Source organism: Geomicrobium sp. JCM 19055, assembly GCF_000698185.1.
Classification (GTDB): Bacteria; Bacillota; Bacilli; order Bacillales; family Marinococcaceae; genus Geomicrobium_A; species Geomicrobium_A sediminis.
This window is the reverse complement of the sequence record NZ_BAXL01000006.1, coordinates 57198-114111: the sequence shown is the minus strand read 5'-3', so window position 1 is coordinate 114111 and position 56914 is coordinate 57198. Positions and strand designations below refer to the sequence as shown.

The following is a 56914-nucleotide window of genomic DNA, read 5'->3' as shown; positions in this document are numbered from 1 at the left end:
AATTAAGTTGAGGACGCTTGAGTCCTAACGTTTGTTTGACGACCGATTGTTGTTCGGACACGGGTTGAACATAACTAGACAAGGGATCACCTCTAAATCTTATTCGTTTAGTCAGGAATGATAATCTATATCCTATTCTTGTTTTTAGATGTTGTCAAGAGACAACAAAAAGATCGCCAGCAGATGGTTCACACCTGCCGGCGATCTTCTTATTAGATAACATCAACATCATACACTGGTTCTGCTTCTTGCATTCGTTTGACTTCTTCTTCAAAACCTGTGTCTGCATTTAAATAAATGCGATACGTATCGCCATTCATCGTCGCAAAGATTTCGTACGTTAGCACTTCGTCACCGTTTTGATTTTCAATAACAGCTAAATGCTCTTCTCTAGACTTTAAGTTCGGATGCAATTCATCAAGTGCATCGTCAAGTGTTAACGCTGGACTTAAGTCATGGCGTTCACGATGATTTGCAAAGTAATTGGCACCTTTAAAACCGACAAGGTCACCATCATCTAGCGCAATTTCAACGATGAGCGCATCTGGATAAAGACGAACATCGTCTTTTACAGGTACAAACTGGAACGTACCAATCGTATCGTATTGCTTACTATCCACGAGTTGAACGTCAGTAATACCTTTATCCTCTAGAAATTCTTTCGCTCGCTCTGACGCATCATTCAATCCGATTTTCGGTTCAGTGATATCTCTTGATTGTAATGCCCAAACCGGTAAACCGCCCCGTTCAGTCATATCAATCATATAGTTGCGTTCGCCATCAGAATCTTCAATAACGACTTGATAACCTTTGTATGGCATTCCTTCACCTAATTTTTCTGCCTTCGCATCGACAGTATTAGGAAGATCCAAAAACGCCTTCGCCTTTTTTTATAATTTCTTCTTCTGATAACTCTTCTTTATCTTTGACTACTTTCGCTAGTCGTTTATTTACATCTAATGAAAAGCCAGCATCATCGTTCCAATTGTTTTCAGAGAAACCTTTTGCTTTTTGATCAATCGATTTGAATGACGAAACCATCGTCCTTCGCCAGGGTTTTGCTCACTCATTAAATCTCGTTCTACGTCAGACCAACGGAAATCGTTGTTCAACGCTTGTGCTTGCACCGTGCGAAGATCATGCTTAATTTCTTTCGCTTGACTGTAGAAGTTCTCGAGTTTGTCGTATTCTTCATCTGTTAATGGCTCTTCACCTCGATCACGCACAGCTGTCTCATACGAGAATTCCGCAACGTTGGCTAAGTATTGATCCGTTTCTTTCGCAGGAATCATACCGAGTGGCAGCTCGCCCATCTCATTGTGAGCTAATGAAGATATTCTCCAAACCTCTGCAAGAGAACCTGAAAATTGACTCACACCGTTCGTTGCTAACGATGCACCTAATTCATCTTCTAATTGATCCATATGGTAAGACAATTGGTGGAAGGCGCGCTGATAGTTGTTTTCATGACTAATTGCCAAAGCTTCTTTCTCTTGATGCGTTTGATATGCAAAGATTCCAGTACCGAGTAATGCTACTGACAATACTGCAATGGTTATCGCTCGAAACATCGTGGTCCCTCCTTTAACTTAATTTGCAAACACATGCTTACCGATTTGGGTAATCGTCGGTCGTCCGAAAATCCACCAGACGTTGCCGTTACTGGGTTATAATAATACGTCGCACCATTAGACGGGTCTTGACCGTTAATCGCATCAAGCACAGCTTTTCTCGCTGTTTCATCTGGCGTTAAATAGATTTGACCGTCAGCGACCGCTGTAAACGCTCTTGGTTCAAAGATGACACCGCTTGCGGTATTCGGAAACTCCGAATCGTTCATCCGATTAATAATTACCGCTGCAACAGCTACTTGACCGACATAAGGTTCTCCACGCGCCTCACCATAAACCGCATTTGACATAATCTGAATATCGTTTTCAGAAAACCCATCAGGTACGTTTGTTGCTTTTTGAATGTTGGCCTCATTGTTTTGTTCTTCAGGCACTTCTCCACCTGTATCTGGTTGCTGTTCAGGCGCTGCCTCTGGTTGACCTTGTCCTTGATCTTGGCCTTGACCTTGTCCTTGTCCTTGTCCAGATTGTGCTGGCGGTTGACCTTCATTACTTGACGTTCCACCGCCACCACTCGCTCCTTCTTGATTTGAAGGTTGACCAGATTGTCCACTAGTGGCGCCGCCACCTTTACTTCCTTTTGGTCCTTTTTGAATTTCTAGTGGCGTTGTTCCGTAATGGGTGAACTTACGGCCGTTTTCTAACGCTTCATGCACAAACTGTTCATCGTAGTTTGTCGTTTTGTTTAATCTCGCTTTCAAATCATCTCCAACGAGACCGTCAACTTCCATCCCGAATGCTTCTTGGTATTCTTGTACACTCCAATACGTTCCCCATCCGAATACACCGTCAATTGTATCGGTGTAATAGCCAATGTATTGAAGTCTAGCTTGAAGTTCTACAACGTCATCTCCAGTAGCTCCTTTTTGGATCACTTGATCACTAAAGGCTTCACTCGTCTGAGGAATTGAGAGCAAAAGTGTTGCGGTTAACGCGGAAACGCTTAGTATTTTTGCAGATTTCAACATCAATGAATTCCTCCTTTTACTTTGAATCTTTTTATATGATGGTGTTAGTTTTCAAATCTATGGAGAATTTTATTCATAAAAAAACAACCGTACAAAAGTACAGTTGTTCATAAGAAGATACCTATCGATATAAATCATCTGCATAAACACGTGTTACGTCATGACTGACGACGTTTTAATAAGTGATCTTGCATGTTCTACTAGCGCTGTAGACATGTGGTATTTAAGAAACGGTGTCACGATATAAACTTTACCAAAAAGTTCTATACACGTTTGTTGTAACTCTTCGGCAATTCGAAGGCCTTCTTCTTCTCCTTTTTGGGAATCACCGAGCGTTTTTTGCATACGGGAGCGTACGGTGTCACTAAGGGATATTCCAGGAACTTCATTATGAAGAAACTCCGCATTCCGTTCGTTCACAAGTGGCATAACACCAATGAATATTGGAATCGACAGATGTTTCGTATAGTCTCGTAGCCGTTTAATTTGCTCTTTGTCATACATCGGCTGCGTCATAATAAAATCCGCACCTGCTGCTATTTTCTTCTCTAATCGTTTAATTGCTTTCTCAAGATTCGATACATTCGGATTAAACGCTGCCCCAACCGTAAATGACGTTTTCACACCGAGAGGACGCCCCGAATAGGAGTAGCTTCATTCATCCCTTTTAACATTGCAATTAAATCAAAGGATGTTAAATCGTAGACAGAACTTGCACCTGGAAAATCGCCAACTTTCGTAGGGTCCCCTGTAATCGCAAGCACCTCTTTTACACCGAGCGTGTGTAATCCGAGCAAATGAGATTGCATACCAATCAAGTTACGATCGCGACAAGCGATATGAACGAGCGGTGATGCTTGTGTCTTTTGTTGAATGAGTGTGGCAGCTGCAACATTGTCTACTCGTGACGTTGCAAGTGAATTATCAGCGAGAGTTATGCTGTCCGCACCTGCATTCACTAACGCCTCTGCCCCTTTTAAGAAAACTGGCATCTTTGAAAGTGATTTAGGAGGATCGAGTTCAACGATGACATTCGCATCGTACACTTGCTGATTTGACTCATTTGCTTCTACTTGCTCGTCAGTTGCTTCCTCGATGACTACTGTTCGTTTCTCTAAAGGTGCAAGTCCTTTCAAACGCTCCTTTAAGCCACGAATATGTTCTGGCGTCGTCCCACAACATCCCCCAATAATATTAATGCCTAACTCGCGAAAAGAGGACGCTTGTGCTTTAAAGTAATTAGGATTCGATTGATAAACGAGCCTGCCATCTCGAATTCCGGGCAAACTTGCGTTTGGATACGCAGATAAAAACAAACCTTCTGGAATTTCAGTTTCTTTTAATGAGGTAATGGTTTGAGCAGGACCCATTCGGCAATTTACGCCAACTACGTTTGCTCCCTCTTTTTTAAGACGCTTTAGTGCTTCTGTTAACGTAATGCCACCGTGCAACACACCAATGTCCCTAACGAGACATTGGCAATAATCGGGATTGAGTGATGATGATTTCGGACGATGCGAACTGCGCGAATGAGTTCATATAAATCGTAGTACGTTTCAAGTAAAACGACATCTGGATTCTCACTTAACAGCGCAACGATTTGTTCAGTCACCGTTTCATCAATTTGGTCGTCTGTCCAATCGCTCGTTCTACCGTCTTTAATTCCACCGATTGTAGCTGCCACATAGACGTTCGGTTTTAAAGCTGCTGCCTTTTTCGCTAGCTTCATTCCTTCTTTATTAATTTTTGCCACTTGAAGATCAAGCCCGTACGTGTCTAACTTAATGCGATTGGCAGCGTACGTATTGCTTTGAATAATGTCAGCACCCGCTTGAACATACTCAAGATGAGCTTCATACACGAGTTCTGGAGCGTATAGGTTTGCTTGTTCAATTGATCCTGTTATATCCCGGCTATACAACAATGTTCCATTGCGCCGTCACCAATTAAGACCGTTTCCTTTAGCCTCTCTAAAAAGCTCATCTAAACTCCTCCAATCATCTCTCTACTTGAAAAGCTTGACGTAAATCCTCGATTAAATCTTCTGCATTTTCAATGCCACAAGACATCCTCATCAGGCAATCGTCTATACCAATTTGTTGTCGTACTTCTTTTGGAACGTCCGCATGCGTTTGCACTGCAGGATACGTCATTAAGCTTTCTACCCCACCGAGACTCTCTGCGAATGTAATAAGTTGCAACTTACGAAGAACCGGGTCTACGAGATCACTTGATGTGACTCGAAAAGACAACATCCCTCCTCGCCCTGGATAAAGGACTTCCTTGACAAGACTGTGCTCTGCTAGGAACTGCGAGACAATTCGTGCATTTTCTTCGTGTTTTTTCATGCGTAGTGCGAGTGTTTTCATCCCACGAACGAGCAGCCAGGAGTCAAAAGCACCGAGCGTCATTCCTATTCCGTTCTGGATATTAAAAAGCTTTTCAGCAATCGTTTCGTCATTCGTCGCAATGAGTCCTGCAACTAAATCGTTGTGACCGCCTAAATATTTCGTAGCACTATGAATGACAATGTGTGCACCTTCTTTTAGTGGCTGTTGAATGAGCGGCGTGTAAAATGTATTGTCTACAATAAGCAAAAGATTATGTCGTTTTGCAACATCAGAAAGTTCTAAAATATCCGCCTCTTGCATTTGTGGATTGGTCGGGGTTTCAATAAACAACGCTTTCGTTTGTGGTCCGATTAACGCTTCAAACGTTTCTAGATCACGAGGGTCCCCGTACTGGACACCAACGCCCCACTTTGGCCAATATTCATTAAACAGACGGTACGTCCCACCATACAAATCTAACGATGCGACAATCTCATCACCAGACTCAAATAATGACAACACTGCTTGAATTGCCGCCATCCCAGAACTACAGGCAAACCCACGAATTCCACCTTCAAGGTCTGCAATGCTATCTTCTAGAATTTCACGAGTAGGATTCCCTGTTCTTGCATAATCATATCCTGTCGTCTCACCAACTCCTGAATGACGATAGGCAGTGCTCATATAGATTGGTGCATTTACGGCACCTGTGCGTTCATCGCTTCGATTACCCGTTTGTACAAGTTTCGTTTCTGTAGTAAATGGTTGTTTCTCCACTGTTGATCCCTCCAAGTCCTTACAAATAAATAAAAGTGCCTTCTTCAGAGATAGAAAAAGACACTTTACGTGTATAGTTCTCTTATCTCTCGGACGATCACGTCCGTAGGATGTAGCACCTGACTCCATTTGGAGCTGGTTGCTGAGACGTCTTCGGTCCGAATCCCTCAGTCTCTCTTGATAAGATATTTTAATGTATAGTTGGTTCTTATACGATAACGCATCATCGTCCATCTTTCAAGTCACAATTATTCAGCAGTGGCTTCAATGACGAGATCATCTTCGTTCCCGCAAATGCATCGTTTAAATCCTGTTTCATATTCACCTTCGGCTTTTTGTCTTCCACGAAGAATATACTTTTCTCCACATTTCGGGCATCGTATGACTATGCGGTACCTCGTTTCTGTCGTCATGAAGCGACCTCCTATACAAATTTACTATTTTCATTTGCTTTCTTTACTTTACTTAATCCTAACCACCACAAGAAAATCATAAATAAAATAATAATGCCGACCATCCAGTCTTGTGTATAGGTTAACATAAGGTTAAAGGTTCCATGCAAGAAAATAGGGACGAGCAATGCGTAAACTAACCATATTTTTTTTCTTACCATCAATCATATAACGTGCGTTACCTAAATAATGACCCATAATCACTCCGAAAAGCGCATGGCCACTTACAGGGAAAAGAGCCCTGCCAAATGCCGTATGGACGCCTTCTGAAAGCAAATAAAAAAAAGTTCTCTAGCGTTGCAAACCCTAACGAAAGTGCGACACTGTACACAATACCATCGTACTTGACACTCCACGTTTTGAAACGATACATCGTAACGAGTAAGAAGAACCATTTAAAAAACTCTTCGATGAACGCCGTCTTAACAAATACGTCAGATAAACGGGATGTGAACACCCCTTCTTCAGTTAGTGCAAATTGAATTGCCATAATCGGAAAAACAATTAACATCCCCGTCACGAACGACCGGATAATATTTTTCCAATTCGCAGAACCGTAATCATTTCGCAAATAGAAATACGTAAGCAATGCAAAGGCTGGAGCTGAAGCTAGCGAAAGTAAAGCTAGAACATTCATCGCTCGAACGCTTGTTGAAGCGAATCTTGTCCTGTTGCGAGTAATACATACATTTTGATCTTTGCTTTCTTACTGCTATAGTCTTTACCAAGAATAACGTCATGATTCAACAAGTCATATGTACTACCTTCATATTCATAAGAAGGATACACTTCGCCTTCAACCGCACTCGTAGTAACGACAATCGGGATCTTCGCCTCTCGAATGCTCGGCATAAAGTTTTTTTGGAACTTGGCCACGCCCAACCCCTTCAAGTATGACAGCGCTCGTTCGTTCATCTTGTAAAACGAAATCAAGCAGTCGGTTTGTCGCACCAAGATGCACTTTTACAATTTCAATTTCATAAGACTTGCTCGGTTTATAATCGTCAGCTAAAACGTAAGCTTCTTTTGTAATTGGCTTTTGAAACAAATGCACTTGATCATTGTCTATAATTCCAAAGTAGCCATATCCAAACGCATTAAATCCTTGAATGTTGCTTGCGTGTTCTTTCCTTACATACTTCGCACTAAAGATACGCTCATTAAATATGACGACTGTTCCAAGGTCTTTTACCCGTTCGTCAGCGGCTGCAATCATTGCATTACGAAGATTTACGAATGCATCACTACCTACTTGTTCTGGGCCCCTTTGCGAGCCAGTAACAATAACTGGCTTTGACGTTTGGACGGTTAAATCCAAGAAGTAAGCCACTTCTTCAAGCGTATCTGTCCCAGTCGTAACGACCACTCCTGAAATGTCTTTTGCTCGAAGGTTTTCAACGACTTTCTTACGGATGTCCCATAAATCCTCATACGTAATATGAATCGAAGGCTTTGACAATACTGAATCAATTTTAAGGTGAATATCGAATGGTGTGTTTAGAGAATTAACGAGCTCTTCACCACTTAATTCACCCGCAACGAGTCGACCTTCTTTTGTCTGTTTACTAGCAATCGTTCCTCCAGTAGCAAGCAAGCAAATCGTCTGCACGATTAACGACCTCTCTTTTCGCGTTCAATAATAGAATCTACAATGTGTAAACCATGAAATCTTCCAGACTCGATAAAGATTTCATTGGCGTGATTGCCCGCAGCGATCACCCCTGCAATAAACAAATTGTCTACATTCGTCTCGAACGTTTCTTTGTTATAAACAGGTCTCCCCGTATCAGATTCAATCGCTACACCACTACTCGTTAGAAACGAATGATCTGGGTGATAACCCGTCATCGCAAAGACAAAGTCAGCGTTTATTGTTTTTTTTGACTCCATTTGTAAGCACGTTTACATGCGTATCGTGGATCTCGACAACTTCGGTTTCAAAGTACAAGTCAATGTCTTCTTTATTCACAAGACCTCGAAATTCAGGCAAAATCCATGGTTTGATGCTTGTTGAATAATCGTTCCCTCGGTAAACGACCGTAACGTTGGCACCAGCTTTTTGCAACTCCATTGCAGTGTCGACCGCAGAGTTCCTACCCCCAATGACAAGAACGCGTTGCCCATAAAAAGGATGAGCTTCTTTAAAATAATGAAAAACGTGGGGCTTTTCTTCGCCATGAATACCTAAGTGATTAGGATTGTTGTAATAACCTGTCGCAACAATGACGTAAGCCGCTTCATATTCGTTATGCGCCTTGGAACGGTCCACTGTGTGTAACCTAAATTGTCCGTTTTCCTGCTTTTGTATTCGCTCAACTTCCTCATACGTATGAATGCGTAATCCCATCCGTTGAACGACTTCACGGTAATAGACGAGCGCTTCATTACGTCTTGGTTTGTGGTTTGTTGAATAAAACGGGACGTCACCAATTTCTAATTTGTTTGCAGCAGAGAAAAACGTCTGGTGCGTAGGATAATGAAAAATTGCTGAAACGATGTTCTCTTTTTCGATAATTAACGGGTCTAATCCCGCTTCCTTACAACGAATAGCCGCTGCCAGACCGCATGGTCCAGCACCGACAATAATAATACGTTCTTTGTTCACAATGACACTTCCTTATGATAAACCACGATAATTCAAAGCTTCTGCATGGCGCTTAATTCCGATTCTAGCTGCCGCTTCTCGCATGTTCGTATTGTGCTGTTTCGCTTCTTCAAACACTTGATCGAACACCCGATACATCGTATCTTTGAACATCGCATTAATTTCAGACTCACTTAATGTAACTCGTTGCTCATGTTGCATCGCTTCAAAATGACTTAACGTCAAATTGCCTAAATTCGTCATGATTTCTGGTACGACCATAGATCCTCTTTGGAACAATTGATCGACACGGGATTCAGAGAGTGTTTGCTTTGCCGTTTCTACAACGAGTTTCGCTTGAATCGTGTCGGCAACCTGTTCGGTCATCACGTTCTTGTCGAGTGAAGCATCGATAGAATATCGCATTTCGAACCGAGCAATCGCTCTGTAGAAATTGACTTCTTAAATAAATTCGTAACCATACCAAAGCTGTCTCGACGATCGAGCAAGTAATCAACATCTAATCCATCTTGGTCATAAAGCGCTCCATGCCCATCAGATACCCCGATCACATTCGCTTCTTTATTCTCAAGCTCTCGAGCCAAATACACGCCTGTATTGCCGAATCCGTGAACGATAATATTCGCATCTTGTACACTCATATTTAAGCGTTCAGCTGCTCTTTCAATCGTGAACTTTGCACCTTTTGCAACCGAATGTTCTCGTCCAGGCACACCGCCAAGAGACTCCGGCAGCCCTGCAACAACTTTATGATGTAGATCTGGACGAATCATCTCAACTTCATCGTGCATCCAAGCCATTAGCTGTAAATTCGCAGGCGTTGGAACATCAGGTGTAATAATGTCTTTCGTTGCATTCATAAGCGGTAATAAAGCCCGAATATAGCCACGACTTAATTGTTCAAGCTCATGAAACGATAATTCAGAAGGATTACAAATGATTGCACCACTAGCACCGCTATAAGGAATATTTAACAATCCCGTATGAAGAGAGGTTTTCATTGCTAATGCTTGTACATCTTGTTCATCCAAATTCGGATGCAAAATAACACTGCCAATTGAAGGCTGTGAAGAACGAATATGTTGGGAACGATACCCCTTAAAGATTCGAATGCTGCCATCGTCCATCGTAATTGGAATTTCTACAGTGAACGAGCGGTATGCAGATGTAAGTATATCCGTTGTGTCTTGTGTGTAATCTAGTGCATTGAGCGCGTTCTTAATCGTAGACTTCATTGCTTGTATACGACTATTCTCGTTTCCATCTTGGTCTACGACTGTCTGTTCATTCCTCTTCATATTCCCCATTGAAGGGCCACCTCCATATTGTGAGCCGGAGTTCACGCATAATCGAAAACTCCGGACTTTAAAACAGGTTATAGTGGGTCTTTACCCTACTTTACATGAAGTAATTCCTATATTAACTATATTAAAGATCGATCTGTTTTTCCACTTGTTTGTCTGGATTATCTTTATAAAATATTGTCGCCAGCCGATCAACCGCGTTTCGTTTCATGAGTAACTTTCCATGTTCCTCAACGGCTACATGTGAGTAGGGACAAACGTCTGCGTATTCAGAGACAATGGCAATAAAGCTGTCCATATTCACTTTTTTTTGATCGTGGTATAAGGAAAATACAAATAATAGTTATCATTCATAGAAAGTAGCTTGCCACTTTTTACACCTAGTCGCTTTAAAGTTCGAACGAGCTGAATAACAGCCTCAAAATCTTTAAACTTATAAAATAAATCGTTTCGCTCATCAACGGTTATATCCATCTCAATCATATCATCGTCGTCATACAACGTATCTTCTTCATTTTTCGAAATATGAATAACCATTCCTTGCGCAGGCACTGAGAACACTTCAACGGATAGCGCCCCATCAACTTTAAATCCAAGTAATTGATCTGCCTCCATCACCAGTTCGCGAAACAGTTGATGTACTCTCGGACGGTCGAGCCACAAATCATCCATCGTTAATCCACGTTCTTCTAAATCATCAAACGTAAGGAAGACTTTTATTTTATTGGCGGCGATTCTTTCAAGACGCATATCGCCCCTCCTTTTCACCACGCAGGCATTTGAATGCTGTTATGGTATACGCTATTCAATTACCCTCATCTGCGTTCACGACTTAAAGACGTTGTCGCGCCCTTTTTGAGAAGGATGTGGTGTACTTCAGGAGGTGCTCCTAACCGTAAGTGAACCTTACGTGTACCAAACCCGTTGCTAATTCTCATCTTGGCACTACCTACTTGTAGCCATCTTCCCCGCTCGCGAAGACCGAGACCGAACAATCGTATCTGACCACCATGTGTATGCCCTGATAAAATTAAGTCATACAGACGACTGTTTGTCTGCTGTAGCGCAACGATAGGATTGTGACTGACAAGAATGTAGTAATCGCCAAGACCTCGCTTTTGAACGACTGCTTGTTTCGTTGATTCATCTCTTGTGCCATACACATAGACAGAATCAGAAATGTACATTCCTTCGTTTTCTAAGACTGTAATGTTTTCTTGATCCAATATGGTCCTTAATCGATGTTGGTCCCACCTATAATCATGATTGCCATAAACGACGATGATTTGTGTTGATAATCTCTTTAACATGTTGAGATTGTGTTTGAGCGTTTCAACCGTCGTCGTTCGCTCTACAAAATCCCCTCCTACGATGACACAATCTACTGTATTTATCGTTTTTATGTGACGATCGTTTAGTCTTCGTTTGTGCAAATCACTAATAAATAATAGTGAACAATCTTTATGGTTACCTTCAACTTGAAACGTTTTTTTCTTCCACGACGAGCGTGTTTGCTTGAATTCTCATCGCGATGAACATAATAACTAAAGGCAACAATAAAAACAAAAGTAACGTCATAACGTCTATCCCCACGCTTTTTTTTAAGATCAGAGAGACCAGAACTGATCGTCTTGTTGATCCAAAAATCGAACGGAAAATCACTCGGCTCATCGTTAATGTAAACGGTCTTCCCTTTCGCGACATATGGCAACTGATTAACCGGACTCACCTGTAAACTCGTTCCGATGACAAGTAAAACATCTGCTTCTTCAATTTTCTTTACGGCCTCATCCCAAACGAGTTCAGGTAACATCTCACCGAACAGTACAACATTTGGCCTTAACACTCCTTGACAATGTTCACAATGCGTACTGCGTAAAAAGGTTTCTTCACTTTGTACGCGTTCGCATTGATGGCATCGAGTAGAACGAATACTACCGTGAAGTTCTAAGACGTTTTTATTACCAGCTACTTGGTGTAGCCCATCGACATTTTGAGTTGCAATCGCATGCAGTTTGCCTGCTTCCTCCCATTCCGCCAAAATGCGATGACCACGGTGAGGCTCTATCGTTCTAAGTGCTTTCATTCGCTCTCGATAAAATTCTGAGAACAGCTCATAATGATTCTCTAACGAATCTACACTCGCTACTTTCGCAGGATTATAACGACTCCAAAGACCACGTTGTGACCTGAAATCTGGTACACCAGACTCTGTAGACATTCCCGCTCCAGTTAAAACGACGATTTTAGTTGGTTGTAAGTCTTCTATGTTCAAGAGATTACCCCTTTCATTTTTCAACAAATTGACATGAACACGCTAGTCGTAATGAACCATTTTCTATTATAATTATAAGGGATTCAACGTATGTACACGAGGTGAATCATGGAATATACGACATTTATTATTGGAACAAGCCTGTTTGGCGGAGGATTTTTACTTTTACTTCTTTTTCTGTATTTAAAACGCAAGCTCCTCATTCCATTTCTTTTGATGGGTGTTGGAGTGGTGCTCTGTTTTATCGGGCTCATCCTTGCACAAGACTTTTCTCAAACGCCGTAAAAAAGCAGACGAGCTATTCTTCGTCTGCTTTTTTATACCAATTATTTAGGCGATTATCCACTTCTCATTTCGTGAATTTTCAGTTATTATATCAATAAGATGCAAAGGAGGCGTTGCCATGTGTAGAACAACACTGAAAGATCATCTGTTGATCTTCGATGAAGACTTGCATTTTAACCAGCGAATTGGAATGCCTGTTCAGGTTTTTTGTCTCACTCAACAAAGGGTTGTTGCTTTCGGCAAAATTCAAAACATTTCGAATAAATGTGTAACTGTTTCTAAAACAGCTTTTTTTAAAATCACACTACGCCGTTATTGGGCATTCAAAAGCGACAAAGAAGTCATTACCGGTAGAATAAATTAACACCATGTTCCCTTTCTAGCCAGTCATACACGTCATAACGCATGCCTTTTAACTCTTCGTCACCCCAGAACTCATCATAGCGATCAATCACTTGATTTCTAAGGGATTTGTAGTCTTTTTCTGCCTCATCGTATCGCTTTCTATACACGGTGAGCATGGCTGTTGCACCTAATCCCATGACGATCAACAGTGGACCGAGTTCAGACTCTGTTGTTCGATTTACAATCGATGTATGTTCACTTCCAAAACCGAAGATGATGTACGACAAAGCAATTAACCAGCACGCCGCTGAACACCACCCAAGCGTTATGACCGTGCGCTCTTCTTTCTTTTCTGCTTTTTTTCGTTTAATTAGTTCTCGTAACAATTTTGCAAGTGTTGGCGAGATCATTCCGTTATTAATCATTTCATTCACCTCAATACACTATATGAGGCTTGACTGCATATATACAAGTTTTCAAATAGCGGTAGACAAGATAAAGATGACAAGCGCGACGAACACAATCGTTAAAACTTGAATCAATATTGGACTTTTCGTTTGACGTTTTCTTTTCTTACTCTCTTTTGTAGTAGCAACGGATTCTTGCTCACCTGCTGGTTGTTCCCGCCTTTTTCTTCCGTACGTTTGAACCCTAGAAGGGGTGGACGCTAAAGTAGCAGCGGACTCATCCTTATCTTGTCGTTGACTCATTTCTTTACTACGATACTTTGTCCCCATATTCCTTCCCCTTTCCGTACAATTCCGAACTATATACAAGTACAGTACCGCAAGCACTCATTTTTTACAATTCATTTGCGAAGAACTTTGTGAGAACATCGTGACACGTTCGTGAAACGGTTGATAAAATCACTTGAAAGGCATACAATGAAACGTAACTTACATGATCTGGAGGGTTTTATGAATGGCTATTTTTACAATCGTCGATAAAGATACTTGCATTGCTTGTGGCGCTTGTAGCTTAGCTGCTCCTGACCTTTTTGATTATGATGAAGAAGGCTTGTCAGAATATGTTCCAGATGATAATACTGGAATGAGTGCTGTGCCAGAAGAGAAAGAGGATGATTTTCTCGATGCATACGAAGAATGTCCATCATCTTCAATTAAATATGCGAACGAACCGTTTCATCGTGATCCATTACGATTTGAAACGACATCTTCCTCGTAACTGTCGCTCTTCTCCATAGAGCATTTTTTTGACAGGTTCACTTTCATGCGTTACAGAACTACATACATAGAAAAAGGGAGCTGGGTTTGGTGAGTGTTACTGTATCATATGTGCTTGTCGCTGATTCAATGAGTACCGAAGGATTACGTCCATTGCTTGATGATCCACGAATTGAAGTCGTCCAGAAGAAACCTTCAGAATTAGACTCGTTAGAGGATTTCGTTGCTCTTGTTGTACGAAGTGCAACTCAAGTTGATGAGGCGCTGTTATTACGCATGCCTAATCTTAAAATCGTTGCTAGAGCAGGAGTCGGTGTCGATAATATTGATTTAGATGCAGCTACGAAACATGGTGTGATCGTCATTAATGCTCCTGATGGAAACACAATTTCAACTGCTGAACACACATTCGCCATGATGATGGCACTTTCTCGTAACATCCCACAAGCGTATGCGTCAGTGAAAGCAAAAGAGTGGAACCGTAAAGCGTTTCAAGGGATGGAACTAAGGGGAAAGACACTCGGCATTATCGGTTTCGGCCGCATTGGTTCAGAACTTTCTAAAAGAGCTGCTGCTTTTCAAATGTCAGTCGTCGTCTATGATCCATTTCTGACTCCAGAGCGCGCGAAAAAAGCTGGCGTTACACTCGTAGACCTTGAGGACCTGCTCAATCAAGCAGATGTCATCACTGTACACACGCCATTAACGAAAGAAACAAAAGGATTGCTAAATGAAGAAACATTAAAGAAAACAAAACGTGGTGTGTTAATCCTAAACATTGCCCGCGGTGGGATCATTGATGAAACCGCCCTTCAAAAAGCAATTGAAGATGGTCATGTAGGTGGTGCTGCACTTGACGTATTCGTGAACGAACCGACTGATAATTTCGACTTAATTAGCCTAAAACAAGTTATTGCAACTCCTCATATTGCTGCTTCCACGCATGAAGCACAAGAAAGTGTTGCATCACAAGTGTCGTATGAAATTGCTCAAGTATTAAACGGGGCACCTGCAACACACTCCATTAACTTACCTGCAATTTCTGAAGAACTTTATGAGCAAATTAAACCGTATTATGATTTAACGAAAGTAATGGGTTATTTCGCATCGCAATGTGTTAAAACCCCCGTTCAACATATTGATGTCTCGTTTGGCGGCGACATTGCAACTGAAGAGACGTCAGTACTGACGAGAAGTTTTATGTCAGGTTTTCTTTCGCCACGAGTTGACGCAGGGGTTAACGAAGTAAACGCAGGAATCATCGCCAAAGAGCGAGGCATTTCCTACAGTGAAGCTCACAGCTCAGAAAGCTACGGGTATGCGAACATCATACAGGCAAACATCAAAGGAACGGCTGGTGAGTTTCTCGTTCGCGGGACGTACATTGATGCTTTTGGACCGAGGATTATTCGTATTAATGAATTTAACGTCGACCTTTTCCCATCGGGTCACTTAATTTATATTCGACACACAGACCAACCTGGTGTAATTGGTGAGATGGGTCAGGCGCTAGGAAAGCATGGCGTGAACATCGCAACGATGCAAGTCGGTCGTAAAGAAGAAGGCGGCGATGCAATCATGATGCTTTCAGTCGATAAAGAAATCCCTCAAGATGCAATTGAACAATTAACGTCTGTTCCAGCAATACTCGCAGCTGACGTTATTGAACTTTAAACGATACAAAAGCCCCTTTTAGACGACGTTGTCTTAAAAAGGGGCTTCGTTATGACCTTGGAAAAAAAGTAGTGAAGAATTTTCGTTAGTTGCTCTGGTTCTCTTTTCTTAAGAAACAATGTTCCTTCGTCTGTAACTTTGAGCTCATTATTCCTCAAGAGAACCCAACCTTCTAGAAGTGAAACGTGTTGAAACAATCGATAAAGATGTACATCTGCAGTCTTTTTGTCATGTAGCAATTGGTAGTGAAGCATTTGTTCGATATCAAGCCAAGCTTCACGACGAATCAGTCCATCCTCATCCAATTCTACCGATCCTTGTTTTTCAATGTACTTTAACATAAAACGAAACAACGCCAGAAGCCACACTTGTTCTCGAGCTTTCGTTTGCTCGTTTAACCACTTGATCGTTGAAACAGGAGTATCTCTGGCTTCCATAAGCTCGCTCCTTTGTAGAACCTGCTCTTTAGACTGTAAAAGTTGTAACGACTAGAACATTCATAATGACGAGTAAAACTCCTGCAAACAACAATACCATACCGAATCGTTTTACATAATCCAACATGCTTTTAACTCCTAACCATATATGATTACCAGCAATCAGTATATGAGGTAGAACCTCATTTATTCCTTAAAAACAATGGCACTGCGCTCATACTCAACATCGGACACATTCAGAGAATGATTCACAAAACGCGCAGCGGCAAAAAAAGTAATCAGACAATCGATTTACATACTGCAAAACCGGTTCATGAATCGGTTCTTCTTGCTTAAGTTCTACTATTGCACGTTCGGCCCGTCTCGTTTCTGTGCGACATACGTGGAGCGAAGCGGCTAGTTCTGAACCCCCAGGTAAAATAAATCGTTCAAGTTGTGGTGATTTTTCTGTGTACGCATCAATCCACGCTTCCAATTGCTCAATCATCGCTGGTTGCACTTTTAAAACAGCATCTTCTTTCACCGTAGCAAGATCACTGCCGCAATCAAATAATTCATGTTGAATCGTTAACAATTGCGGTTTTAAGACGTGAAGCTCAGATTGTTCACAAATGACTCTCGCTTGCCCGATAAAACTATTTACTTCGTCTAAAGCGCCGTATGCATGGATTCGTAAATCGTGTTTAAAACGCCTTCCACCGATCACACTCGTTTTCCCTTGGTCGCCACCTCTTGTATAAATCTTCACTCTCGTCCACCTCCTAATTGTTACTTCTTAATATCGTACAGTGCTCAACATTAAAGAGCACTGTACTAAGTTACGTTCTCTAGTCTTTTCTCTTTAGAGCCTTGTGAAGTGTGATTGTAAATGTCGTCCCCATACCTTCTTTACTCTGAACGACAATTTCTCCACCGTGACTTTCAATGATGTTCTTAACGATTGCAAGTCCAAGACCCGTTCCGGCATTGCCACGCGTTCTCGCTTTATCAGCTTTGTAGAATCGCTCAAATACGAACGGTAAATCACTTTCTGGAATTCCAGTTCCCGTATCCGTAATATGGATCTTTACGGTTTCATTTGTTGAAGACATGCTACACGTAATACTTCCACCAGATTCGGTGTGACGTACAGCGTTCGAGTACAGATTCGTTAACACTTGCTCAATTCGATCTGGGTCCGCATAAATGATTGCTTCTTCTTCACTAGAGTTAAAGTGCAAATCTAAGTCTGCATCTTTCGCCATTTGCTGGAATTTCTGATGTACTTTTTTTGGCTAACTGTACGACTTCAAAATCTTGTTTGATGAGGGTGATATTCCCTGACTCCATCCGAGCGAGATCCAACAACTCATTCACTAACCGACCCATTCGAAGGGACTCATCGTAAATAATCCTCGTCATTTCTTCTTTCTCTTCTTCAGTTTCAGCGACATGATCAAGCAATGCTTCGCTGTACCCTTGCAACATCGCTATCGGAGTTCTTAGTTCATGTGAAACATTTGCGATAAAGTCTTTTCGAAGTTTGTCGTGTTGACGTTCTTCGGTCATATCTCGAATAACGAGGACAACTCCTCGAACGTGGTCTTCATCGTACAACGGGGTCATTAAGGACGCATACGTTCTTCCTTGTACCGATAATTCAACCCATTCCTCTTCTTCATGAGTAACGACTTTTTGGAATAGTAATTGCAAACGTTCAGGCAACCCTTGATTCTCGTCATTCTCATAGGCGTACGCTTCTAAAAAGCGTTCTGCTGGTGGATTTGTAACGACCATATCTCCCCGACGATTCAATGTAATCACGCCGTCTGCCATTGAACTAAGAATTCTCGTTAGTTGTGCCTTTTCATAATTTAACGCATTAATATTATTGTTCAATTGCCGTCTCATTCGATTAAACGCAATGGCTAACTGTCCAATCTCATCGTGTGTTAGCATCGGAACGGACGTATCGAATTTCCCTTTTGCAACTTCAAGTGTTACTTGTCGCATCTTTCGAAGAGGTGCAGTTACTCGGCTAGAAAGGAAAAAGGCAAAAAAAGGTCGTTAAAATTAAACCGATCCCTGCAGCAAGCAAGATAATTCGTTTCGTCTCAGCTGTCGTTTCATCCATTAAATCTAATGAATTGTATAGGAATATTGCAAATTGATCGTTTTGTGTGTAAGCAGGTGCACCAACAACAATATATTCTGAAGGTTGTTCATCACCAGGCTGCTCATACGCGATTGGACTAATGACTTGTCGCTCGCCTTCAAAGACTGCTTCAAACGTATGATGGTTGGCAAAAAAACAACGGTGGTATGTAATTACTCTCTTCTACAGCGGGATCTGTCGTCCAATATGGAATGTTCGCGAAAAATAACGACTTTCATTCCGTGCGCATGCTCCAATTGACGTACGGAGCGGAAGGACTGTGGTTGTCCTTCCCCTTGTTCAATGGTCGCAACGATAAAAGACGCATGATTACTCAGCTCATCTTCAACTTGTGATAGATGGAAGTTTTCAAAAAAAACTGAAAGAGCAGTATTGCTAAAATGCCCAATACTGCTGTAACGAGCATCAAAATCGTAATCCAAAGCTTCCCTACAATGCTCCGCCAAATCATTGTTTTTGCTTCACATTTTCGAACTTATAGCCAATTCCCCAAACCGTCGTAATCATGTCACCTGCGTCTGTTGAAATGCTATTTAGTTTCTCACGAAGGCGTTTTACGTGGGTGTCTACAGTACGTAAATCACCAAAGAACTCATACTTCCATACGTCCTTTAGTAACTTCTCTCTTGAAAATACTTTATCTGGAGAACTAGCCAAGTAATAGAGCAACTCATATTCTTTTGGCGTTAGTGCGACCTCTTCCCCTTTTACCGTCACACGATGCGCATCATGGTCAATTGAAATGGCATCAAATACGAGAATGTTCTTCGCTTGTGTGTCCGTTTGCAAATAACGCGTAGATGACGTTCTGCGAAGTAGCGCTTTTACACGAAGAATGACTTCTCTTGGACTAAATGGCTTAACGATATAGTCATCTGTACCTTCTTCAAATCCTTGGACGCGATTTGCTTCTTCACCTTTTGCAGTCAGAATAGCAACAGGCGTCGCTTTAACCGTACGCAACTCTTGTAACACCTGAATGCCGTCCATACCTGGCATCATTAAATCTAGCAAAATTAAGTCATAATCATCTTCAGTTGCTAATTGAAGTGCCTCTTCACCGTTTTCTGCTTCTACGACCGTATATTTCTCTCGTTCCAAATACATACGAAGAAGTCGACGAATGCGTTCTTCATCATCAACGACGAGAATTTTCACTTCATGTTCGCGTTCAAATTCAGTTTCCATACACATAAACCCTCCACAACAATGATGGTTACGTTCTAGAACAACTAGAACGAAAGAGGCGATCTTTTACAGAGCGCCTCTTTCATACTTTCTAATAAGCGAATTGCTGATTATGCATAGGAGTGTAATCCGGCAATCACTAAGTTAACAAAAATGAGGTTAAACATAATGATAGCAAATCCGATTACCGCAAGCCAAGCAGATCGCTCACCAATCCAGTTTCTAGATAGTCTTAAGTGTAAATATGCTGCATAGAAGAAGAACGTAATAAGCGCCCATACTTCTTTAGGGTCCCAACCCCAGAATCTTGTCCATGCAATTTGAGCATAAATCATTGCAAAGGCAAGTCCACCAAGAGCAAACAATGGGAAACCAATCGCAATCGCTCGGTAACTTAATTCATCAACCGTTTGTGGCTTTACCCCTTTTAAGAGAGGTTGCAACATCGCAGCAATTCTGCGGTTACGTCCAATTAAACGAATCACCCAATAAAGAAGGAAACCACTACCAAATGACCAAACGACTGTATTTAAATCTTCGCTAATGATCCAATCAGGTGCGTAAAAGATCGGAGAAAAGCGATCTTCTGTTTGAAGAACCCCTTCATTTGGACCGATAATCGCTGGCAAGTTGTACGTCTTCTCAGCGTCTTCGCCTTGCTCATTTACATACGTAAATTGCGCTTCATAATTTGTAGCTTCAAAAACGTTTGTAAGAATAACAAATGCAAGACCTGTTAATAACGTATACATAATAAACTCAATACCAAACGTTCGTTTCGTCATTTTCTTACCTGACAAATCGAGCGTACGGACTAAGTAAACGAGTCCAGCTCCAAAACTTACGGCTAAAATCCCTTGTGCCAATGCTACCGTAATAACATGAATTGCTAACCAGTTTGATTGCAATGACGGTACGAGTGGTGCAATCTCTGTTGAGAAAACGGAAGCATATGCAATAATTAGCATGATGACTGGAATTGTAAACAAACCGAGTACATTTGATTTATAAATTCCATTGATAACAACGAATGCAAGACTAAAACAAATCGCTAGAAATGCGGTGTACTCAAACATGTTACTAACTGGCGGGTGTCCACCTGCTGCCCACCGCGTAAAGAAATACCCAAAAGCAAATACAACACCAATAACTGTTGCAATGTACCCCCAAGTACCCCAGCGATTTTTCTTAACATTTCCCTCTTTATTTCGGAATTGACGACCTGTTACAGATAAAATGTAAAAGACAGTCGCTGCAAAATAAAAGAAGAAGGCAATGTAGAGTAAATTACTGCTTAACTCTGCTAGAGAATTCATACGTGTACCTCCTAACCGCTCATGTTTCGTTCACGAGCGGCACACTCTTAAAGATTATCCTTTTCCTTGTATTCCTTTTCATACTCTTCATCCGTCTGATCCACAGGTTCACTAAGCTCTGTTTGTTCAGTTACACTACGAATTTCTTTTTTTGATGGATTCCCAGTTTTTGTTCGTGTGGGCTGCAATGAGGATCTCTCCATCGTTTTCTCGTTGTAACCAAATTCGACGGTGTGGCCAATACGAACCTTGTAAGAGTCCCAACAAGAATATTGAACCACCAGCAATGAGAAATGGTAGCGTCAAATCTTTACGGACCTTTAAGCCGGTGACGTGATTCGTATCAATGCCTGCAAATGTAAAGGCATACTGATGTGGATCATCTTCGTCGTCTCTAATCTCAAAGTTTCTTTGAATCCGAATAAATGTCAGTTCTTCTTCACCATCTTCATTTGTCATCTCGAAGATAAATGCCGGGTTATCTGGAACGTTATTCTCTGTTGTCGGTTCACCCGCATCGTTAATGATGAAGTTAGCGAAATAATCGTAGATGTAGACTTCTTCACCGTTATCAAGCGTGTAATAGTCTTCTGGATTGTTTAAATCAACCGTAAAGGATCCAGCAGGCTCCCCTGTTTCACGATCTTCCACATCAAAACTCATCGCACTTAACTCATTCAATTTGTAATCAAGCTGATACACAGAATAGTTATCGAAATAGAGCGGTCTGTTCACTTCAATGTCTTGTTCTGAAATCGCTTCTAATTCTCGACCTGCACCGACCGTAGACTCATCTGTTGGCTTGTATAGAATCGAGTGTGTTCGGAATGTCTCAATGTGTTCTGCGCCAGGAGCGGCTTGCATTGCCCCTTGGAAGCGCTCGTCATCTTCGTCATAAAGTTCAACGTCGAATTGTAAGTTTTCTAAGTAATAGTCTTGGCTTGTACCAGGAACTGGCACAGTTTCTCCTTCACGAACCACATGTTCGCATCCACATACATACCAGGGAAAAACCGTAGCATAGCACCTACTAAAAAGATAATGAGGCCAATATGGTTAACGTAAGGACCCATCTTGCCCATCTCGCTTTTTCAGCAAGCACGTTTCCATTTTCTTCGAAAATCTTGTAGCGTTTCTTTCTCAGAAGTGACACGGCTTTGTTCATCGTGTCATCTTGGTCGGATACCGTTGAGCGTCCGAAAATACGTTGACGGGACATGAATTTCTCATGACGTGTAACCCGTTGGTTTTTTAATGCTTTGTATAGCGGGAAGAAACGGTCAATACTTGCAATCAGAATTGAAATCCCAAGTGCTGTAATGAGTAACATGTACCACCATGATCCGTATAAATTATGAAAACCGAGTGTATAGTACAGTTCTCCAGCCCAGCCGTGTTCTTCAGCATAATAAGTCGCAGCATCTTGTCCAGGCGGAATAAATAATTCTTGAGGAAAGATTGTTCCGACTGCCGATGCGATTAATATCACGACAATAATGGTAATTCCTACCTTTACAGATGAGAAGAAATTCCATACCTTATCTATGATCGACTTGTTATACGTTTGGGAACGTCGCGCTGCACCTTCATAGCGCATGTTCAATAACTCATTTGAATCATTCTTGACGAGAGGCTTCCCGCATGAGCCACAAACTTCAGTACCGAATGGGTTCACGTGCCCACATTCACAAATAATTTCTTTCTCTTTCAATACAATCACCTCGTCCTAACTCGTGAGGGCTCTTATTTCAACAACAATTATACCGACTATACGCTTAAGATACTCCACGTTTCTATGACGGTTATGTGACAGCTAATTCACGAAGTCGTGACACCTCAATCGGTTTTAACGGACGATAATCACCTGGTTGCATCGTTTCTAGTGTTAATAATCCATATTGTTCTCGCTTTAACTTAAGGACTGGATGGCCGACTGCCTCAAGCATTCTTCGTACTTGATGGTTTCTACCTTCTGTAATGACAAGCTCAATAATTGACGTATCGTTTTGTTTATTACCAGATTTAAAGGAAACTTTCGCTGGCAATGTTTTTCCATCTTCTAACTGAACACCTTTGGCTAACTGTTTTAACGTTTCTCTTGAAGGCTTCCCTTTAATTTTAGCGATATACGTTTTCTTAATTTTGCTTTTCGGGTGCATCATTAAATTAGAGAATTCACCGTCGTTCGTTAAAATAATTAAACCAGACGTATCGTAGTCCAAACGACCAACAGGATAAATGCGTGCTTCTTCTTCTTCAATAAAGTCGGTAACGACTTTACGATCTTTGTCATCTTTTACAGCAGAGATGACCTTTCTAGGCTTATAAAGCACATAATAAACAGGCGCTTCCTTAGTAATCGGTACATCATCCACTTCAATTGTTGCGCGCTCACCAACTTTTGTACCGAGTGTTTTGACAACCTCGCCATTCACTTTCACACGACCGGCGAGAATTAATGATTCAGCTTTTCTTCTTGACGTAATCCCTGCTTGGCTATTACTTTTTGCAAACGTTCCATGTCTTCACCTCGCATTTTATCATACGCTTAACACTTTGATTGTTCAAGGAGGAGACACGCCTTTTGAACATCGCTAATTTTCTTACAAAACAAAAAGACCATGCTTTTTTATCAGCATGACCTTTTTTACATCGAACCAAACACAAGAACTACGAAAAAGATTGCCGCAAGTAATCCACAAACATCGGCTAATAAACCTACCTTTAACGCATCCCCAATTTTCTTGATGCCGACCGCTCCGAAATAAACGGTAATTACATAAAGCGTTGTGTCTGTACTCCCTTGCATCGTGGAAGCCATTCGACCGATTAATGAATCTGGGCCGTGAACGGCAATCAGGTCACTCATAATGCCGAGTGCCCCTGTCCCAGATAACGGTCTCATGATGGCGAGAGGTACGATATCTGGGGGAACACCAACCATTGCAAGCAGAGGAGCGATGCCTGCTAAAATAAAATCTAACGCACCAGATGCTCTGAAAATTGAAATCGCAACGAGCATCGCAACGAGTGGAGGAATGATGCCAATCGCAAGCTGAAAGCCGTCTTTAGCTCCATCAACAAAGGTTTCATAAGCCGGAACTTTTTTTATAAATCGCGGTCGCTAAAATAACGAACAACAATACTGGGATTAAATACATGGAGATTGTTGAAAGAATAACCATTTATCTCACCTTTTTTTTCGTCTCGTTCGACGCCAATGGAAATAACGATCAATGAGTATTGCACTCGTAGCACCAACAATCGTCGCAGCAATTGTCGTGCCGATAATTTCTCCAGGGTTTTGAGAATCATATGTCATTCGAATCGCTATAACTGTCGTTGGTATTAGCGTAATGCTCGCTGTATTAATCGCTAAAAACGTAATCATTGAGCGACTTGCTTCGTCTTTTCCACCGTTTAGCACTTTTAACTGTTCCATCGCTTTGATCCCCATCGGTGTTGCTGCATTTCCAAGACCAAAGAAATTAGCGGTCATATTCGATAGAATATAACCCATTGCTGGATGATCTTTAGGTACTTCTGGAAACAATTTTCCTATGACAGGTGCAAGAAATTTCGACAAAGCCTTTAATAGGCCACCTTCTTGGGCAATCTTCATCATGCCAAGCCAGAACACCAATACGCTAATCAAGCCAAAACTTAACGTTACGGCTTGTTCAGCCCCTTCGAAAATCGCAGCATTCACTTCGTCCATCCGATTGTTTATCACTGCAAATATTAATCCGATGATTAGCATGGTCATCCATATCCAATTAATCATCGTTTCACCTCATCCATTGCTCAAATTGTTGCTTTATGCGAGACCAAAATGACGGCTTTTCGTCAACTTCTTCCTCCATTTTGAATACAGGCAATGACGTTAACGTCTGATTATCTAACATAAATTGCAAACTACCTGCACGCTCATCGTCTTCTTCTGTTAATACGACTTTCGGAACGACTCGCTTTTCTTCATCTTCTTTCAGCGGGTAACGCACACTTTCTTTTACGTACAACCCTGATAAATCTTCTTGTACTTCGCTTCTTGTAAGTTCACCCTCGTTAATGAGTGTCGTCATTTCGTAGTCACTAAACCCATATTCAAACATCCGAACATGGTCGTCCCAATCAGACGGTGCATTGAGCGTGACTGCAATTAATTCCATACCGTCTTTCTCCGCAGAAGAGACGAGTGTACGCTTAGCTCTTTTCGTAAAGCCTGTCTTTCCTCCTGTACTATACTCGTATCGCTCTGTGAGCAGTCGGTTTTTGTTTTTCCACACTCGGTCCCACGACTCGTTTTCATTCGGTGCTTTATGAATCTTCGTTCCTGAAATGTCACGAAACTTCTCGTATTTCATTGCTTCTTGCATAATCACTGCCATGTCTTTTGCACTTGAGTAATGCTCTTCATGGTCATCAAGTCCGTGTGGATTGGCAAACACCGTTTTTTCTAACCCAAGTTCATGAACTTTTTCATTCATCAAATAAACAAATCCATCAATACTGCCACCAACGTGTTCAGCAATGGCTACAGCACTGTCATTCCCAGAGCGAAGCATTAATCCGTAAATCAAGTCCTCCAGCGTTACTTTTTCACCTGCACGTAAATACAAAGAAGACCCTTCGGTTCCTTCCGCGTTACTTGATATGGTGACTTGATCATCCAGTTCGCCTTGTTCAATTGCAATGAGAGCCGTCATAATTTTCGTTATACTCGCAATCCGCAAACTTGTATCCGCGTTTTTCTCATACATCACTCGACCACTATCGACCTCAATCAATACTGCCGCTTCTCCTGAAACAGAGAATGGCGCTTCGCTTGCTGGTGTTTCAGCCTGTCCCGTCCATGGATGTATGATAAATAAAAGTGCCAATACTAAACATCCAATCCCTCGCCTTTTCATCCCTTTTCCCTCCTGCCACCACACGTTACCTCAATCTATGTGATCGTTGGACAAAGTATGATTACAGAATGAAACGAGCAATCAGAGGCAAACTGTATAAAAAAAAGAAAGGTACATTAATAAATGGAAAACTTACTTGCTGATTTTGCAGTCGTCTCAGGAAGAATTGTGACCATCATTCCATTACTGCTCGTCTGTACGTTGTTTATGGGAAAGCGGTCCGTTGGTGAATTGCCTGTATTTGACTACTTAATCATGATTACGCTAGCTTCAGTTACCGGTGCCGATATTGCAGATCCAACGGTTCCACACATACATACAGCTTATGCAATCGTTGCAATTGCATTTTTCCAACGGTTTTGGACTTATTTGACGTTACGTTATAAACCATTCGGTAAGCGGGTCACATTTGCCCCGACCATTGTTATGGAGCACGGCAAATTCATTCCAAAGAACATCCGACACATCCATTACACGCTAGACAATATTATCGGAATGTTACGAGAGAAAGACGTATTTCATCACGATTCTATTCACTATGCCATTATCGAAGCAAACGGACGTTTAAGCATCTTAAAAAAACGAAAATGGACAACCAGAACGGTTGTCCTATCCTTTAATCGTCGACGGTGAACTTGATCAGAGTACGACGAAAAAAATTTCATATTGATGAACTTCAACTGATGACGATGCTAAAAAAAACAAAACATCCGCTCATTAAAAGATATCTTCTATGCCGACTTGGATCACTATGGTCGCTTAACCGTCACGAAACAAAACGGTGAGCTAACGTTACATACGTTTGAGCATTAACCTTTCGGTTTAAAAACGAGCGCTGCAAGAAATGAGAAGATGATTGCAGCCGAGATCCCTGCACTCGTAATTTGAAAGATCCCAGTAATCACACCAATTAACCCTGTACGGTCTGCTTCTGCAAGTGCTCCGTGCACGAGTTGGTTACCAAAGCTTGTGATCGGTACGGTCGCTCCCGCTCCCGCAAAATCGATCAATCGTTCATAAAGTCCAAGTCCATCGAGGACTGCTCCGACTACAACGAGTGTTGCCATCGTATGTGCAGGTGTTAACTTCAAACCGTCCATCATAAGCTGACCGACTACACAAATAAGGCCACCTACAATAAATGCCCATAGAAAAATCATCGTTTACGCCCCTTTCCGTTCAATCACAACAGCATGAGCAATGCATGGAATCGACTCTTTTTGTTGATACGTTAACGGTGAAAGAAGTGCTCCTGTTGCACAAACGAGTATTTTTTTATACTTTCCTTGTTGCATTTCTTGTAGGATCTTACTAAAAACGACTGCTGCTGAACAACCGGTCCCACTCGCTCCTGCCATGGCTTCAGTTCATCATCATAAATCATTAGCCCACAATCTTGGAACTTCCCTTCTGGTAAGGTCACACCTTTTTGTCGAAACCATTCAAGTGCGATTGAGCGTCCAACTTGTCCTAAATCACCGGTCAAAATTAAGTCGTAATCTTCTTCAGACGTATGAAAATCATTAAAATGCGTCATAATCGTATCCACTGCGGCAGGCGCCATCGCCGCTCCCATATTAAACGGATCTTTAATGCCGTTATCGATCACTTTACCGATCGTTGATTTCGTCACATGAATGTTAGATCCAGTTGGTGCTACGAGTGCTGCCCCACCAGCTGTGACCGTTCGTTGGGCGGTTGGTGGTCTTTGGGAACCGTACTCAATTGGATAGCGGAACTGCTTTTCAATTGCTGCATAATGGCTAGCCGTTCCTGCCAAAACGTATGGCGCTCCTTGTTCAACGACCATTGCAGCAAGTGATAAGGCTTCCATTGAAGTAGAACACGCCCCAAACAAACCGAAAAACGGAATGCCTAACGTTCGCGAAGCAAAACTCGTACCGGTAATTTGATTAATCAGATCACCACCAAATAGAAAGGCAACCTCTTCTGCGGTAATGTTTGCTTTCGTTAACGTTTCTTTACACGCTTCTTCCATTAACTTTTTTTTGAGCTTTTTCAAAGGAATCTTCATTGATCCACAAATCATCATACATTTTATCGAAATGATCCTTGAGCGGTCCTTTTGCTTCGGTCGGACCGACAACAACACCAGACGAGACGATGCATGGCTCACTTTCGTAACGAAAGCTCTGTTTGCTAATGTACATTACATCGCCCCCCATTGACCTGTAGCGACCGTATAAATAATCCCGATAATAAAGCTGCAACCGTACCGAATACGATTACCGAGCCTGCAAGCTTAAACATGTTACCTCCAACTCCAAGCACATAACCTTCCGTTTTGTACTCAATAGCGGTTGAAGCCATTGAATTCGCAAAGCCTGTAACAGGTACAGCCGTACCAGCACCTGCAAATTGAGAAAATTTATCATAAACACCAAAACCTGTTAGTAACACTGAAATAAAAATCAATGTCGCAACCGTCGGTGCTCCTACCGTAGCTTCATTAAAGTGAAAAAAATGCATGTAAAATGTGCTAATGCATTGGCCAATTACGCAAATGAACCCTCCAACAAAGAATGCTTTTACACAGTTCATAAGCATTGGCCGTTTCGGTTCAATCCGGCTGGCTACTTTTTGATAGGCTTCCTTTTCCATTTGATCGCCATTTTGTTGACTCATACGTTTCCTCCTATAATGGTTTCATATACTCTTGAATTTCTAACAAGCGTTCATGTGTTTCATAGCCGTCAATTTTCTTCTCATCTACATCTTTTTCTAACTTCTTAAGTTCTTGAAACGCTTTTTGGTCGGTAGAGAAATGAAGTTGTGTCGTACTAGGTAGCCGTGCGTCTAACTTCTTTTCAGCACGTTCACCGAACTCTTTTAATTCAAATCGAATGTGATGTTCAACTTGTGGCGCTATAAAAACGTGGTTACCTAAAGAAACCGCGTATACATCTGTAACGTGTTCCAACGTTTTTGTAATGCTTTTCGCTTTTTGAGCAAGTGCTTGGTGCTCTTCTGGCTGATCATCTGCATATGGCGAATGTTCCAATTGTACGGCATGTAATTCATCTGTATGGTGCGTGGACAAATCATTCATCAATAACTCACGGCTTTCTTCTGAACACCCTTGCAACAAGCCAATAAGTAGTAAACTAACGATAAACAAAGATCGAAAGTGTTTCACGAACGTATTCACCTACTTTCTTGATTAATTTTATTGTCTGCCGAAGAACAAGGCTCATACGTGACAATACTTTCCTAAAACATAAAAAAACCAGCCATGATCGGCTGGAAGAATCGTTTATTAATGGCGCGTAAGATTGCACTAAATTAATGCCTTGTTCCAAATTACTATGTTTTTATAAGCCCATCTCTTGCATGAGCAGTAAAACATAGCAACAAAAAGCCCTAGTTCAGAGAACTAAGGCTAACTCGTTTTATTCATCGCTTTGAAGGTCTTTGTAATTGCTTAAGAACAAGTCCATTTGTTCTACATCTTGGTCTTGATCTTCTTCGATCTTCGGTAAATGTTGCAATGATTCAAGTTCAAAAACGTCAAGAAAACGTTCGGTCGTAACGTAAAGAATGGCACGCCCCATTCCTTTGGCCCTGCCAGACTCTTCTACTAATCCTTTACTGACGAGCGTGCTTAAGGCTCGATCTGCGTTTACGCCACGAATTTCTTCCACATCACTCCGAGTCACAGGCTGTCGATAAGCGACAATTGCAAGTGACTCTAGAGCTGCTTGTGACAATGTTGAGCGTTCAGGCGGCTTTGCGTATCGTTCGATGTAAGAAGCATACTTCGGTCTCGTCGTTAACGTATAGACACTCCCAAACTTCATCAGTTGTAATGTATACCCTTTTTCTTCATATTCCTCTTTCAAACGCTCTAACTCACGGCTCACTTTATCTTCTTCAAGTTCTAATACTGTTGCAAGTCGGGCGACGTCTATGCCTTCATCACCACTTACATAAAGAAGCGTTTCGATAATACCGGTTAACTCCTCATGCATGTACACTCATTCCTTTAGCCTGAATCCAAATATCTTCAAAATTCTCCTCTTGCTCACATGAAACATCGCCATCTTTCACGAGTTGCAAGAGCGCAATAAACGTCGTCACTTGTCTGTCCATTTCTCCGATAGCAAACGCTTGTTGAAACGAAACGGGTGAGTTTTGGCCTGCTAACACATCTGTAATGACAGTCATTCGCTCTTCAATTGAATGCCTTTCTTGCTCAACGGTCGTATGCTTTGGCGAACGCATTCGCACACGCTGTTTCATCTTTTGAAAAGCTTGGATTAAATCCGTGACGGTCGCATCCACGTCTTCATCCACTTCTTGAACTTCAGTATAATCTTTATACTGTTCAAGATCTGTAGGAGATTTGCTATAGCGCTTGGCACGATGATCGCTTTGCTCTTGTAGAAAGTTTGCAGCTTCTTTATATTTCCGATACAAATCGAGCTGCATCGCCAATTCTTCACGCGGGTCTTCTTCTTCCCACTCTTCCCATTCTTCGTCTTCATTTACCAACTCAGGTGTCGGCAGTAACATTTTACTTTTAATTGCGAGTAGTGACGATGCCATGACGAGGTATTCACTTGCAACGTCCAACTCGAGTTGTTGCATCGCATGTATGTACGTCATATATTGTGCAGTAATCTCTGCAACCGGTATGTCATAAAGATCAACCTCAGCTTGTTGTACAAGGTGCAACAACAAGTCAAGCGGTCCTTCAAAGCTTTCCAACTTTACTTGATAACGTTCCAAAATGACTCCTCCACGTTAAAAAAATAATGCAAGCGAGAAAAGCTCTTAGCGATCATCCGCTAAGAGCTTAAACGACTACATTTCCATGTTCGCGCGATGCGATTGACAACTGTTTAGGAACGGTTCGGTCTTTTCATTGCCTACAAGACTTTTATCGAGGCGGTCTTCTAATGTGCATACCATTTGAACGCCAACGCCTTCAGAACGATAAGACGGATTCACACAAACGTGCTCAAGCAAAATGGTACCATCATCACGCTCAATATAACCGACAACTCCTACAAAGTCGTCGTCCTTTTTCCATAAAAACAACTTCCAGTTATCTTCATTTTCATATCGATTAATCGTCTCTGTCAACGTTTTTATATCTTTAAGGTCCGGCATGAAAGATAAAAGACCCATCGCGATTTTTTTAAACGATGATTTATATTTCACTAACATTTGCCTGACTCTCCCCTCTTACATACAAAGAGATACAACTCGTTCTTGTGACATGAAAAAACAAAAACATGGACGAGCCATGCTTTAAAGCCACATTTCCTCACTTTAACATCGTATCTTGTATCATTATACATATGCGAGACCCGATCAGCAAGTTCTCGTTCGAAAAGGGGAGAATTATCCTGCAGCAAACTTAGTCTAAGGATTGTAGCGAAAGGTCATTTTTGACAAGGTCTTCATACGTTTCTCGCTTAACGACCAGTTGATGCTTGCCTTGTTCTACAAACACAACCGCAGGCTTAGCGAGTCGGTTATAGTTGCTTGCCATTGAATATCCATAAGCTCCTGTCGAATAAACAATTAACAAGTCCCCCGATTTTGCTTTTGGAAGCGTGATGGCATCAATAAGCATATCACCACTTTCACAAGCTTTTCCAGCAATTGCATACGTCACTTGTTCATTATCAGGCGTTGCCTGGTGAGCAAGCGCCGCGTCATATTTTGCGTCATACAACGCTGGGCGGATATTGTCGCTCATTCCACCGTCCACACTAATATAGTGGCGAACATTCTCAATAACTTTCTCTGAGCCAATCGTATAGATTGTACTTCCTGCTTCTCCAACAATTGAGCGCCCAGGCTCAATCCAGATTTCAGGAATTGCCATGCCTGAACGTTCGGAAGCTTCCTTTACGGCTTTGACGATTGTTTTTACGAATACGGACGGGTCGAGTGGTTGGTCGTCGTCTGTATAGCGAATTCCAAAACCACCGCCAGTATTAACGACCTCAGCTTCATACGACAACGTTTGTTTCCAGTTTTGTAAATGACGATACAAAATATCAATGGCCTCAATAAATCCATCGGTCTCAAAGATTTGTGAGCCGATATGACAATGAAGGCCAAGTAAATGTAAAGAATCGTCTTCTAACACTTCAACGGCTGCACGTTTTGCTTGTCCAGCTTGAAGATCAAAGCCAAACTTGGAATCTTCTTGTCCAGTAGAAATATACGCATGCGTATGTGCTTCAACACCCGGTGTGACTCGTAGTAAGACTGGCGCAACTTTTCCTTGTCTTTTACTCTCACTAGAAAGCAATGATAATTCATGAAAATTATCAACAACAAAACAGCCGATTCCAAGCTCAATCGCTTCTTTAATTTCTTCTAAACTTTTGTTGTTGCCGTGGAAATGAACCTTCTCCATTGGAAAACCAGCTTTTTTAGCTGTGTACAATTCTCCACCAGAAACGACATCTAAACTTAAACCTAAATGCTCGGCGAGTTGAACCATTGCAACTGTACTAAAGGCTTTGCTCGCATAAGCAACTTGAAAATTAATTTCTTCTTCTTTAAACGCATCGATAAAGGCATGAGCTTTATTGCGAATCACCGTGGTATCGTAGGCATACAGTGGCGTACCATACGTATTTACTAGTTCTTCGGCGCTCACGCCACCAATCGTGATGCTTCTTTGATGTACATCGTTTGACATGCCCTCACCTCTCACTATTCATGCCAATTATTGTACCATCTCTGTTTTTAATTGTCTCCTTGTTTAACCGGATCTTTCGGATTCACAATTCGGGGTCGAAGTCTCATGCTTGGCACCGTTGTACGAATGGCAATTTGCCACATTCCTTTCGGATCAAACGGGAGAAACGGCCATAAATACGGTTTATGAAGTGGTTTCATTCCCGTCATGAGAATCAACACGACAGTTAACGCAATGACGAGTCCGTAACTCAAAAACAAACCCGTTGCGATGATGAGTACAATTCGAAGCATCTTTAAAGCTGTTCCCATCTCAGCACTAGGAACCGCAAAAATTCCGACTGCCCCTAGTGACATATACAATATAACTTCAGGCGTTAACAAACCAACACTAATCGCAACATCACCAATCAATAAGGCTGCCACTAAGCGAGAGCCGTCGCTAGTGGAGACGGGGTATGAATGGCGGCCATTCGTAACAACTCAATTCCAAACTCAGCGACGAGCACTTGCGCCATGAGTGGGACGTTTGATTCTTCTTCAGGACCGAGATAACTAAGCGCATCTGGAATCATATCTGGTTGTAAAACGAGCAATGACCATAGAGGAACGATAAGAATGGATGAAATAATCCCGATAAACCGTAGCCACCGTAAAAACGTCCCGACTGCTGCCGATTGGCGAAACTCTTCTGCGTGTTGAACATGATGAAAAAAACGTTACAGGTAACAGAATAACTGACGGTGAAGTATCGACAATAATAGCGACGTGTCCTTCCAACAAATGAGTTGAAGCAACGTCTGGTCGTTCTGTATATCGAACGAGCGGGAACGGGTTCCACCCTTGATTAACAAGGTATTCTTCAATCGTCTTATCAGCCATTGAGATACCGTCAATATCAATTTGTTCGAGCTCTTTTTTTATAATTGAAACGAGGTCTGGATCTGCAACGCCATGAATATACGAGATACAAATATCCGTCTTCGATCTTGAACCAATTTGCATAATTTCATTTCGTAAATTTTCATCACGAATGTGACGTCTCGTTAATCCGGTATTTTCAATAATGTTCTCCGTATACCCGTCCCTTGCACCACGAACGACCCGCTCTGTGTCAGGTTCTTGTGGTGAACGACCTGGATAATTACGTACATCAACAACGAAGGCTTTCTTCTCATCTTCAAGCAATATAAAGACGAGACCACTTAACATATAAAAAATACAGTCTTCGATTGTTTCTGTGTATTCGACTTGTAGATGGGTTAAATGGTTCTCAATTGTTTCTTGAACGGTGTCCGCTTCAGGATCTAAATGATCCAAATGCATTAATTCTTTTAATACTTCAATTACGTTTTCAATATTTGTTAACCCGTTACAATAATAAATTTGTACTTCTTTTTCTAGTATGTTTAACTTACGTACACCAACATCAAAACTGTCATCCATACCAAGACGTTCTTTAAAAATCTTTTCGTTTTTATGGATATGAGAAGATAGCGGGGTATGTTCTCGCTTCGTTTGCTCTTTCATGCTACTTTGCACTCCGTTCTATAATCAACTTCAGTGCTTTTGTTGTTATTTTCGCACCTTTATGGGGGTCATCCCTTCCAGCCATCTTTCCGAGATCTCCAATTCCTACAACCGTTTTAATGTCCAATTGATCGAGTACATATACAGTGTCGCCGTGGACTTTGTGATCTTCTAGATCTGGAATGCCCTCCTTATCAACTCCTTGACTGACGAGTTGTCCGTTGCGATCAATGGACACATCAACTCGTCCAATCAGCAGAACGGTCCGCTGATGAAACAGCGAGTGCACCGATGATATCCATTTCCTCTTCTTCAGCTAACTGCTTCATTAACGTTTCACCTTTGCCGATTTCGACTTGTCCAGCATCATCAAATAAAACGACTGTAATCGGATACTCACTCGCTTTTACTTTTTTCAAGAGATCTTCATACGAGCAGCACGTCGGATTGCCTCCTGATAAAATAACGTGACCGATCGATAACGTTTTTGTTGCTCGTATGATTGCCTTACACGTAATGGCGTCTCCATCTGTCACGAAAATCACTTTTTGCATAATCCACACCTCACCCTTTTACCGTTTTATTATGAATCAATGTTTAGCTCATTATGTATTGACGGAATGTTTCACAATTACGGTATGTGAAATTTAAGAAAAGAAAAGACGAGTGCTTAAGATCACTCATCTTCATGAAAACGTCTTGTAATGGCGCCTCGTTTTGGTATCGTTAAATAAAATAAACCTTGTTCTAAGGAACCATTCATTTGAGTATCATCAGCATTTGGTAAATAAAACGTCCGAGAACTTCGCTCGTAATAGTGGCCGTTATGCTTCGCTGCAGAAATCATTAAATACGGCGTATTATACTCAATTGTAATATCATCTTTTGTCATGTTCGGTAACCGACCTTCAATCGTATACCCATTGTCATATTCGATTACGTGCAATTGATTCTCAAGTAACTGTCTTGCCATCGGTACAATATGGTGAATAAAAGCATCTTGAATCACGTTCGCAATGCTTCCTAGAATCCGGCTACCTTTTGATGGTGGCAACGTCATCACTTCGTCCCCCATTTTCTTTCATTTACTACCGTTGTATGCAACCATTATTTGCTTTGTGCCCAGATAAACGTGCAGCAAAAAAATAGGCACAAAAAAAAGCTTGCATTTGCAAGGCTTAATTGAAAAAAAGTAATGGCCCACGACTCAGAAGGTCACCTACAACCATACTTGTAAGGTTCATGATGTGGTAAGAAATTCTGTTTAAGCAACGGTTAACAACAGGTTGTTAACCGTTACTCGACCATTTCTTTTCGCATCTTTTCTAGAATTTTCTTCTCGAGTCGAGAGACTTGCACTTGTGAGATCCCTAACCGCTCTGCCACTTCAGACTGTGTTTTATCTTTGTAGTATCGTAAGAAAACGATCAGTCTTTCCCTTTTTTTCCAAATGTCTGACGACATCTCTGAGAGCTAGCTCATCAAACCATTTAGATTCATCAGGATCTGATATTTGATCCATGAGCGTAATCGGATCACCCTCGTTTTCATAGACCGTTTCATGAAGTGATGACAATGTACGTGTTGCTTCATTAGCAAACACAACATCTTCTGTAGAGATATCCATTGATTGCGCAATTTCGTTAATCGTCGGAATTCTCCCGAGTTGTTTCGTTAACTCTTCTTTTTGTTTACGGATTTTATGGTTTAACTCTTTTAAAGAACGACTTACTTTAACCGTTCCATCATCTCGGATAAATCGTTGGATTTCTCCGATAATCATCGGAACGGCATAGGTTGAGAATTTCACTTGATAAGACAAATCAAACTTATCGATCGATTTCATCAGTCCGATACAACCGATTTGAAACAAATCCTCGGCTTCGTAGCCACGATTTAAAAACCGCTGAACGACAGACCAGACGAGCCGAGTGTTGTTTTCAATCAGTTGGTCTCGAGATTCTTTTATTCCTTTTTGACTTTCTTCAATCCATGTCCGCACTTGCTCATCTGAAGGTTTTTTTTATCTCGTTTGGTTTTTGTCTCCATAACAACGCCCCTTAATGGTTCACAACTTTGTTTTTGGACAGCTGTTTCTTGACATAGACCGTCGTTCCACGCCCTGCTACAGACGTGACACTCATTTCATCCATAAAGTTTTCCATGATCGTAAATCCCATTCCTGAACGTTCAAGGTCAGGTTTTGACGTGTACAGTGGCTCTTTTGCTTGGTCCACATCATCAATGCCACCGCCTTCATCACGTACGCTAATGCCAACCACATCATCGTCGAGATGAACAGTAATGGTGACCGTTCCGGCTGGATTTTCTTCATAGCCATGAATAATCGCATTCGTTACGGCTTCAGACACAACCGTCTTAATTTCTGTTAGCTCGTCCATTGTCGGATCTAGTTGCGCAATAAAAGCTGCAACACTCACACGGGCAAATGACTCATTTTGACTTAGTGCAGAGAATTGGATTTCCATTTCGTTCTTCATTTACACGGCCTCCCCCAAAGCTTGTAGTGCATGAGATTCCTGTTCTTCTAAGGATAATACCTTAAACAGCCCTGCCATTTCAAATAATCGATAAACAGGTGCACTCACTCCACAAACGATCAACCTTCCACCTCGAGGTTGAAGCTTCTTATACCTTCCAAGAATGACGCCAATACCAGAGCTATCCATGAACGTTAAGCCTTCTGCATTCAAAACGATATGTTTTGTATTACGCTCTTCTAAATGACGGTCAACAATTGCACGCAATTCACTCGCTGAATGATGGTCTAACTCTCCGTGCAATCGCACACAGAGTATATTTTGCTTTTGTTCTACTTCCACAGAAAAACTCATAACCGCTCCTCCAGTCTCTCTCACAATTCAAATTAGCTGTCTCCCCTAAAAAGTTCAACGTCACCATTCAAGTTCCTTCACGTGTGACAAAAGCAGTTTTAATTCATGCTAGTCTCTGAAACTTCGTCATTCGTTGTCGAATCGCCTCGCTCAACACCTAAGATTTTTAAGGCGCTACGCTTGAATAACTCCCACCATGACGCACTTTCGATATCTTCTTTTGCAATAATGTTCGACGTGGAAACCACGTCTTGGTCATTCAACAATTGAAACTCTCCAATCACTTCACCTTTTTGGATCGGTGCTTTTAAATCAGAAACGGTAATCTTCTCTTCAACAGTTTCAGCAGTCTCGCCTTTTTTTTCAGAAGTAAGCTTATTTGATCTTCTAGCTCACCAACAACTGTTGACTTCGTTCCTTTTTCGACTGGAACACTTGTCACAGCAGTACCTTTGTCAAACAATGATTCAACGTGATAATTCGCAAAGCCGTGATCCATCAAACTCGTAATCGTATTGTTTCGAATCTGTGGTGTTTCAGCGCCCATAACGACAGCAATCAAACGCATGTCATCTCGTTTTGCAGTTGCAGTAAGACCGTACATCGACTCACGTGTAAATCCTGTCTTTAAACCATCCATACCATCATAAAACTTAATTAATCGGTTTGTATTTACGAGCCAAAACTCGTCGTCAGTTCCTTGACGTAAATAATCTTCATAAATACTCGTAAATGACGTAATTTCTTCATGTTTTAATAATTCTTGTGCCATTTTTGCAAGGTCGTGCGCACTCGTTTTATGATTTTCACCTGGCAAACCATTCGTATTGTTAAAGGTCGTATTTGTGAGTCCTAAATCTTTTGCTTTCTCATTCATCATATCAACGAACGCTTCTTCAGAACCTGCAATATGTTCCGCCATAGCAACAGAAGCATCGTTTCCAGAGGCAACCGCAATCGCTTTTAAGAGATCGCGAACGCTCATTTCTTCACCAGGCTCTAAAAAGATTTGTGACCCACCCATTGAAGCCGCGTATTCACTCGTTGTGACGAGATCTTCAAACGATAGATTCTCAGCTTTAATTTCTTCCATTATGAGTAACATCGTCATAATCTTCGTCATTGAAGCTGGAGGAAGTGCTTCTTCTGAATTTTTCTCCATTAATACATTCCCCGTATCTGCTTCAATTAATATTGCAGAACCTACATCATCTGTCATCGTCGTCTCCTGAGCTGACACTGTGGAAAGCGGAACGGAAAAAACAAGTACAGCCCCTACTAACGCACTTACTAGCCTTTTTATCATCGTCTCTAATCCTCCGTTTTTTCTACTAGTTTCACCAAAATAATCGCTACATAAACGTGTGAACCTATGAAAAAAACGAAGGCAAAAAAAATGACTTGCTTAAAGGTTCACTTTAAGCAAGTCGTAAAGACGATTATTTTAGCATTTCATCCATAATTAATGGCAATGGCTCAACGTGTTCTTTTGTGATCGTATAGCTTTCTTCGATCAATTTAACCACGTCTGCGACATCTTCTTTGTTTGAATGAATATACGTAAGCACATCGCCTGCGTTTACGTGATCGCCACGTTTTTTTCTTAACTTGTACACCAACACTATGATCGATTTCTTCATCTTTCGTCATTCGACCAGCGCCAAGATGACCTGCTGCTTGGCCAATTTTTGCTGCATGAATTTGCTTGACGTACCCGTCTTCTTTCGCCGTCACCGAAATGATGTGGTTCGCTTTTACAAATGCTTCTGGGTTATCGACAAACGTCGGATCGCCACCTTGGCGTTCGACGAATTGACGAAAAGCTTCAAGTGCTTTTCCGTTTTGGAGTAACTCATTTGCAAGTTGTTCTCCTGCTTCTACAGAGTCAACTTTGTTTGCAAGTACGAGCATATGAGCCGCAAGTCGAACACTTAAGTCGCGAACGTCTTTAGGACCTCCACCTTTAAGAACGTCAATCGCTTCTTTTACTTCAAGGGAGTTTCCGACCATTTCGCCGAGTGGTTGGTCCATGTCTGATAACACAGCAACGGTTTGGCGCCCAAGTTCGTTCCCGATTTGAACCATCGTTTGTGCGAGCTCTCTTGCTGCATCAAGATCGCTCATAAATGCGCCACTACCAACTTTTACATCAAGCACGATCCCATCAGCACCAGCAGCAATCTTCTTACTCATTACTGAACTTGCGATCAAAGGCATCGCGTTAACCGTTGCGGTTACGTCACGCAATGCGTACAGCTTCTTATCAGCAGGTGTTAAGTTCCCCGTTTGTCCGACAAGAGCAAGCTTATGCTCATTGACAAGATCAATAAAACGATCTACTGTCATTTCTGTTTGAAATCCAGAGAATGCTTCCAGCTTGTCAATCGTACCGCCCGTATGACCGAGCCCGCGACCTGACATTTTTGCCACTGGAACACCTGCTGCTGCAACGAGTGGAGACAAGATAAATGTCGTTTTATCCCCAACGCCACCTGTTGAATGTTTATCCACTTTAACGCCTTCAATTTGTGACAAATCTAGCTCATCGCCAGACTTTGCCATCGCGTGAGTAAAGGCTGCACTTTCTTCTTTCGTCATTCCTTGAAAGTACACCGCCATTGCCCATGCTGACGCTTGATAATCAGGGATTGATCCGTTTGTGTATTCTGTTACAAATTGTTTAATATGCTCATCATCGTGTACGAGTCCGTCGCGTTTATTTGCGATAAAGTCAACCATTCTCATGTATTTCACCTTTTCTTTAAAAAGAATATCTACTACATTTTCTCAATAATTGCTGTGACTAACTTCATAAACCTGTCTTTCACATCTTCAGTCGTTTCAATGACTTCTTCATGACTAAGAGGTTGATCTAATATGCCGGCGGCTGCATTCGAAATGCAAGAGATTCCAAGCACTTTAATATTTTGATGACGTGCTACGATCACTTCTGGGACAGTACTCATTCCAACCGCATCCGCACCGAGAGTACGGAACATCCGAACTTCTGCTGGTGTTTCATAGGTTGGTCCTGTTACTGCAGCGTAAACGCCTTTTCTTAAAGAAAGTTGTTGCGTATCGGCAACTGTAGTAGCTAACGTTTGCAATTCTTGATCATACGCTTGTGATAAATCTGGGAAACGAGGCCCAACCGTTTCATCGTTTGGACCGATAAGCGGATGATTGTGCATAAAGTTAATATGGTCTTCGATGAGCATTAAATCACCAGGGTTAAACGACGTGTTCACCCCACCTGCTGCATTACTTACGATTAGCGATTTAATGCCAAGCGCTGCCATCACACGAACGGGCAAAACAACGTCTTCCATCCCATATCCTTCATAGTAGTGAAAGCGTCCTTGCATCGCGATGACTGATTTTCCTGCAAGTGTACCAATTACAAAACGTCCAGCATGTCCAGCTACTGTGGATGTTTTAAACCCTTTCATCTCATCGTATGGAAGAATAACATCCGCTTCAATTTGGTTGCCAAGCTCTCCTAGTCCAGAACCTAATATAAGGGCAATTTCAGGTTGTACGTCTGTTGCATTGCGGATAATCTCAACATTTTCTTGGATTAATGACATCTTCTATTCTCCCTTCAGTGATTGTAAGAAGCTCGTTCCGTACTTTGGCATCGTAACAGAGAAATTATCTGCAATCGTTGCACCAACATCTGCGAACGTGTCCCTTGTGCCAAGGTCATGGCCGACAGTCATTGACGGAGAATACGCAAGTAAAGGCACTTGTTCACGAGTATGGTCAGTTCCTTTATATGTCGGATCATTTCCGTGATCAGCCGTTATAAGAAGAAGGTCATCTTCACGTAACACATCAAACAGCTCTGGTAATCGTGCATCAAATTCTTCAATCGCACGTCCATATCCTTCTGGGTCGCGGCGATGACCAAATAACGCATCAAAGTCAACGAGGTTCAAGAATGACATACCTGTGAAATCTTTGCTTGCTGAAAGAATGAGCTTGTCCATTCCATCCATATTTGAAGATGTTCTCATGCGATCGTTCACACCTTCACCATCAAAAATGTCATCGATCTTACCGATCGCTTGAGACGTAATGCCAGCTTCATCCAGTGCATTCATAACGGTCGGTTCAAATGGCTTTAATGCATAGTCATGGCGATTTGACGTTCGCTCAAACGACCCTACGTCTCCGACAAATGGCCTTGCAATAATTCGACCGAGCATATATGGCTCATCAAGCGTCATCGCACGTGCCTTTTTACAAATCTCATACAACTCATCAATTGGAACGACCGATTCGTGAGCAGCAATTTGTAAAACCGAATCTGCTGACGTATAGACAATGAGCGCGCCCGTATTCACGTGTTCTTCTCCGAGCTCTTCGATAATCTCTGTTCCAGAAGCAACTTTATTTCCGATTACTTTGCGTCCGGTTTCTTGTTCTAATTGATCGATCAGTTGTTTAGGGAACCCATCAGGAAACGTTCGAAACGGCTTATCAATATAAAGACCCATTAGTTCCCAATGTCCTGTCATTGTATCTTTACTTTTGGAAAGCTCATTCATCTTGCCATAATAAGCTAAAGGTTCTGTTGTCGGTGTAAGTTTAGGTCCTTGTTTTAGGTTGCCTAATCCTAACTTGTTCAGATGAGGAATTTCCAGACCGCCGAGTTTGTTTACAATAGCTCCTAGCGTATCTGAACCTTCATCACCGTACTCCAATGCATCTGGACCATTGCCAATGCCAAGTGAATCCATAACGACTAAAAATATACGATTATAAGGATGGTTAGACGTCATTTATGATCTTCCTTTCCTTTAGCTCTAGGGTGGTAATGACTGTATACATCGCGTAGATGTTTGTTGGAGATGTGCGTGTAGATTTGTGTAGTCGTAATATCAGCATGTCCTAGCATTTCTTGTACGACTCGTAAATCGGCACCGTTTTCAATTAGATGCGTCGCAAAGGAGTGTCTTAGCGTATGAGGGGTTACGTCTTTATAAATGCTAGCTTCAGTGGCATTTTTCTTTAAGATCTTCCAAAATCCTTGCCGACTTAAGCGGTTGCCTTGCCGATTCAAAAACAACGTTTCTTCACTCAACTTTTTCAGGAGAATCGGACGCAAGTTCTGTAAGTAACGGTCAATCGCGTTCATTGCCGGTTGCCCAAGTGGTACAATTCGCTCTTTATTCCCTTTTCCGATGCAACGAACAAAGCCTAAATCAAGGTTTATGTCATCTAATTTAAGATCGCAAAGCTCTGTAACTCTCATTCCCGTACCATACATGAGCTCAAACATAGCGACATCACGGTCTTTGTATTTCGTTTCCGTATTCTCTGCATTATGAATGAGGCGTTCAACTTCAACGATCGACAAAACGACCGGAAGTTTTCTTCCCGATCTTGGCGATTCAATCAGATCCGATGGATCGTGCATCGCAACACGCTCTCGTAGTAAAAATTGATGAAACGAGCGAATCGATGATAACATCCTCGCAAGCGAAGTCGGCGTTCTCCCCTCAGTCCTTAACGTATACAAGTAATCGAGAATATGACTGCGCTTGATGTCTGTCCAACTAGTAAGTTCATGAGTTTCATAAACGTACTGTTTATAACTCATCAAGTCCCGTTCATACGCCGATAGTGTATTTTGGGAGTGCCCACGCTCAACGAGGCAATAATGTAAAAAATCGTGTATAGGGTCGTCCATTGCCAATGATTGCACCAACTACTCACCTCTTTGCCAAAAGTGCCATAATCGCTCTCGAAACGTAATGTCTTCTTCACTCATATTTTCGAACACTTTAATGGCATTTCCCTCAGGCGTATCATAGCGTTGATCCCCTTGATATTCAGCCATTAAAAACAGGATACCATAGTAAAAGAAAGCTGTGCACGCAACAAAAACAATTAAAATTTTGCAACCATTCCAAATCGCTTCAAATCGAGACAACATGAACGTTCCTCCTCAAATCTCTACTTTGTCCCATCTTATGCCGAGGAAAGGAAGAACTATACGTGTTCACATAGAAAAAAAGCTGCATTCACGAATTATGAATACAGCTTACAGTTGGTCGACTGTTTGTCGTCCGACTTCTTCATTTGTTGAATCTTTTTCACGTTGACATTTGCTACATACCCCGTGGAATGTAAGACGATGATCTTTAATCTTAAATTGCCATTCACGTTCAACTTTCACTTCAACTTCTCCGAGTAAATCCTCTTCGATCTCAGAAACGTCACCGCATTGAATGCAGACGAGATGGTGATGAGAATGGTTTGCACCTTCTTTACGCAAGTCGTAGCGCGAAACGCCATCTCCGAAGTTAATTTTATCGACAATTTCAAGTTCATTTAGTAATTCAAGTGTACGATACACGGTCGCTAAACCAATTTCAGGTGCTTTATCTTTAACGAGTAAGTATACATCCTCTGCACTTAAATGGTCTTCTTCGTTCTCAAGCAACACTTCAACAGTTGCTTCTCTTTGGGGCGTTAACTTATAACTTTGAGAATGCAACTGCTTTTTGATATAGTCCATGCGTTCTTTCACAGCCATAATCTCCCCCCTTGAGGTCTTTCATAATTATATGATTGATCTTATTTCGTGTCAATACTAAACGATAATCATTATCGTTTTCATGTAATAATCATTATAAACTAATAATCGATATCATTAAACAACATTCTCAGTTACCCATGAAAGTAATGTAGGTGACAAGAATGCTTCAATCGCACTTGCACTTGCAAGTAAGACGACAGCAACGAGTAAAAACAAGCACATGCGAAAGAAATGTGGAAAGATTGGTTCTTGACGCTGTACTTTCATAAATTGTTGACGAATGAGACGAAACGAAAACGCCACACTCATAACAGCAACGATAATCATCACCGGCACGACGATTAAATTTTGTGGGAGTACACTAACGAGCGATAATGAAAAACCAGGTACACCCATCTGGTTAACGAGAAAGCCGACGGTAAAACCGATCGCCATTCCTTTTAAAAATAATAACAATAAAATGAGTGGTGAACCAATGACGGATAATCCGAGAATAAACATCAAGCCGATGTACTTCACATTATACATCAAACTCTCCCAAAACAAATCGCGATCTGCTGTCACTTGACCATCACCAACTTGTCCGAAAAACTGTTGTAAATAAATGAACAAATCGTCTTTTTGAGACAAGCTTAAACTATTAACAACAACAGCGCCAAAAATAATGCCTGTAAAAAAACAACACAGCCAAAAACACATACAATGAACGGTATTCAGCAACGTGCATATATACTTGACGCTCTACAAATTGTCTAAATTTCATATAAAAAAACCTCCTCATACCATTACTTGAACGTATGAGAAGGCTCATAGATTTATGACTTGTCTGCTAGATTCTCTCTGGCAAATAATTGCAATAAGCTGTATGCGGTTTTTGCGTCATTGAATTTACCTTGTAGCGCAAACTGGATCGCTTCTTCCTTTGACCACATCTCGATTTCTAGAAACTCATCTTCATCGGTATTCGCTTCACCTATCGAAACATTTTCGGCTAGATAAATATGAATATACTCATCTGCAAAACCTGGTGACGTATAAAAACCACCAATGTCTACAAGGCGTTCCGCACTATATCCAGTCTCTTCTTTTAGTTCGCGCTTGGCTGTCTCAAGTGGCTCTTCACCTACTTCTTTTTTGCCAGCAGGAATTTCTAGCAACGTTTGTTCACTTGCTTTCCGATACTGGCGGATGAGAGGAATTGTTCCTTCTGGAGTCACTGCTAACACAGCTACAGCACCTGGATGTTTAATGACTTCTCGTTTTCCACTCGACTCATCTGGAAGCGTCACGTCGTGAATTTCAAGCGTGATGACTTTACCTTCAAACACCGTTTCTTTCTTTACCGTTTTTTTCTGTTAGGTCCATCGGCTCGCCTCCGCAATACGTATAATCAATAATTCCTTTGCATATGACTGTACCACAACGGTTGTACAGGAGGTACACATGAAAATTTACGTAGATCAAGACCGTGTCATTCTACAAGGCAAAAGCTGGCAAGTTCTCCATATGATTAAACACTATGAAAAACATTTTACTACAGTAAAAGAATGGTCGGATGCGATGCAACAACTAAAGCGTTAAGCTGTTCGTTGATCAATAAATGGGGTGATTCTTCGCTCAACCATTTCGTCGGTTAACTCGCCAACAATAATATCAACAATTACGCCATCTTCATTAATTAAGTACGTCGTCGGTAATGCTTGAAGCGGATAGGTCGCTAAGAAATCTCCATCATAATCCATCAATATCGGCATCTCGACTGGATGTTCATCTAAAAACTCAAATGCATTGTCAATTTGTCGTTCGTATGTTGTCATGTTAACCGCTAGCACAACAACACCATCTTCTTTGTATGATGTGTGCATGTCACTTAATAACGGTAATTCTTCAATACACGGTTCACACCAAGAAGCCCACAGATTCAAAATAACAAACTGACCTTCTTGATCTTTTAGACTCATTTTTTTCGCCTTCTACATCGCCTCGTTCTAACGTAAAGTCAGGTGCTTGCATTCCTTGGTTGACACCGACGGGAGGAGACGATACATTTTCATAGATGATACTTAAACTAACAACTGCGGCAATCGCTACCGCAGCAATCGTTAACCATTTACGTATTTTCAACTTTTTCACCTCGAATTGAATACCTTTTTTTCTGTTTTGGAAGGAGAAACCATTATTATGTCTGTTTGGGAAGCGATTATTTTTGGAATTGTACAAGGTCTCACTGAGTTTTTACCGATTTCAAGTACTGCACACCTCGTCATTTTGCAATTTATTTTTGGCACGAACTTCGAAGGTCTTACGTTCGAAATCTTGCTGCACATTGCTTCAATGCTTGCGGTCGTTATCTTTTTCCGTAAAGATATTTTAGCAATTGTGACTGGATCGCTTCGGTTCATCACGGAACGAAAAGCACAAGACAGACCAGCATTTCTATTCGCTCTTTACCTAGTAATCGCAACAGGTATTACTGGCGTGCTCGGTCTCGTGCTAGAAGATTATGCTAACCAATTTCTAAAAACACCATTTGTGTTAGGTAGTGCTTTACTATTAACGGGTATTTTCCTTCTCGTAATCGAAAGAATTAAGTACAAACATACACGAGGGATTAATGAAATGAACTTCATTGACTCCATTGTCATCGGTCTTGCGCAAACACTAGCCGTTATACCTGGAATTTCTCGTTCAGGATCAACGTTAATTACAGGTCTTGCACTTGGACTTGAAAAGAAAACAGCCGTTCGCTTTTCATTCTTGCTATCCATTCCTGTAATTTTAGGTTCATCGATTCTAGCGATTCGCGATTTAATGTCTGGAGGAATGGAAGGCGCTGGTCCATTGTCACTTATCGTGGCCTTCGTTGTTACGTTTATCTTCTCAATCATCGGTATTAAGTGGCTAATCGGCTGGCTTGAGAAAAGCAAATTATACTACTTTGCGATTTACTGCTTTGCACTTGCGATCTTCGTGTTTATTTTCTTAGATCCAACTCATGTGTAAGTACTTTTACGATAACGACCACTACGTGTCTTGTCAAAGACATACATGTGAATCTTCGATGTGTCATCAATTGTTCACACCTTACACTCTGTAAGGTGTGTTTTTGTTTTCACGCTAGTCGAACTTTTGTTTTGAGAGTAAACTATCGATTCATCATCTATGCAAATAGTCGAACCTACGTTATAATGCGTTAATACTTGATATACAAACCGCTCGTATAATCGCAAGGATTGGCTTGCAAGTTTCTACCGGAAGACCGTAATCTTCCGACTACGAGTGAATGGTGATGCATACACTTATGCCCCACGTTCACTCGTTGTGAGCGTGGGGTTTTTAGTCGTTATTTGATTAGGGGGAGCATCACATGAGATTACTAGAAGAACGAATCGTCCAAGACGGACTTGTATTAGGATCCGGTGTCTTAAAGGTTGACACGTTTTTAAATCACCAAATAGATCCACAATTAATGGAAGAGATGGCGATTGAATGGAAAAAGCGTCTAGAAGGCGTACCTGTAACAAAAATCGTTACGATTGAATCCTCAGGAATTGCACCTGCACTTATGCTCGCAAAACTATACGGAGTTGAAATGGTTTTCGCACGTAAACAAAAATCGATTACGATGGACGACTCTGTTTACACAGCAGATGTGTATTCATTTACAAAGCAAGTGTCACGTACGATTACAATTTCCAAGCAATTTCTCTCAAGCGATGACCATGTTGTTCTCGTTGATGACTTTTTGGCAAACGGTGAAGCTGCGCTTGGCTTATGTGATGTCGTAGAACAAGCGGGTGCTTCGGTAAGTGCCATTGCGATTGTTATTGAAAAATCCTTTCAACCCGGTCGCAAAAAGCTTGATGATCGTAACTATCGTGTAGAATCACTTGCTAGAATTGATACACTTGAGATGGACCATATTGAATTTATTCACGAATAAAACGAAGGGGTTGTTTTTTTGAAGTCGGAAACGGTCCACTATCCACTATTTAAACGGCAAGACATCGATGCATTTTTCGCGTTATTTCAAAACAACCTTGCAAACTTCGTTATTATTGCGGCGACGATGCTTACAATCGGATTTCCGGCGGACATTGTCTTTACGAAAGTAATTCCAGGAGCTGCAATTGCTGTTATTGCGGGAAACATTTATTACTCTTATCAAGCCAAGCGTCTTGCAGTGAAAGAAAACCGCTCAGACGTGACGGCTTTAGCGTATGGCATTAGTACTCCGGTTATGTTCGTCTTTCTTTTTGGAGTGCTCGCTCCTGCTTATACACTCACAGGCGGCAATGCTGAACTCGCCTTTCGCATTGGACTAGCTGCTTGTTTTATAAGTGGATTAATTGAAGTGCTTATTTCCTTTAGTGGGAATTGGTTAACGAAGCACCTACCACGACCAGCAATGCTCGGAGCTTTAGCAGGTGTTGCCCTCACGTTTATAGCAGGTGAGATGCTTTTTGAAGTGTTCGCTCTACCTGTCGTCGGTTTAGTTGCACTATTTATTATTCTTCTTGGAATTCTTGGAAAAGTAGCGTTACCGTTTAATATTCCGTCTTCTTTATTCGCAATTATCGTCGGTACGATACTAGCATTCTCATTAGGAGAGATTACGTTACAAGATGTGAGCACTGCGCTCGATCAAGTTGGCTTTTATCCATTTATTCCGAGTCTAGAAGTGTTCCACGGTTTCCAAGCTTTGTTTACCGGATTTGTAGGGCTACTTGCTGTTATCTTACCGATCACGCTTTACAATGCCGTTGAAACGATGAACAACACTGCAGCGATGGCTGCTGAAGGCGATCGCTATGACGTTCGTGAATGCCAAGCTGTAGATGGTAGTGGTACGATTTTAGGTACATTTTTCGGTGGCGTTTTCCCAACAACGGTATACATTGCATCCATCGGCTCGAAATGGATGGGCGCTGGACGCGGTTATAGCTTATTAAATGGAATTGTCTTTTTTTGTTGCTGCGGTTTTCGGTTTAATTGGCGCACTATCTACCATTATCCCGACTGCAGCCGTTGCACCAATCTTAGTTTTTGCAGGTGTGAGTATGGTAGCGACCGCATTCCATACGAACGCGAAGAAGTATTACCCTGCTGTCGTAATTGCCCTTCTTCCTTACGTTGCCAACTACATTATGACGCGTTTTCAAGGAGACGCAGCACATGTTATTGATGGTATTTCAACAGGTTTAACACCTCTCGGTGAAGGAGCCATGTTCACTGGAATCGTACTAGGTGCAATTACAGTATTTATTATTGATCACCGTTTTGATCAAGCTGCACTGTACGCATTCTTTGGCGCAGTACTTTCGTACTTCGGATTTACACATGCTTCAGAACTTGCCTTTAACGCGGCACCACCATACACACTAGCGTATCTTGTACTCGTCGTATTGTTCGCTTTTTATAGCATTCAAGCAAGACGAAACAAAATTAAACATCTCTAACTCCATAAACCTCGAAGAGTCGAAGCGTATGTTGCGATTCTTCGAGGGTTTTGTGTTAATCTGAAGCTCTACCAATCTAAAAAGGTGTGAATTGTTTGAACTCGAAAATTGATCTGGTTACTTTTCGTCTGTTTGTCTTTTGGTATACCGTCGGCATCTTTTTACTCACGTTTGATCTTGTACCCCCACCACTAGAATGGGCAAACGCAGTTTTTTTAATTTTGTGTGGGGTTCTTGGTGGCTTTTATTTTATTCGTACATACGGCCTATTCATTGGGGGCATAACTGTCGCCGTTATTATGGTGTTTTCGATCGCTGCAGAAGTATTTGGTGTTAGTACAGGTCTTCTTTTTGGAGATTATGATTATAATCCAGATTTCGGGCTCGTATTTTTTTAATGTACCGTTTACAATTGGCACTGCTTGGCTTATGGTCATTGCGACAACGCACGCCCTCGTTTCACCGTGGTTTAGTCACGTAAAGTCCAGCGTTGTTAAAGGATTCGGATACGTATTAACGGCAAGCCTTTTTGCTGTTGCCATTGACCTCGTGATCGACCCCGTCGCTTTTGAAGTCAAGACGTATTGGGAATGGGACGGTACCGATGGCTTTTATTATGGTATTCCATTTTCAAATTTTGTTGGTTGGTTTATCGTTGCTTTTGTTCTACACAGCTTTATTTATGTATTCTTTCATCTCGCACGAGTATGGGACAAACAAGTCCATGCGTACTGGTGGCCACGTACCGTTGCTCTCTTTTATATGATCGTTTTTATGTTTACCTTTTTATGTGCGGTCAACGGTTTATGGTTAGCCACTGTTTCAGGTGTTGTAACGATGGTTGTTGCTCGCTTGATAACGAATCGTTTTAATCGGGGTCATTTATGATCAAAGCGAATAAAAGTCATCTGTTTCATGCAATTTTTCGCCCGTTTATGTTATGGCAATTCCGTAAAAACTTTTACGGCATACACGTTTTAGATGAGCGGATCAACAAACAACCTACGTCACTTTTCGTAATGAATCATAGCAGTTGGTGGGATGGATTACTCTGTTTTTTTATTGAACGAAAAGCTGATTAACAGTGATGCGTACATGATGATGGATGAAGAAGGCTTGCAGAAGTTTCCGTTTTTCCGACGTCTTGGTGCTTTTTCAATCAATTCCAAAGACCATGGGACATTGCGAACGAGTTATCGTTATACGCAATCATTGCTCGAACACGAAAAATCGGTATGGTTGTTTCCGCAAGGAGAAGAACGTCATCAAGAGCTTCGACCGCTTTCAATCGCGCGTGGGGTCGTTCATTTCCACCACAAAGCACCCGGTGATGATGTTACGTTTATTAGTGCGTACTATACGTTTTTAAGGGAACAAAAGCCTGAAGTTTTTATCCACGTACAAACGTGTACCCTGACCCACTCAACCGTCGACACATTTGAAGAACAGATGACTAGACAGCTAGATCGTCTACGCAATTCGGTGATTACAGGTGATCTTCAACAATTTGAAACGTTCATAGCAGGAAGAAGGACGATAAGTGAATGGTTTCAGACGCTATCACGTAGATCGGAGAGAAAGCGATGATTATCTCACTATGCTTGTTGTTAGCATTGCTGTTCGTATGGACGGTTGTAAACGGCGTATTTATGCCTCGTCTGACGTATTCAGCGAATGAGAAGAATGCGTCGTGCGTGAGCATTCTCGTACCAATGCGTAATGAAGAACGTAACGTAAAAACGTTGTTATCCAGTTTATACGAAGCAATGCCTGCCAATAGTGAATTAATCATTCTAGATGACCAATCCACCGACAACACACGTTCACTACTAGAATCAGGTTTGCAACGCTTTTCAAATGCATCAGTCATCGATGGCGCTCCCCTTCCATCTGGCTGGATCGGAAAAGTCCACGCTTGTCATCAGCTTTCAAAGCGAGCGAACGGTGACTATTTGTTGTTTTTAGATGCCGATGTAACCATCCGCCCGAAAACGATTGAAGCAAGCATTCAACTGCTACTCAAAAAACGTGCTGGATTCCTATCAGGCTTTCCTAAGTTTATTAAGAAAGGGATTCTCGGATACTTGCTTATTCCGTTGCAACACTTTCTCGTTGGTTTTCACTTGCCTCTTTACCTTGCCAATCATTCTTCCATGATAAAAGCAAGTGCTGCTCATGGGAGCTTTATGATGTTTACGAAAACCGCATACGAAAAAGCAGGTGGGCATGAAGGAGTTAGAGGTGAAATAGTAGACGACGTTGCACTCATGCGTGCTGTAAAACGAAGTGGTAACCGAGCGATATTAGCTAACATTACAGATTATGTTGACTGCTATATGTACGACACGAACCGTGAAGTATGGGATGGATTTACGAAAAACGTCTTTACAGGTATTGGTCGCTCGTATGTTCTTGCACTTGTACTTACTCTTTTTTACACGGTAACGTTCATTGCTCCATTTGTTATTGCCATGTACGGTGTCGTTACTCTTAATGGATGGTTACTTATCCCGTATGGGTTTGTGGTGCTCATTCGACTCGCAATCGACTTACGAGTAAAAGAAACACCATTGCTTTCATTGTTACACCCGATTGCAATCCTCTGTTTACTTGCGCTATTACTACGTTCCATGTACGTAAACACACGTTCAAAAGGATACACATGGAAAGGACGAACGTATCAATGAAACGAGTCGTTATTATTGGTGCCGGACTTGGCGGATTGTCTGCAGCCATCTATTTAAGTCGAGACGGTTATGATGTTACGGTTTTAGAAAAACGCAACCACCCTGGTGGCAAGCTCCATAAACAAACCGTCGGTGATGCGTCCTTTGACTTTGGCCCAAATACGATCACAATGCCTGTCGTTTTCCAAGACGTCCTCACCTACGGCGGTGACGATGAGCCACTTCCATTCATTCAACTTCAAGATCATACGATGAATTACTTTAAAAATGATGCACCACTACTCTTTTCAAGTGATGAACACACGATGAAAGAACAACTCTCTCAATTCGATTACAGAGCATTTCAGCAGTACAAAAAAACAGTGGCTCGAATCTTTCACATGTCAAAAACACATTTTTTTCACCCGTAGTTTTACGAGTTGGCGTGACTATTTGAACCCACGCTTAGCGACCGCTTTAACAGCTGTAAAGCCGTTTTCGACAATGCACGCGTTTCACCGGTCGCTCTTTCGTGATGAACGGTTAGTTCAAGCACTGGATCGTTATGCGACGTATGTTGGGTCTTCTCCTTATCAAGTTCCGGCTACGTTTACGATGATTGCTCATTTAGAATTTAATGACGGTGTGTACTACGTGCGAGGAGGAAACACGGAAATCGCTAAGCGATTAGAGGCATGTGCGAAAAATAACGGTGTGTCGTTTCACTACGGCGAAGAAGCAGCGTCGCTTCGCACGCATGAGAAAAAAATTACCGAAGTCATTACACAAACGGATCAATCGTATACTTGTGATCATGTCATTTTAAATGGAGACCTGTTAACACAAACGAGTACGTTGTTAAAAACACCCCCTCCAACTGATCAATCATTCACACCGTCATCATCAGCCTTTGTGATGATGTTACGAAACGACCAACCTCAAAAAAAACTTGCAACATCATCATCAAGTGTACTTCGCAGATGACTATAAACGTGAGTTTAATGACCTTTTCAAAGCAAAACGATACGTGGATGAACCGACAATCTATATTAGCAACAGCAGTAGTACCGACCGGAGTCAACGGCGTCACGGAGATAACTTATACGTTCTAGTTAACGCACCTGCCTTATCCGATAGTCTCATTTACGACAGTGAAACGTACCGCTCACTCATTTTTCAACGCTTACGAGTGTTTGGTGTGAATGTAGAACACGATCAGCAAATGAAAACATTCACTCCAATGGATATTGCCAGAGAGTTTGGCGCATACAAAGGCGCGATTTACGGACTCAGTTCAAATTCATTACGTCAAGCATTTCTACGTCCTTTTAACGCATCAACTACGTTTAATAACCTTACCTTTACCGGTGGCTCTACTCACCCAGGTGGCGGCTCCCCGCTCGTCGTTTTAAGTGGTAAACTCGCCGCTAGCCATACGAAGAAAATGACAGTGCACTAACTTGTGCACTGTCATTTTTAGCTTATTGCATTTTGTGTTCCTTCAATTTGGATTTGTTCAAGAATTAGTTTCTTTTCAGTTTGGTCGACGTACGCTCGTTCATTGAATACATTGTACCCGTTGCTACGAACTTTATCGAGAATCTTCCAATACAAATGCGCTGCAGCTTTCACCGAAAACCGGGAGTAAATTGGATAATAATGAATCGTTCGTAATGCTTCTTCATATAACTCATCCGCTCTAGAAGCCATTTGCTCCCAGACCATCACAAAATCTTCATTGACTGTTTTCGTTGTGATTGCTTCCATTGCCTTTGGATGCATGTTGAGTAAGGACTCTGGCACATACAAGCGATCAATCTCGTAATCTTCACCGATGTCTCGTAAAATGTTCGTTATTTGCATAGCAACACCAAGCGCCACCGCACCGTCTTTCATCTCTTCGTACGACCGCTTAGGCGCTAAAATTGGTTGCAACATCAACCCAACACTACCGGCTACATAATATCCATACGTTTCTGTGTGAGCAAGCGTAGGAAACCGTTGTTCTTCTAAGTCAAATTGTTGACCTTGTATCATATCTAAAAACGGTTCATGCCTCATCGTAAACGACTGAAATACGTCTTCCAATGCGATCCAAATGTAGGCCGTTTCCTCTTTGTGTTCAACATGTCGTTGATTGTTTTCTAAGAACAACTGAAATTCCCGTTCAAATTCGAGTAGTTGCTCTTTAGGATTTGCTCCTTCATCAACGATGTCATCGGCGTATCTACAAAATGCATAAACTGCCCACACCGCTTGTCGATTTGCAGTCGGCAAAGATTGAAAAGCTTTCGAAAACGTCTTACTATGTTTATCAATTTGGGTTTTACAGCGCTGATACGCTTCTCGTTTACTAAGCATGTGATCGCCGCTCCTTCATTTCCTTTGTTAGCAGATGATCTACGAGTAGTTGAGCACCTTGCATGACAATTGGTATGCCACCTCCTGGGTGAATGGAAGCGCCAACAGCATAGACATTTTTGTAGGCGTACGGTTGAAACTGAGGACGAAATACACCCGATTGTTTATATGATGGAGCAATTCCAAAGCTCCCTCCTGCAAACAGTCCTTCTAAAGCAGCATCATGTGGTGTTTTCACTTCAAGCCATTCAATTCGCTCCCGTAAACCTTCGTACTGTTGCTCAGCACGTTGCAATACTCGTTCGACATACTCTGCTTCATTGTCTAACGTCTCATTAACTGGTGCAGGTACAAGAAAATAAAGAACACTTTTCCCAGCTGGTGCCAACGTGTCGTCAATCATCGATGGATTAAACAGATAAAATGAAGGATTGTTATGCCATTTTTTCTCTTTAAAAACATCATTCATATGTTGCTCATGTTCATTACTCATAAAGAATTGGTGAATATTCTGTTCGTCATACGCACCGTCAACCCCTGCATAAATGAGCAAACAACCAGAAGATGGTTCATAGGTTCTCTTCGTCTTATGCGTTGTAAATAAACGGTCCATCATCGGCAAATCACCATTGACGATTACTTCATCAAAGTGTTGTAAATCTCCATGCTCATCAACAATGCCTGTCGCAACATTTCCTTCTGTGATTACTTCTTCGACCGCTGTTTGAAGCTTAATCGTAACGCCTCTGCGTTCTAATTCTTGCTGTAAGATTTGTGCTAACTTGGCGTATCCACCGCGCACATACCAAATCCCGTCAGCATGTTCACTGTATGGAATTAATGAATAAAGAGCCGGCGTTGCTTTAGGATTGCCGCCGATATATAGGGATTGAAAACTGAACGCTTCTTGTAATCGTTTAGATTTAAAATACCGAGACGTCGTTTTAGTCATTGACTCATAAACGTGCATTTTTAAAAGTTTTCTCGTATTTTCTAACGTGAAAAATTGCTTGCGATCAACAAAAGCCCGGTCTAAAAACGCTTCTTTTCCGGAATTAAAGTTCTCTTTCATGACAGTCATGTATTTTTTTGTAGCCTTCTTCTTCACCTGGATAATGGTGCTTGATTTCTTCCATTTGTAACTGCTCGTCGCTCCATTTATAAAACGTTTGACCATCTTCATAATGCAAGGCATACAATGGATCGCACCGAAGCATGTCAAGTTGCTCACAATCAATGCCTGCGCTTTCTAACAATGAAATCAATAAGTTCGGTAAAAGAACGATGGTCGGACCTTCATCAACTTTATATCCATCGCGCTCTTTATAACGTAACCTGCCGCCTAGTCTTTCGTCTTTTTCGTAAATCGTAATCGTACGCGTTGTGAGGTCTTCTTTCGTGAGGTTTAAAGCGGTCATCATACCACCAATTCCACCACCGATAATGGCTGTTTTCAAATTGAATCCCTCAACCTTCCATATGTTTTTTTTCAATGGCTTTCGCAGTGATGCGAGCAGATTCATAAATAGTCGGAAGTCCACTACCAGGGTGAGTTCCTCCCCCTACTAGCCAACAATTGTCAACGTCTTGGAATCGATTGTGCGGTCTAAAATACATCATTTGACTCAGCTGATGCCCTAGATTAAACGTCGCACCTTCATACACATTCATATCTTGCTCCCAATCCTTTGGCGTATAGATCGATAACACGTCTACGTCCGCTTCTGAAAACGAGAAGTTTGTTTTTTTGTTGCATTTTCTCAATCAGGTGGTTGCTGTATGCGTTTTTTTTCTTTGCTCCAATCGATTTGACTACGATTGTTCGGAACAGGAGCAAGCACGTATAGGCTCGTTTGCCCAGTTTTGTCGACACTACTGTCGGAAACAGACGGATGGTGTACATAAAACGATGGATCTTTAGAGAGTACGAGCTTCTCACTAATCTCTTCCACGTTCTTTTTGTAGTCATTTGCAAAGTAAATGTTATGGTGGTTCGCATCAAACGTTTTCTTTACGCCAAGATAGAGCATAAATGATGAACAAGATAACTGCTTTTTCTTAAGCTTACGTGGTGTCCAACGATTTAAGTCTTCTTCTTCAAACAATTCAGTAATGGCATGTCCGAAATCTGCATTTACAATGACTTGGTCGTAATGGAAAGCTTCTCCTGACGAAAGAGAAATGCCAATCGCTTTCTTATCCTTCGTCATCACTTTACTTACTTCTGTATGTGTAAATACGTTCCCTCCATTTTCTTCAATAATCGTTTTCATTGCATTTGCAATCGACTGAAATCCCCCGATTGGATAGTACACCCCGTAACGGTGTTCCATATAGGACAAAATACTAAATGCGCCAGGGCATTTCCAAGGAGACATGCCGAGGTACTTCGATTGAAATGTAAATGATAACTTTAGCCGTTCATCTTTGAAAAATCGTGATAGTTCATCGTAAAGTGATCGACCGATTGATAAGTTAGGCAACGCTTTAATCGCTCTTTTGCTTACGTAATCACGCAATTGACGATGTTCCGTTTGAAGTACTGGTAACAACCGTTCCCACTTCTTCCCTGTCTCTTTCATGAAACGATCATAACCGAATTCTTCTCCAGGAAACGCTTCTGCAATACGCTCTCTCGTAAGAGCCGGATCACTCGAAGGTTGAAACGTCAAATTAGGGAAAATCAAATCGTACATAGGATCGACCCGTTTTAATTGGACGTAATCACTGAATACTCGTCCTGATGATGCGAACAACTCTTCTAAAATGAATGGCATCGATAGGAATGTTGGTCCTCGTTCAAATCGATAATCATCTATTGTAAAGTTCGAGGCTCTTCCCCCAACGACTCCATGCTTTTCAAAAACGTCTACGTGATATCCCCAACTTGATAACATCATCGCTGCTGCTAATCCTCCAGGTCCAGCACCAACGACTGCAATACGCTTGTTATTCAATCTTTCCTCCCTCTGTCGT

Annotated in this window: 62 protein-coding genes, 20 pseudogenes and 2 riboswitches (1 of these 84 running past the window's edge); of the genes and pseudogenes, 17 read left to right on the top strand and 65 right to left on the bottom strand. The window is 41.6% G+C overall.

Annotated elements, in window-relative coordinates:
• The 18 genes and pseudogenes from JCM19055_RS07030 to JCM19055_RS06975 all read right to left on the bottom strand — a co-directional run.
• A pseudogene (locus tag JCM19055_RS07030) lies at positions 1-82 on the bottom strand (YeeE/YedE family protein) (it extends 1167 nt beyond the left edge of the window).
• Positions 83-212: 130 nt separating this feature from the next.
• Positions 213-875, bottom strand: a pseudogene (locus JCM19055_RS23075) (PepSY1/2 domain-containing protein); the annotation flags it as partial.
• 81 nt (positions 876-956) lie between these two features.
• A complete protein-coding gene (locus JCM19055_RS23070) occupies positions 957-1571 on the bottom strand; it encodes a PepSY1/2 domain-containing protein (RefSeq protein ID WP_052366029.1) in 615 nt (204 codons plus the stop codon).
• 18 nt (positions 1572-1589) lie between these two features.
• Positions 1590-2599, bottom strand: a pseudogene (gene sleB / locus JCM19055_RS07020) (spore cortex-lytic enzyme).
• A gap of 153 nt (positions 2600-2752) precedes the next feature.
• On the bottom strand, positions 2753-3223 hold the full coding sequence (locus JCM19055_RS28870) for a methylenetetrahydrofolate reductase (protein ID WP_265181912.1): 471 nt from the start codon (positions 3221-3223) through the stop codon (positions 2753-2755).
• Positions 3220-3591: a methylenetetrahydrofolate reductase gene (locus JCM19055_RS28865; protein WP_265181921.1), complete on the bottom strand. Its 372-nt coding sequence runs from the start codon at positions 3589-3591 to the stop codon at positions 3220-3222. Before JCM19055_RS28865 ends, JCM19055_RS28870 begins: the two co-directional genes overlap by 4 nt.
• A 201-nt stretch (positions 3592-3792) precedes the next feature.
• Positions 3793-4460: pseudogene (locus JCM19055_RS28860) on the bottom strand (homocysteine S-methyltransferase family protein); the annotation flags it as partial.
• A 136-nt stretch (positions 4461-4596) separates the two neighbouring features.
• Positions 4597-5706, bottom strand: a complete 1110-nt coding sequence (locus tag JCM19055_RS07010; protein WP_081833508.1) for a methionine biosynthesis PLP-dependent protein — start codon at positions 5704-5706, stop codon at positions 4597-4599.
• A gap of 79 nt (positions 5707-5785) precedes the next feature.
• Positions 5786-5893: riboswitch (SAM riboswitch) on the bottom strand.
• 61 nt (positions 5894-5954) lie between these two features.
• Positions 5955-6119, bottom strand: a complete 165-nt coding sequence (locus JCM19055_RS27200) for a hypothetical protein (protein ID WP_193745013.1) — start codon at positions 6117-6119, stop codon at positions 5955-5957.
• A 132-nt stretch (positions 6120-6251) separates the two neighbouring features.
• A complete protein-coding gene (locus JCM19055_RS28855; protein ID WP_265181911.1) occupies positions 6252-6434 on the bottom strand; it encodes a PrsW family glutamic-type intramembrane protease in 183 nt (60 codons plus the stop codon).
• A gap of 58 nt (positions 6435-6492) precedes the next feature.
• Positions 6493-6648: pseudogene (locus JCM19055_RS28850) on the bottom strand (PrsW family intramembrane metalloprotease); the annotation flags it as partial.
• Between the two features lie 143 nt (positions 6649-6791).
• Positions 6792-7767, bottom strand: a pseudogene (locus JCM19055_RS07000) (asparaginase).
• Between the two features lie 2 nt (positions 7768-7769).
• Positions 7770-8763, bottom strand: a pseudogene (locus JCM19055_RS06995) (YpdA family putative bacillithiol disulfide reductase).
• 12 nt (positions 8764-8775) lie between these two features.
• Positions 8776-9998, bottom strand: a pseudogene (locus tag JCM19055_RS06990) (Glu/Leu/Phe/Val dehydrogenase).
• Between the two features lie 193 nt (positions 9999-10191).
• Positions 10192-10365, bottom strand: a complete 174-nt coding sequence (locus JCM19055_RS27195) for a hypothetical protein (RefSeq protein ID WP_193745342.1) — start codon at positions 10363-10365, stop codon at positions 10192-10194.
• Between the two features lie 2 nt (positions 10366-10367).
• Positions 10368-10817, bottom strand: coding sequence for an adaptor protein MecA (locus JCM19055_RS06985; protein WP_052366026.1), 450 nt, complete (start codon positions 10815-10817; stop codon positions 10368-10370).
• A 65-nt stretch (positions 10818-10882) separates the two neighbouring features.
• Complete coding sequence (locus JCM19055_RS06980; protein WP_042359158.1) at positions 10883-11500, bottom strand: metallophosphoesterase; 618 nt, start codon at positions 11498-11500, stop codon at positions 10883-10885.
• Positions 11482-12342 carry an NAD-dependent deacylase gene (locus tag JCM19055_RS06975; protein ID WP_265181910.1) on the bottom strand — a complete coding sequence of 287 codons (861 nt, stop codon included), beginning with the start codon at positions 12340-12342 and terminating at the stop codon, positions 11482-11484. The genes JCM19055_RS06980 and JCM19055_RS06975 overlap by 19 nt, the downstream gene beginning before the upstream one ends.
• 108 nt (positions 12343-12450) lie before the next feature.
• On the opposite strand from JCM19055_RS06975, the gene JCM19055_RS27190 reads away from it, so the two are divergent.
• Positions 12451-12627 (top strand): hypothetical protein, encoded by a 177-nt coding sequence (locus JCM19055_RS27190; RefSeq protein ID WP_193745341.1) that lies wholly within the window; start codon positions 12451-12453, stop codon positions 12625-12627.
• 118 nt (positions 12628-12745) lie between these two features.
• Positions 12746-12991 carry a hypothetical protein gene (locus JCM19055_RS06970; RefSeq protein WP_042359156.1) on the top strand — a complete coding sequence of 82 codons (246 nt, stop codon included), beginning with the start codon at positions 12746-12748 and terminating at the stop codon, positions 12989-12991.
• Here JCM19055_RS06970 and JCM19055_RS06965 read toward each other — a convergent pair.
• Entirely contained in the window at positions 12972-13397 is a 426-nt protein-coding gene (locus JCM19055_RS06965) for a DUF2663 family protein (RefSeq protein ID WP_042359154.1), read from the bottom strand. The genes JCM19055_RS06970 and JCM19055_RS06965 overlap by 20 nt on opposite strands.
• A gap of 51 nt (positions 13398-13448) precedes the next feature.
• Positions 13449-13709, bottom strand: coding sequence for a hypothetical protein (locus JCM19055_RS06960; RefSeq protein WP_042359151.1), 261 nt, complete (start codon positions 13707-13709; stop codon positions 13449-13451).
• Positions 13710-13893: 184 nt separating this feature from the next.
• Between JCM19055_RS06960 and JCM19055_RS06955 the strand changes: the two genes are divergently transcribed.
• Positions 13894-14157 (top strand): ferredoxin, encoded by a 264-nt coding sequence (locus JCM19055_RS06955; RefSeq protein ID WP_042359150.1) that lies wholly within the window; start codon positions 13894-13896, stop codon positions 14155-14157.
• An 89-nt stretch (positions 14158-14246) separates the two neighbouring features.
• Positions 14247-15830: a phosphoglycerate dehydrogenase gene (gene serA, locus JCM19055_RS06950; RefSeq protein WP_265181909.1), complete on the top strand. Its 1584-nt coding sequence runs from the start codon at positions 14247-14249 to the stop codon at positions 15828-15830.
• Here the strand turns inward: serA and JCM19055_RS06945 are convergent.
• From JCM19055_RS06945 to JCM19055_RS06900, 14 genes and pseudogenes are all read right to left on the bottom strand, one after another.
• On the bottom strand, positions 15827-16267 hold the full coding sequence (locus tag JCM19055_RS06945; RefSeq protein WP_042359148.1) for a hypothetical protein: 441 nt from the start codon (positions 16265-16267) through the stop codon (positions 15827-15829). The genes serA and JCM19055_RS06945 overlap by 4 nt on opposite strands.
• 186 nt (positions 16268-16453) lie before the next feature.
• A pseudogene (locus JCM19055_RS06940) lies at positions 16454-17015 on the bottom strand (cob(I)yrinic acid a,c-diamide adenosyltransferase).
• Between the two features lie 79 nt (positions 17016-17094).
• Positions 17095-17511, bottom strand: coding sequence for an ATP-binding protein (locus tag JCM19055_RS31480; RefSeq protein ID WP_193745340.1), 417 nt, complete (start codon positions 17509-17511; stop codon positions 17095-17097).
• On the bottom strand, positions 17477-18259 hold the full coding sequence (locus tag JCM19055_RS31475) for a histidine kinase dimerization/phospho-acceptor domain-containing protein (RefSeq protein ID WP_193745339.1): 783 nt from the start codon (positions 18257-18259) through the stop codon (positions 17477-17479). The genes JCM19055_RS31480 and JCM19055_RS31475 overlap by 35 nt, the downstream gene beginning before the upstream one ends.
• A 184-nt stretch (positions 18260-18443) precedes the next feature.
• A pseudogene (locus JCM19055_RS31470) lies at positions 18444-18503 on the bottom strand (hypothetical protein); the annotation flags it as partial.
• 71 nt (positions 18504-18574) lie between these two features.
• Entirely contained in the window at positions 18575-18844 is a 270-nt protein-coding gene (locus tag JCM19055_RS31465; RefSeq protein WP_152549792.1) for a hypothetical protein, read from the bottom strand.
• 25 nt (positions 18845-18869) lie between these two features.
• The gene (locus tag JCM19055_RS06930; protein ID WP_042359146.1) at positions 18870-19610 is read right to left on the bottom strand and encodes a response regulator; all 741 of its coding nucleotides are present in this window, start codon (positions 19608-19610) and stop codon (positions 18870-18872) included.
• 110 nt (positions 19611-19720) lie between these two features.
• On the bottom strand, positions 19721-20926 hold the full coding sequence (gene ccsB, locus JCM19055_RS06925; RefSeq protein WP_042359144.1) for a c-type cytochrome biogenesis protein CcsB: 1206 nt from the start codon (positions 20924-20926) through the stop codon (positions 19721-19723).
• Positions 20927-21061: 135 nt separating this feature from the next.
• A complete protein-coding gene (locus tag JCM19055_RS31460; RefSeq protein WP_370543038.1) occupies positions 21062-21907 on the bottom strand; it encodes a cytochrome c biogenesis protein ResB in 846 nt (281 codons plus the stop codon).
• Positions 21850-22523 (bottom strand): annotated as a pseudogene (locus tag JCM19055_RS31455) (cytochrome c biogenesis protein ResB). The gene JCM19055_RS31460 and the pseudogene JCM19055_RS31455 overlap by 58 nt, the downstream one beginning before the upstream one ends.
• Before the next feature lie 205 nt (positions 22524-22728).
• Positions 22729-23447 (bottom strand): annotated as a pseudogene (locus JCM19055_RS06915) (pseudouridine synthase).
• A gap of 126 nt (positions 23448-23573) precedes the next feature.
• Positions 23574-24111: pseudogene (locus JCM19055_RS06910) on the bottom strand (spore maturation protein).
• A 5-nt stretch (positions 24112-24116) separates the two neighbouring features.
• Positions 24117-24710: a nucleoside recognition domain-containing protein gene (locus JCM19055_RS06905; protein ID WP_042359142.1), complete on the bottom strand. Its 594-nt coding sequence runs from the start codon at positions 24708-24710 to the stop codon at positions 24117-24119.
• Positions 24711-24714: 4 nt separating this feature from the next.
• Positions 24715-25836 carry a D-alanyl-D-alanine carboxypeptidase family protein gene (locus tag JCM19055_RS06900; RefSeq protein WP_042359141.1) on the bottom strand — a complete coding sequence of 374 codons (1122 nt, stop codon included), beginning with the start codon at positions 25834-25836 and terminating at the stop codon, positions 24715-24717.
• A gap of 123 nt (positions 25837-25959) precedes the next feature.
• Between JCM19055_RS06900 and JCM19055_RS06895 the strand changes: the two genes are divergently transcribed.
• A complete protein-coding gene (locus JCM19055_RS06895; protein WP_052366024.1) occupies positions 25960-26469 on the top strand; it encodes a DUF421 domain-containing protein in 510 nt (169 codons plus the stop codon).
• A 176-nt stretch (positions 26470-26645) separates the two neighbouring features.
• Here JCM19055_RS06895 and spoVAE read toward each other — a convergent pair whose 3' ends face one another.
• The 24 genes and pseudogenes from spoVAE to JCM19055_RS06780 form a co-directional block, all read right to left on the bottom strand.
• A complete protein-coding gene (gene spoVAE / locus JCM19055_RS06890) occupies positions 26646-26996 on the bottom strand; it encodes a stage V sporulation protein AE (RefSeq protein ID WP_042359139.1) in 351 nt (116 codons plus the stop codon).
• A gap of 3 nt (positions 26997-26999) precedes the next feature.
• Positions 27000-28007, bottom strand: a pseudogene (gene spoVAD / locus JCM19055_RS06885) (stage V sporulation protein AD).
• Positions 28007-28482: pseudogene (gene spoVAC, locus JCM19055_RS06880) on the bottom strand (stage V sporulation protein AC). The pseudogenes spoVAD and spoVAC overlap by 1 nt, the downstream one beginning before the upstream one ends.
• Positions 28483-28492: 10 nt before the next feature.
• Positions 28493-28993, bottom strand: a complete 501-nt coding sequence (locus JCM19055_RS06875) for a YhcN/YlaJ family sporulation lipoprotein (protein ID WP_042359134.1) — start codon at positions 28991-28993, stop codon at positions 28493-28495.
• Positions 28994-29246: 253 nt separating this feature from the next.
• Positions 29247-29825, bottom strand: a complete 579-nt coding sequence (scpB, locus tag JCM19055_RS06870) for an SMC-Scp complex subunit ScpB (protein ID WP_042359132.1) — start codon at positions 29823-29825, stop codon at positions 29247-29249.
• Positions 29818-30585: a segregation/condensation protein A gene (locus tag JCM19055_RS06865; RefSeq protein ID WP_042359131.1), complete on the bottom strand. Its 768-nt coding sequence runs from the start codon at positions 30583-30585 to the stop codon at positions 29818-29820. Before JCM19055_RS06865 ends, scpB begins: the two co-directional genes overlap by 8 nt.
• 75 nt (positions 30586-30660) lie before the next feature.
• Positions 30661-31026, bottom strand: a complete 366-nt coding sequence (locus JCM19055_RS06860) for a GNAT family N-acetyltransferase (RefSeq protein ID WP_042359130.1) — start codon at positions 31024-31026, stop codon at positions 30661-30663.
• 193 nt (positions 31027-31219) lie between these two features.
• Entirely contained in the window at positions 31220-32521 is a 1302-nt protein-coding gene (gene lysA, locus JCM19055_RS06855) for a diaminopimelate decarboxylase (RefSeq protein WP_042359128.1), read from the bottom strand.
• Positions 32522-32568: 47 nt separating this feature from the next.
• Positions 32569-34050, bottom strand: a pseudogene (locus JCM19055_RS06850) (spore germination protein).
• A 1-nt stretch (position 34051) separates the two neighbouring features.
• Positions 34052-34604: pseudogene (locus tag JCM19055_RS28840) on the bottom strand (stage V sporulation protein AE).
• A 122-nt stretch (positions 34605-34726) separates the two neighbouring features.
• Positions 34727-35110, bottom strand: a complete 384-nt coding sequence (locus JCM19055_RS06840) for an Hsp20 family protein (protein WP_042359126.1) — start codon at positions 35108-35110, stop codon at positions 34727-34729.
• 236 nt (positions 35111-35346) lie between these two features.
• Positions 35347-36052, bottom strand: a pseudogene (gene sigF, locus JCM19055_RS06835) (RNA polymerase sporulation sigma factor SigF).
• A 58-nt stretch (positions 36053-36110) separates the two neighbouring features.
• The gene (spoIIAB, locus tag JCM19055_RS06830) at positions 36111-36551 is read right to left on the bottom strand and encodes an anti-sigma F factor (RefSeq protein WP_042359124.1); all 441 of its coding nucleotides are present in this window, start codon (positions 36549-36551) and stop codon (positions 36111-36113) included.
• Positions 36552-36905, bottom strand: coding sequence for an anti-sigma F factor antagonist (spoIIAA, locus tag JCM19055_RS06825; protein ID WP_042359122.1), 354 nt, complete (start codon positions 36903-36905; stop codon positions 36552-36554).
• A 98-nt stretch (positions 36906-37003) separates the two neighbouring features.
• Positions 37004-38208: pseudogene (locus tag JCM19055_RS06820) on the bottom strand (D-alanyl-D-alanine carboxypeptidase family protein).
• Positions 38209-38344: 136 nt separating this feature from the next.
• Positions 38345-39650: pseudogene (locus tag JCM19055_RS06815) on the bottom strand (pyrimidine-nucleoside phosphorylase).
• Positions 39651-39682: 32 nt separating this feature from the next.
• Entirely contained in the window at positions 39683-40492 is an 810-nt protein-coding gene (locus tag JCM19055_RS06810) for a purine-nucleoside phosphorylase (protein WP_042359120.1), read from the bottom strand.
• Positions 40493-40495: 3 nt separating this feature from the next.
• Positions 40496-41689, bottom strand: a complete 1194-nt coding sequence (deoB, locus tag JCM19055_RS06805; RefSeq protein WP_042359118.1) for a phosphopentomutase — start codon at positions 41687-41689, stop codon at positions 40496-40498.
• Entirely contained in the window at positions 41686-42600 is a 915-nt protein-coding gene (gene xerD / locus JCM19055_RS06800) for a site-specific tyrosine recombinase XerD (protein WP_042359244.1), read from the bottom strand. The genes deoB and xerD overlap by 4 nt, the downstream gene beginning before the upstream one ends.
• An 18-nt stretch (positions 42601-42618) precedes the next feature.
• Positions 42619-42846, bottom strand: coding sequence for a DUF4227 family protein (locus JCM19055_RS06795; RefSeq protein ID WP_042359116.1), 228 nt, complete (start codon positions 42844-42846; stop codon positions 42619-42621).
• Positions 42847-42954: 108 nt separating this feature from the next.
• Positions 42955-43449, bottom strand: a complete 495-nt coding sequence (locus JCM19055_RS06790) for a Fur family transcriptional regulator (RefSeq protein ID WP_239575516.1) — start codon at positions 43447-43449, stop codon at positions 42955-42957.
• 117 nt (positions 43450-43566) lie between these two features.
• Positions 43567-44151, bottom strand: a complete 585-nt coding sequence (spoIIM, locus tag JCM19055_RS06785; RefSeq protein WP_370543037.1) for a stage II sporulation protein M — start codon at positions 44149-44151, stop codon at positions 43567-43569.
• Entirely contained in the window at positions 44093-44215 is a 123-nt protein-coding gene (locus JCM19055_RS31450; RefSeq protein ID WP_370543044.1) for a hypothetical protein, read from the bottom strand. Before JCM19055_RS31450 ends, spoIIM begins: the two co-directional genes overlap by 59 nt.
• A gap of 52 nt (positions 44216-44267) precedes the next feature.
• Complete coding sequence (locus tag JCM19055_RS06780; RefSeq protein WP_042359114.1) at positions 44268-44780, bottom strand: NUDIX hydrolase; 513 nt, start codon at positions 44778-44780, stop codon at positions 44268-44270.
• A gap of 115 nt (positions 44781-44895) precedes the next feature.
• On the opposite strand from JCM19055_RS06780, the gene mciZ reads away from it, so the two are divergent.
• The gene (mciZ, locus tag JCM19055_RS25225) at positions 44896-45033 is read left to right on the top strand and encodes a Z-ring formation inhibitor MciZ (protein ID WP_081831523.1); all 138 of its coding nucleotides are present in this window, start codon (positions 44896-44898) and stop codon (positions 45031-45033) included.
• On the opposite strand, the gene JCM19055_RS06775 is transcribed toward mciZ, so the two are convergent.
• Together JCM19055_RS06775 and JCM19055_RS26260 are read right to left on the bottom strand one after the other, a co-directional pair.
• Positions 45030-45413: a TlpA disulfide reductase family protein gene (locus JCM19055_RS06775; RefSeq protein ID WP_052366023.1), complete on the bottom strand. Its 384-nt coding sequence runs from the start codon at positions 45411-45413 to the stop codon at positions 45030-45032. The genes mciZ and JCM19055_RS06775 overlap by 4 nt on opposite strands.
• Positions 45352-45576, bottom strand: coding sequence for a hypothetical protein (locus JCM19055_RS26260; protein WP_152549790.1), 225 nt, complete (start codon positions 45574-45576; stop codon positions 45352-45354). The genes JCM19055_RS06775 and JCM19055_RS26260 overlap by 62 nt, the downstream gene beginning before the upstream one ends.
• Positions 45577-45633: 57 nt before the next feature.
• Here JCM19055_RS26260 and uppP point away from each other — a divergent pair, with 57 nt between their 5' ends.
• The 11 genes from uppP (at position 45634) to JCM19055_RS23045 (ending at position 53036) form a co-directional block, all read left to right on the top strand.
• Positions 45634-46455, top strand: coding sequence for an undecaprenyl-diphosphatase UppP (gene uppP / locus JCM19055_RS06770; protein ID WP_042359112.1), 822 nt, complete (start codon positions 45634-45636; stop codon positions 46453-46455).
• 193 nt (positions 46456-46648) lie between these two features.
• Positions 46649-46748: riboswitch (purine riboswitch) on the top strand.
• A gap of 71 nt (positions 46749-46819) precedes the next feature.
• Positions 46820-47395, top strand: a complete 576-nt coding sequence (locus tag JCM19055_RS06765) for a xanthine phosphoribosyltransferase (RefSeq protein ID WP_042359111.1) — start codon at positions 46820-46822, stop codon at positions 47393-47395.
• Between the two features lie 18 nt (positions 47396-47413).
• The gene (locus JCM19055_RS06760) at positions 47414-48637 is read left to right on the top strand and encodes a xanthine permease (protein WP_370543036.1); all 1224 of its coding nucleotides are present in this window, start codon (positions 47414-47416) and stop codon (positions 48635-48637) included.
• Positions 48600-48911 carry a hypothetical protein gene (locus JCM19055_RS31445; RefSeq protein WP_370543035.1) on the top strand — a complete coding sequence of 104 codons (312 nt, stop codon included), beginning with the start codon at positions 48600-48602 and terminating at the stop codon, positions 48909-48911. Before JCM19055_RS06760 ends, JCM19055_RS31445 begins: the two co-directional genes overlap by 38 nt.
• Before the next feature lie 95 nt (positions 48912-49006).
• Positions 49007-49309, top strand: coding sequence for a carotenoid biosynthesis protein (locus tag JCM19055_RS23060; protein WP_052366022.1), 303 nt, complete (start codon positions 49007-49009; stop codon positions 49307-49309).
• Positions 49272-49799: a carotenoid biosynthesis protein gene (locus JCM19055_RS06755; protein WP_052366021.1), complete on the top strand. Its 528-nt coding sequence runs from the start codon at positions 49272-49274 to the stop codon at positions 49797-49799. The genes JCM19055_RS23060 and JCM19055_RS06755 overlap by 38 nt, the downstream gene beginning before the upstream one ends.
• 153 nt (positions 49800-49952) lie before the next feature.
• The gene (locus JCM19055_RS06750) at positions 49953-50498 is read left to right on the top strand and encodes a lysophospholipid acyltransferase family protein (RefSeq protein WP_052366020.1); all 546 of its coding nucleotides are present in this window, start codon (positions 49953-49955) and stop codon (positions 50496-50498) included.
• Complete coding sequence (locus tag JCM19055_RS06745) at positions 50495-51598, top strand: glycosyltransferase family 2 protein (protein ID WP_052366019.1); 1104 nt, start codon at positions 50495-50497, stop codon at positions 51596-51598. The genes JCM19055_RS06750 and JCM19055_RS06745 overlap by 4 nt, the downstream gene beginning before the upstream one ends.
• Positions 51595-52008: an NAD(P)/FAD-dependent oxidoreductase gene (locus JCM19055_RS23055; RefSeq protein WP_193745338.1), complete on the top strand. Its 414-nt coding sequence runs from the start codon at positions 51595-51597 to the stop codon at positions 52006-52008. Before JCM19055_RS06745 ends, JCM19055_RS23055 begins: the two co-directional genes overlap by 4 nt.
• The gene (locus JCM19055_RS23050; protein ID WP_152549788.1) at positions 51929-52561 is read left to right on the top strand and encodes an FAD-dependent oxidoreductase; all 633 of its coding nucleotides are present in this window, start codon (positions 51929-51931) and stop codon (positions 52559-52561) included. Before JCM19055_RS23055 ends, JCM19055_RS23050 begins: the two co-directional genes overlap by 80 nt.
• Positions 52545-53036: an NAD(P)/FAD-dependent oxidoreductase gene (locus tag JCM19055_RS23045; protein WP_265181908.1), complete on the top strand. Its 492-nt coding sequence runs from the start codon at positions 52545-52547 to the stop codon at positions 53034-53036. The genes JCM19055_RS23050 and JCM19055_RS23045 overlap by 17 nt, the downstream gene beginning before the upstream one ends.
• Positions 53037-53053: 17 nt before the next feature.
• Here JCM19055_RS23045 and JCM19055_RS06735 read toward each other — a convergent pair whose 3' ends face one another.
• The 5 genes from JCM19055_RS06735 to JCM19055_RS06725 are packed head-to-tail and all read right to left on the bottom strand — an operon-like array spanning position 53054 to position 56895.
• Positions 53054-53938, bottom strand: coding sequence for a phytoene/squalene synthase family protein (locus JCM19055_RS06735; protein WP_042359108.1), 885 nt, complete (start codon positions 53936-53938; stop codon positions 53054-53056).
• The gene (locus JCM19055_RS06730; RefSeq protein WP_370543043.1) at positions 53931-55100 is read right to left on the bottom strand and encodes a phytoene desaturase family protein; all 1170 of its coding nucleotides are present in this window, start codon (positions 55098-55100) and stop codon (positions 53931-53933) included. The genes JCM19055_RS06735 and JCM19055_RS06730 overlap by 8 nt, the downstream gene beginning before the upstream one ends.
• Positions 54994-55395, bottom strand: a complete 402-nt coding sequence (locus tag JCM19055_RS28835; RefSeq protein WP_265181906.1) for an NAD(P)-binding protein — start codon at positions 55393-55395, stop codon at positions 54994-54996. The genes JCM19055_RS06730 and JCM19055_RS28835 overlap by 107 nt, the downstream gene beginning before the upstream one ends.
• Before the next feature lie 10 nt (positions 55396-55405).
• Positions 55406-55702, bottom strand: a complete 297-nt coding sequence (locus JCM19055_RS31440; protein ID WP_370543034.1) for a hypothetical protein — start codon at positions 55700-55702, stop codon at positions 55406-55408.
• A complete protein-coding gene (locus JCM19055_RS06725; RefSeq protein ID WP_370543033.1) occupies positions 55699-56895 on the bottom strand; it encodes a phytoene desaturase family protein in 1197 nt (398 codons plus the stop codon). Before JCM19055_RS06725 ends, JCM19055_RS31440 begins: the two co-directional genes overlap by 4 nt.
• Positions 56896-56914: the final 19 nt, after the last annotated feature.

Bases quoted from the DNA above. Each gene is read 5' to 3' on its own strand.
- JCM19055_RS23070 (WP_052366029.1), bottom strand. From the start codon at position 1,571: ATGTTTCGAGCGATAACCATTGCAGTATTGTCAGTAGCATTACTCGGT.
- JCM19055_RS28865 (WP_265181921.1), bottom strand. From the start codon at position 3,591: ATGCCAGTTTTCTTAAAAGGGGCAGAGGCGTTAGTGAATGCAGGTGCG.
- JCM19055_RS27200 (WP_193745013.1), bottom strand. From the start codon at position 6,119: ATGACGACAGAAACGAGGTACCGCATAGTCATACGATGCCCGAAATGT.
- JCM19055_RS27195 (WP_193745342.1), bottom strand. From the start codon at position 10,365: ATGGACAGCTTTATTGCCATTGTCTCTGAATACGCAGACGTTTGTCCC.
- JCM19055_RS06985 (WP_052366026.1), bottom strand. From the start codon at position 10,817: ATGCGTCTTGAAAGAATCGCCGCCAATAAAATAAAAGTCTTCCTTACG.
- JCM19055_RS27190 (WP_193745341.1), top strand. From the start codon at position 12,451: ATGGAATATACGACATTTATTATTGGAACAAGCCTGTTTGGCGGAGGA.
- JCM19055_RS06970 (WP_042359156.1), top strand. From the start codon at position 12,746: ATGTGTAGAACAACACTGAAAGATCATCTGTTGATCTTCGATGAAGAC.
- JCM19055_RS06965 (WP_042359154.1), bottom strand. From the start codon at position 13,397: ATGATTAATAACGGAATGATCTCGCCAACACTTGCAAAATTGTTACGA.
- JCM19055_RS06960 (WP_042359151.1), bottom strand. From the start codon at position 13,709: ATGGGGACAAAGTATCGTAGTAAAGAAATGAGTCAACGACAAGATAAG.
- JCM19055_RS06955 (WP_042359150.1), top strand. From the start codon at position 13,894: ATGGCTATTTTTACAATCGTCGATAAAGATACTTGCATTGCTTGTGGC.
- JCM19055_RS06945 (WP_042359148.1), bottom strand. From the start codon at position 16,267: ATGGAAGCCAGAGATACTCCTGTTTCAACGATCAAGTGGTTAAACGAG.
- JCM19055_RS31480 (WP_193745340.1), bottom strand. From the start codon at position 17,511: ATGGCGAAAGATGCAGACTTAGATTTGCACTTTAACTCTAGTGAAGAA.
- JCM19055_RS31475 (WP_193745339.1), bottom strand. From the start codon at position 18,259: ATGCGACAAGTAACACTTGAAGTTGCAAAAGGGAAATTCGATACGTCC.
- JCM19055_RS06930 (WP_042359146.1), bottom strand. From the start codon at position 19,610: ATGGAAACTGAATTTGAACGCGAACATGAAGTGAAAATTCTCGTCGTT.
- ccsB (WP_042359144.1), bottom strand. From the start codon at position 20,926: ATGAATTCTCTAGCAGAGTTAAGCAGTAATTTACTCTACATTGCCTTC.
- JCM19055_RS06905 (WP_042359142.1), bottom strand. From the start codon at position 24,710: ATGATTAATTGGATATGGATGACCATGCTAATCATCGGATTAATATTT.
- JCM19055_RS06900 (WP_042359141.1), bottom strand. From the start codon at position 25,836: ATGAAAAGGCGAGGGATTGGATGTTTAGTATTGGCACTTTTATTTATC.
- JCM19055_RS06895 (WP_052366024.1), top strand. From the start codon at position 25,960: ATGGAAAACTTACTTGCTGATTTTGCAGTCGTCTCAGGAAGAATTGTG.
- spoVAE (WP_042359139.1), bottom strand. From the start codon at position 26,996: ATGATTTTTCTATGGGCATTTATTGTAGGTGGCCTTATTTGTGTAGTC.
- scpB (WP_042359132.1), bottom strand. From the start codon at position 29,825: ATGCATGAGGAGTTAACCGGTATTATCGAAACGCTTCTTTATGTAAGT.
- JCM19055_RS06860 (WP_042359130.1), bottom strand. From the start codon at position 31,026: ATGTTAGTGAAATATAAATCATCGTTTAAAAAAATCGCGATGGGTCTT.
- lysA (WP_042359128.1), bottom strand. From the start codon at position 32,521: ATGTCAAACGATGTACATCAAAGAAGCATCACGATTGGTGGCGTGAGC.
- JCM19055_RS06840 (WP_042359126.1), bottom strand. From the start codon at position 35,110: ATGACGTTGCCACCATCAAAAGGTAGCCGGATTCTAGGAAGCATTGCG.
- spoIIAB (WP_042359124.1), bottom strand. From the start codon at position 36,551: ATGAAGAACGAAATGGAAATCCAATTCTCTGCACTAAGTCAAAATGAG.
- spoIIAA (WP_042359122.1), bottom strand. From the start codon at position 36,905: ATGAGTTTTTCTGTGGAAGTAGAACAAAAGCAAAATATACTCTGTGTG.
- JCM19055_RS06810 (WP_042359120.1), bottom strand. From the start codon at position 40,492: ATGTCATTAATCCAAGAAAATGTTGAGATTATCCGCAATGCAACAGAC.
- deoB (WP_042359118.1), bottom strand. From the start codon at position 41,689: ATGACGTCTAACCATCCTTATAATCGTATATTTTTAGTCGTTATGGAT.
- xerD (WP_042359244.1), bottom strand. From the start codon at position 42,600: ATGGACGACCCTATACACGATTTTTTACATTATTGCCTCGTTGAGCGT.
- JCM19055_RS06795 (WP_042359116.1), bottom strand. From the start codon at position 42,846: ATGTTGTCTCGATTTGAAGCGATTTGGAATGGTTGCAAAATTTTAATT.
- JCM19055_RS06790 (WP_239575516.1), bottom strand. From the start codon at position 43,449: ATGGCTGTGAAAGAACGCATGGACTATATCAAAAAGCAGTTGCATTCT.
- spoIIM (WP_370543037.1), bottom strand. From the start codon at position 44,151: ATGTGTTTTTGGCTGTGTTGTTTTTTTACAGGCATTATTTTTGGCGCT.
- JCM19055_RS31450 (WP_370543044.1), bottom strand. From the start codon at position 44,215: ATGAAATTTAGACAATTTGTAGAGCGTCAAGTATATATGCACGTTGCT.
- mciZ (WP_081831523.1), top strand. From the start codon at position 44,896: ATGAAAATTTACGTAGATCAAGACCGTGTCATTCTACAAGGCAAAAGC.
- JCM19055_RS06775 (WP_052366023.1), bottom strand. From the start codon at position 45,413: ATGAGTCTAAAAGATCAAGAAGGTCAGTTTGTTATTTTGAATCTGTGG.
- uppP (WP_042359112.1), top strand. From the start codon at position 45,634: ATGTCTGTTTGGGAAGCGATTATTTTTGGAATTGTACAAGGTCTCACT.
- JCM19055_RS06765 (WP_042359111.1), top strand. From the start codon at position 46,820: ATGAGATTACTAGAAGAACGAATCGTCCAAGACGGACTTGTATTAGGA.
- JCM19055_RS31445 (WP_370543035.1), top strand. From the start codon at position 48,600: ATGACGCGTTTTCAAGGAGACGCAGCACATGTTATTGATGGTATTTCA.
- JCM19055_RS06755 (WP_052366021.1), top strand. From the start codon at position 49,272: ATGATTATAATCCAGATTTCGGGCTCGTATTTTTTTAATGTACCGTTT.
- JCM19055_RS06750 (WP_052366020.1), top strand. From the start codon at position 49,953: ATGGATTACTCTGTTTTTTTATTGAACGAAAAGCTGATTAACAGTGAT.
- JCM19055_RS06745 (WP_052366019.1), top strand. From the start codon at position 50,495: ATGATTATCTCACTATGCTTGTTGTTAGCATTGCTGTTCGTATGGACG.
- JCM19055_RS23055 (WP_193745338.1), top strand. From the start codon at position 51,595: ATGAAACGAGTCGTTATTATTGGTGCCGGACTTGGCGGATTGTCTGCA.
- JCM19055_RS06735 (WP_042359108.1), bottom strand. From the start codon at position 53,938: ATGCTTAGTAAACGAGAAGCGTATCAGCGCTGTAAAACCCAAATTGAT.